Source organism: Pseudomonas sp. MB-090624 (genome assembly GCF_003205245.1).
Taxonomy (GTDB): Bacteria; Pseudomonadota; Gammaproteobacteria; order Pseudomonadales; family Pseudomonadaceae; genus Aquipseudomonas; species Aquipseudomonas juntendi.
Genome location: NZ_QJRK01000016.1, coordinates 16258 through 73928 on the forward strand (window position 1 = coordinate 16258; position 57671 = coordinate 73928).

The window sequence follows — 57671 nt, forward strand, 5'->3', positions numbered from 1 at the left end:
CGCGACACGAGGCCGCTCCTACAGGGGCCTTGTTCGTGTTCGAGGACTGGGAAGGCTCGGAATATTGATTATCAGGCACTGCTTCCCCGCACGGTAGGAGCGGCCTTGCGTCGCGATCGGGCTGCGCAGCAGCCCTGGCGGTAATGATGTCTGCTTGGAAATCCTGGGGCCGCTGTGCGGCCCTTTCGCGACACGAGGCCGCTCCTACAGGGGCCTCGTTCGTGTTAGAGGGCTGGGAAGGCTCGGAATATTGATCATCAAGCGCTGCTTCCCCGTACGGTAGGAGCGGCCTTGCGTCGCGATCGGGCTGCGCAGCAGCCCCGGCGACAGGGGCTGTCGAGGACAGGAACACGTCGAGCATCGAGGGAACGAAATGCAGGGTGGTGACGTGCTCGCGGGCGATTACCTCGCGCAGGTATTCGGGGTCTCGGTGCCCACCGGGGCGGGCCATGACCAGCCGTGCACCGGTCTGCAACGGCCAGAGGAACTCCCACACCGATACGTCAAAGCTGAATGGGGTTTTCTGCAGCACCACGTCGGCCGCATCCAGGCCGTAAGCGTCTTGCATCCACAGCAGGCGGTTGACCACCCCGGCATGCTCGTTCATCACGCCTTTCGGTAGCCCGGTCGAACCGGAGGTGTAGATCACGTAGGCCAGGTGCCGGGCATTCAGCCCTGCCACCACAGGGTTCGTCGCCGGCAAAGAAGCCCAGCTCGGCTGGTCCAGATCGATGAGCAGACCCGCCTCCGGCACGTGCCGGGTAGCCGCATGCACCAGCACCGCCACCGGCGCGCTGTCGGTCAGCATGTGCCGCACGCGCTCGGCCGGGTAGTCCGGGTCCACCGGCACATAAGCGCCACCGGCCTTGAGAATGGCCAGCAACCCCACCACCATCGACAAGCCGCGTTCGACGCAGATGGCCACGCGATCGTCCGGTTTGACCCCCAAGCCGATCAAGTGGTGCGCCAGGCAGTTGGCCTGCTGGTTGAGCTGGTCGTAGGTCAGCTCGCCCTCCTCGGCCCTGACCGCCAGCGCCTCGGGGGTGCGCCGGACCTGCGCCTCGATCAGGCCGTGCAACGTCTGCCCGAGGTCGTAGGCGACGGCTGTGTCGTTGAAGTCCAACAGCAAGCGCTTGCGCTCGTGCGCATCCAGCAGCGGGGCGTGCGCCGCAATGGCCCGGTCGCTGGCCACGAAAGCCCACAGCAGTTGCTCGAAATAGCCCGCGAACCGCGCAACGGTGGCCCGCTCGAACAGCGCCGTGGCGTACACGATGCCGCCTGCAAAACCGTCGCCGCGCTCGCCCAGGCTCAAGCTCAGGTCGACCTTGGCAACGCTGGCCGGGCCGCCCAGTGCAGTCACCGCCAGGTCTGCCAACTGCAGCGCCTCGCGGCCTGGGTTGCCATCCCAATCCAGCGACACCTGGTACACCGGCGTATGCGACAGGCTACGGCGCGGCCGCAGCCGTTCGACCACTTGCTCGAACGGCAGGTCCTGGTGCGCCTGGCCGGCCAGTACGACCGCTTTGACCCGCGCCAGCAACGTCGCCACATCCGGCGCGCCCGACACATCCAGGCGCAGCGCCAGGGTATTGACGAACATGCCGATCAGCCCATCCACCTCCGCTTGCTGGCGGTTGGCGACCGGCGAGCCGATCACGACTTCGTCTTGGCCGGCCAGGCGCGCCAACAGCACCCCCCAAGCCGCCAAGAACAGCATGTATGGCGTGACCGCGTGGCGCCGGCACAGGGCTTTGAGCTCGCTGCTCAAACGCGGATCCAGGCTCAGTTCGACACTGTCGCCGGCATACTGCTGCCGCTCCGGGCGGGGTCGGTCCCAAGGCAGGCTGACAAGGACGGGGGCGCCGCCCAACTGGGCGGCCCAATAGTCCGCCTGCTGTTGCAAGGCTGTGCCACTCAACCACTGGCGCTGCCACACGGCATAGTCCAGGTATTGCACCGGCAAGGCAGGCAGTGGGTCAGGCTGCCCGGTGCTGAAGGCCTGATACAGTGCACCCAGCTCCCTGACCAGTACCCCCAGCGACCAGCCATCGGCGACCAGGTGGTGCAGCGTCAGCAGCAGCACATGGTGGTCCTGGCCCAGGCGCAACAGCCGCCCGCGGATGGGCAAGTCATGGGCCAAGGCAAAGGCCTGGCTGGCGTCTTCGCGCAGCAACGCGGCCAACGCCACCGGCTCAAGGCCTGGGCAGTCCTGCCAACCCAGGCTGAAACCGCGGCTGTCACTGGCCAGGCGCACATGGGGCTCGCCATCCTCAGCGACAAAATGGCAACGCAGGCTTTCGTGCCGCTCGATCAGCCGGTGCAGCGTGCGTTCCAGTGCGGCTCGCTGCAGCGGGCCCTGCAGGCGCAGGGCGATGGGGATGTGATAGGCCGCACTGGCTTCCTGCAACTGTGCCAGGAACCACAGGCGCTGTTGCGCGAACGACAGCGGCAGCCGGCCTGTGCGGGGCGCCGGCGTGATGGCCGGCAACGCCTGGCCCTCGCGCGTGAGGCAGGTGGCCACCGCTGCCAGGCTGTCGTCGGCAAACAGGTCGGCCAGTGCCAGCTCACGGCCGAGCCGTTGGCGCACTTGCGCGAGCATGCGCATGGCCAGCAGCGAATGGCCGCCCAGCTCGAAAAAGCGGTCCTGGCGGCCGATCGGCTGTACTTCCAGCAACTCGGACCACAGCGCTGCCAAGGCCTGCTCGCGCTCGCCTTCGGGGGCCTCGAAGGCAGCCACCGCAAAGTCCTGCGGCCCCGGTGCCGGCAAGGCCCGGCGGTCGACCTTGCCATTAGCGTTCAACGGTAGCCGTGCCAAGGCGACGAACGCCGATGGCACCATGTATTCCGGCAACCGGCCGCGCAGGTAGCCACGCAGTTGCAGGGCGTCCAGGCTGGCAGCCTGGCGGGTGTACCAGACCACCAGGCGCAACGGCCCGGACGCATCGGCAATGGCCATCACCACGACTTCGCCGATGCCCGGGGCCAGGGCCAGCTGCTGCTCGATCTCGCCCAGCTCGATGCGAAAACCGCGGATCTTCACCTGGTCGTCGTTGCGCCCCTGGTACTCCAGTTGGTCGTCGCCGCGCCAGCGCACCAGGTCGCCGGTACGGTACAAGCGCGCACCCGCCTGGTTGCTGAAGGGGTCGTCGATGAAACGTTGGGCCGTCAGCTCGGCACGGTTCAGGTAGCCCAGCGCCACGCCATCGCCACCAATGTACAGTTCCCCCACCACACCTTCCGGCACCAGCCGTTGCCAGGCATCCAGCACATACACCTGGGTATTGCCGATAGGCCGGCCAATGGGTACCTGGGCGGCGTCCTCCGCCAACTCGCTTACCTCGCAAGTCACCGCAAAGGTGGTGGTTTCGGTCGGCCCGTAGGCGTTGAACAACCGCAAGCGGGGGGCCTGTTGCAGCAAGGCCCGGAACGCTGCCGGCTCGGCACGTTCGCCACCGCACAGCAACACGCGCAGCCGGCCAGCGCCGCTGGAACCCACTGCACATACTGGTTGAACAGCGCAGTGGTCAGGAACAGCACGCTGACTTGCTGCTCCAGCAGCGCCGTGGCAAAACGCGCGGGGTCGATGAGCGTCGCATGGTCGATCACGCGCACCTGGCCCCCGTTCAGTAGCGCGCCCCAGACCTCGAAGGTGCTGGCGTCGAATGCGGGGTTGGAGACAAAAGCGAAACGGTCGCTGGCCAGCAGCTCGACATAGCCGTTGTTCAATACCAGGCGCGCGATGCCCCGGTGCGGCACACACACGCCTTTGGGTGTGCCGGTAGTGCCGGAGGTGTACATCACATACGCGGTGCTGCCGCCAGCCTGCACCGCTGCAGGGTTGGTGCCGGGTTGGTGGTCGAGCGCCAGGCGGTCGAGTTCCAGGCGAGGCACCGGCAGGTCGGAGGCGATGTCGGTAGCCGTGAGCAGCAATGCTGCCTGGCAGTCCTCGAGCATGAACAGCTGACGCTCGGCAGGGGCATGCAGGTCGAGCGGCACGTAGACGGCACCGCACTTCAGCACGGCCAGTTGCGCCACCAGCAGTGACAGCGAGCGCGGCAACAGGATGGCCACGCAAGCGCCAGGTTTTACCCCGCTGCCGATCAGGTAGTGGGCCAGGCGGTTGGCGCGCTCGTTGAGCGCGCCATAGCAAAGGGTCTGCTCGCCCTGCACCGCCGCCACAGCCAGCGGGTGAAGGGCCACGCGCTGTTCGAACAGGTGGTGCACGGCAACGTCACGCGGGTAGGCGTAATGGGTGGCGTTGCGCGCGTGCATCAGCTCCTGGCGCTGAGCCTCGTCGATCAGCTCCACTTGGGCCAGGGCTTGCTGGTCATCATCGGCCATGGCCCACAGCAGGCGCTCGAAGTAGCCCAGGTAGCGCTGCACGGTGGCGGCGTCGAACAGTGCCGTTGCGTAATCGAGGCTGCCGGCCAAGGTATCGCCCTGCTCGCCCAGGTTGAGCGTGAGGTCGAACTTGGCCACTGCCGCGGCCTGGGGCACGGCCTCCAGTTGCAGGCCTTGCAGGTGCAAGGCTGCCCCTTGGGTGGCCTGCCAGTTCAGGCTGACCTGGAACAGCGGCGTGTGCGCAAGGCTGCGCGCCGGGCGAAGCATTTCCACCACGTGCTCGAACGGCAGGTCCTGGTGGGCCTGGGCTTGCAACACGCGCTCGCGCACCTGCTGCAACAGCGCCTGCGCGGTGCCCGCTGCGCTGCTGTCGATGCGCATGGCCAGCGTGTTGACGAACAACCCGGCCAGCGGCTCCAGCTCGGCCCGGCCGCGCCCTGCCACCGGGCAGCCCACCACCACTTCGGGCTGGCCTGCCAGGCGGCCGAGCAGGGCCGCCCAGGCACCGAGCACGGTCATGTACAGCGTCACCCCATGGCGCCGGGCCAGCCCGCGCAGGGCGGCGGTCAAGCGTGGCTCGAACCGCACCGGCAGGCTTGCACCGGCAAAGTCCTGGCGCGGCGGCCGTGGCCGGTCAGCAGGCAGCTTGAGCAGCTCGGGGGCACCTTCGAGGCTCTGTTGCCAGAAGGCCGCCTGGCGTTGCAGCTGCTCGCCGGCCAGCCAGCGGCGCTGCCATACCGCGTAGTCTGTGTACTGGATGGCCAACGGCGGCAGCGGGTCATCGCGACCGTTGCACACGGCTGCGTACTGCACGCTCAGTTCATGGGTCAGCACCCCCAGCGACCAGCCATCGGCGACGATGTGGTGCACGGTCAGTGCCAGCACATGGTGCTGCGCGCCCAAGCTCAGCACGTGGGCACGAAGCAACGGCCCGTGGGCCAGGTCGAACGGCGCTGCCGCCAGTTCCTGCAAGCGGCCTGGCAACGCTTCAGCGGCCAGCGTTTCACAGCTGAACCAGCCGTCGCCCGCAGTGGCGGCAATCACCACCTCGGCGCTGTCATCACGCGCCACGAAGCGGCTGCGCAACGTCTGGTGGCGCTCGATGATGCGCAACAGCGCACCCTCCAGCGCAGCGCTATCCAATGGCCCGCGCAAGCCCAGGGCCAACGGCACGTTGTAGGCCTGGTTGCCGCCCTCCATCTGCGCCAGGAACCACAGCCGCTGCTGGGCAAACGACATCGGCAGCGGCTGCCCGTGCGGCACCGGCACGATCGCCGGCAGCGCAGTGCCAACGGCCCCGGCCAGCACCTGGGCTACCGCGGCCAGCTGCGGGTTGGCGAACAGCTCAGCCAGGCTCAGTTCCACGCCCAGGCGCACGCGCACCTGCGACACCATGCGCATGGCCAGCAGCGAATGGCCACCCAGGCTGAAGAAATGGTCGTCGCGCCCCACGCGCTCGACCTGCAGCAGTTCCGCCCAGATCTGTGCCAGGGCCAACTCCAGCTCACCCTGCGGCGGCGCGTAAGCCTGTTCGAACAGTGCAGCACGCCCAGGGCGCGGCAACGCCCGGCGGTCGAGCTTGCCATTGGCCGTCAGTGGCAATACCGGCAGCTCGACGAACGCCACCGGCACCATGTAGGCCGGCAGGTGTGCCTGCAGCTGGCCGCGCAGGCCTTCCGGGCTAAGGGGTTGTACGTCGGGACTGGCGGTGAAATACGCCACCAGCTGCGGGTGCCCGGGTTCATCCTCACGCGCGATCACCACCGCTTCGGCGATGCCGGCCAAGGCTGCCAGGCGGCTTTCAATTTCGCCCAGCTCGATGCGTACGCCGCGGATCTTCACCTGGTCATCGTTACGCCCCAGGTAGTCGAGCGTGCCGTCCGGCAGCCAGCGCACCAGGTCGCCGGTGCGGTACAGGCGCCCGCCCGCCACGAACGGATCGTCGCAGAACCGCTCGGCGGTCAACTGCGGGCGGTTCCAGTAGCCCCGGGCAACCCCGACACCCCCGATGTACAGCTCGCCCGGCACGCCCAGGGCGACCGGTTGCATATGCGCGTCGAGCACGTACAGCCGCGCATTGTCCACCGGCTTGCCGATATGCAGCGCACCGCCTGCCTCCAGCGCCCCGGAACTGGCCACCACCGTGGCCTCGGTCGGCCCGTAGTTGTTGACCACGGCAAAGCGCTGGGTGCGATTGAACTGGCGCAAGCGGTCGCCACCAATCAGCAGGGTGCGCAAGGTCGGATGTTCCAGGTGATGGTTGAAGGCATATTCAGCCACCGGTGTGGGCAGGAAACTGACGTCCAGCGGCTGCGCCTGCCACCAGGCGAGCATGGCGTCGAGGTCGTCGTGGCCCTCGGTGGTCGGCGCCAGGTGCAGCGTGGCCCCGGCGCACAATGCCGGCCACACTTCCCAGGCCATGGCATCGAAGCCAAAGCCGGCCAGGCTGGAGGTGTGCCGCCCCTGGCACAGTTCGAAAGCACGGCAGTGCCAGTCGACCAGGTTGCTGACGCTGCGGTGTTCAACCATCACGCCCTTGGGCTGCCCGGTCGAGCCGGAGGTGTAGATCACATAGGCCAGGTGCTGCGCAGCAAGCCCGGGCACGACCGGGTTGGCGTCGCTGGCAGGCCAGTCCGGCTGGTCCAGTAACAGCAGCGGTACGCCGGTTTTACCAAGGCGATGGCTCAACGCCCGTTGCGTCAGTACCACCGCGGGGCTGCTGTCTGCCAGCAGGTAGCCGATGCGCTCGTCGGGGTGCGCCGGGTCTACCGGCACGTAACCTGCGCCGGCCTTGAGCACGGCCAGCAGGCCGACCAGCGTGTCCAGCCCGCGCCGGGCCACCACGGCCACCCGGTCGTCCGGGCGCACACCCAGGCTGATCAGGTGGTGGGCCAAGGCATTGGCGCGGCGGTTGAGTTCGCCGTAGCTCAGTTGGGCGCCGCCACTCGTTGCAGCGATGGCCTCTGGGCAACGGGCAACCTGTTGCTCGATACGTTGGTGCAGGGTCAGGTGCTGCGCGTGGTGGGTGGCGCAAGCGTTGAAGCCTTCGAGCAGCGTTTCGCGCTCAGCGGGGGGCAGCATGGCCAGCCGGTTCACCGCCAGGTGTGGGGTTTGCAGCAGGCTTTCCAGCGTTTGCTGGACATAGGCACACACGCGCTGGGCCGGCACTTGCGGGCTGGCCAGCAAGGTCAGGCGAAACGCCTCGCCCAGGTCGTCCACGCTCAGCGTCAGCGGGTAGTTGGTTGCCTCGGCCGACTCGATGATATCGATGCCGGTCAAGGCGGCACGGCGTGGCTCGCTGCTGCCTGGCGCGCTGTGGCGGTAGTTCAGCAACGCATTGAACAACGGCGCCGGTGCGGCCACGCCGCTGCAGCGTTGGGCCAAGGCCAGGGGCGCATGTTCATGGCGCATCAGCGCGCTCAGGCGCTGGTGGGTGGCGCGCACCGCGCTGCCCAGGTCGGCGCTGTCCAGGTCAACCCGCAGTGGCAAGGTATTGATGAAGATCCCCAGCGCTCGGTCGGTAGCCTCGGCGCCCTGCAGGCGGCCCATCAGCACTGTGCCGAACACCACCTGCTCACGCCCGGTAAGGCCCCCCAGTACCCGGCCCCAGGCCAGGTGGAACAGGCTGGCGACGCTTACCCCCAGGCTGCGGGCCTGGGCGCGCAAGCCCTGGCACAGTGCCAATGGCAGGTCGAGCTGGTACTCGGCATGCACCTCGCCAGTGCCCTGCACGTCCTGCAAGCCATACGCCAGGGTGGCTTCGTCGACACTGCCAAGCATGTCGCGGAAAAATGCTTCGTGCCCGGCTTCGCTGATCCCCAGCACCGCCTGCGCAACATAGTTGCGAAACGGCACCGGTGCGCCCAGTTGCGCCTCGGCGCCGCTGAGAAACGCAATCAGCTCGTGGCGCACCACCTCCAGGGCACTGTGGTCCATGGCGATATGGTGGAACTGCAAGGTCGCAGTCAGCCGCCCGTCGGCCTGTGGCGCGTCACGCAGCAAGCGCATCAGCGGCGCCTGGGTCAGGTCGAGCCAGTTCCGCTTCGGGGCATTGACGGGCAGCGTCAGAACCGTCAGTTCGGCCTTGCGCCATACCACCTGCACCGGCGCTTGCAACCCTTGCCAGTGCACCGAGGTGCGCAGGATATCGTGGCGGGCGATCACCCCGTTCAAGGCGTCGGCGAATGCCTGCAGGCGCGCCTCGCTGGCGAACACGAAGCGTGCCTGCATCACGTACGGGTCATGCTCGCTGGCACTGGCGTGGTGAAAGAGCATGCCTTGTTGCAACGGCGCCAGTGGGTAGATGTCCTGCACGTTGGCCGCGCCCCCCGGTATTGCGCTGACCACGCTGTCCAGGCTGGCCTGGTCGAGCGTGACCAGGTTGAGCAATTGCGGGGTGATGTGCGTGCAGCCTGGCGCAATGAGGTTGCCCGGCACCTGTACCGCGCCCTGCTTGACCGCCACGTACTCCCCTCGCTCGAGCATGCCGACAAGGGTGGGTTTGTGCGCACGCAGTTGCGCCACCAGGGTGCTGTCGGTCAGCGCCTGGCGGTTGCCCTGGACCACCAGTTGGCCATCCTTGAGTGCCAGCTGCACATTCTGCGCGGTCAGTGTTGCCAGTAATTGGTTGATGCTCACAGGACGATCTCCATGCTGTCTGTGATGGCTGCGTAGCCGGCCAGGGTCGGTTGGTCGAACAAGGCGCGCACATCGGCCTCCAGGCCTTGCTCGCGTAGCCGTGACGTCAATGTCACGGCCAGCAGCGAGTGGCCGCCCAGTTCGAAGAAGTTGTCATGCCGCCCCACCTGCTCCAGGCCGAGCAGTTCGCACCACAGGGCCGCCAGTAGGGTTTCGGTGTCGCCTTCGGGGGCCGCGTAGGGGCGGTCTTCGATGGCACCGGGTGCAGGCAAGGCCTTGCGGTCGAGCTTGCCGTTGGGGCTCAGCGGCAGGGCGTCCAGGTGCATGAACAGCGCCGGCACCATGAATTCCGGCAACTGCGCGAGCAGCGCCGTGCGCAGGGTATCCGTGCTGTGCAGGGCGCCGGTGTAGTAAGCCACCAGGCGTTGTTCATGGGCGAGCACGACAGCCTCCTTGACGCCCTCGATGGCCGTGAGGCCGGCCTGGATTTCACCCAGTTCGATGCGCAGGCCACGCAGTTTGACCTGGTCGTCGTTACGGCCCAGGTATTCGATGTTGCCGTCCGGCAGGTGACGCGCCAGGTCACCGGTGCGGTACAGGCGTGCGCCGGGTACGAACGGGTCGTCGATGAAGCGCTCGGCGGTGAGTTCGGCGCGGTTGAGGTAACCCCGGGCCACTTGCACGCCGCCGATGTACAGCTCGCCGGCTACCCCCTGGGGGACCGGTTGCTGCTGGTCGTCGAGGATGTACAGGGTGGTGTTGGCGATGGGTTTGCCGATCGGGGTGTTGTCCGGGGCAGTGGTGCAGTGCCAGGCGCTGACATCCACCGCGGCTTCGGTCGGGCCGTAGAGGTTGTGCAGCTCGACGGTTGGCAGCTGAGCGTGGAAGCGCCGTACCAGATTCCCCGGCAAGGCTTCACCCGAGCAGATCACACGTACCAAGGGTAGGCGCGGCATTGTGTTGTGATCGGGCTGCGCGGCTGCCCCGGCGGTAATGGTGTCGGCTTGGGAATCCTGGGGCCGCTGTGCGGCCCTTTCGCGACACGAGGCCGCTCCCACAGGGGCTGTCGAGGACAGGAACACGTCGAGCATCGAGGGAACGAAATGCAGGGTGGTGACGTGCTCGCGGGCGATTACCTCGCGCAGGTATTCGGGGTCACGGTGCCCACCGGGGCGGGCCATCACCAGCCGTGCGCCGGTCTGCAACGGCCAGAGGAACTCCCACACCGACACGTCAAAGCTGAACGGGGTTTTCTGCAGCACCACGTCGGCCGCACCCAGGCCGTAAGCGTCCTGCATCCACAGCAGGCGGTTGACGACACCCGCGTGCTCGTTCATCACGCCTTTCGGTAGCCCGGTCGAACCGGAGGTGTAGATCACGTAGGCCAGGTGCCGGGCATTCAGCCCTGCCACCACAGGGTTGGCCGCCGGCAAAGAAGCCCAGCTCGGCTGGTCCAGATCAATGAGCAGACCCGCCTCCGGCACGTGCCGGGTAGCCGCATGCACCAGCACCGCCACCGGCGCGCTGTCGGTCAGCATGTGCCGTACGCGCTCGGCCGGGTAGTCCGGGTCCACCGGCACATAAGCGCCACCGGCCTTGAGAATGGCCAGCAGCCCCACCACCATCGACAGGCCGCGTTCGACGCAGATGGCCACGCGATCGTCCGGTTTCACCCCCAAGCCGATCAAGTGGTGCGCCAGGCGGTTGGCCTGCTGGTTGAGCTGGCCGTAGCTCAGCTCGCCCTCCTCGGCCCTGACCGCCACCGCCTCGGGGGTGCGCCGAACCTGCGCCTCGATCAGGCCCGTGCAAGGTCTGCCCGAGGTCGTAGGCGACGGCCGTGTCGTTGAACCCGGCCAGCACCCGCTCGCGTTCCTCGGCCTGCAACACCGGCAAGCGCTGCAACGCCAGCGCCGGTTCATGCTCCAGGGCCTGCACCATGGCCTGCAACACCTGCTCCATTTGCCCGCAGATGCGCGCAGCGCCGACGCCGGCAGTGGTCATGGCCACCAGGCGGAAACCACCCCCGGTGTCGTCCACGTTCAGGCCCAGCGGGTAGTTGCTGCGCTCCTGGCTTTCCAGGCTTTCCATCCCTGCTGTCGCCTGCTTCTGACTGGCGGTGGCCTGGCTGCTGTGCCGGTAGTTGAGCATTGCGCTGAACAATGGCTGCGGCGCCGCCACGCCGCTGCAGCGTTGCGCCAATGCCAGCGGGGCGTGCTCGTGGGCCAGCAGCGCGCTGAGGGACTGGTGGGTAGCATGAGCCGCCTCGCGCAGGCTGACGCCGGCCAGGTCGATGCGCAACGGCAAGGTGTTGATGAACATGCCCAGCGCACGCTCGGCGCCTTCGCCGCCTTGCAGGCGGCCTAGCAGCACCGTGCCGAACACCACGCGCGGTTGGCCGCTGGCGGCGCCCAGCAGGCGCGCCCACGCCAGGTGGAACAGGCTGGCGACGCTGATGCCCAGTTGCCGCGCCTGCACCCGTAGCCGTTGCCCCAGGCTGTCATCCAGCCACAGCTGCGCTTCTTCGATGTCGCGGCCATCGCCTTGGACATCGCTCAGGCCGAACGGCAGGGTCGGCTCGTCGATCGCCGCCAGTTGCTCACGGAAGAACGCTTCGTGCGCATCCTGGCTGAGTCCAAGGCGTGCCTGGGCCACATAGTTGCGGTAAGGCACGGGGGCGTGTGCAGGTTCGTCGTTGCCCTGCAAGAAGCCGATCAGCTCCTCGGCCACCACTTCCATGGCGGTATGGTCGAGCACGATATGGTGGAACTGCAGGGTCGCTTCGATCGGGCCGTCCGCATCGGTGTACAGCAGGCGCAGCAGCGGGGCCTGGCGCAGGTCCAGAGCCGCAGAGACCGGTCGGCCCGCTGCAGCATCGCTGCCAAGGGTTTGTGGCACAAGCGATGCAACGTCGCGCAGCACCACTTGCACCGGCTGGGGCAAGCCGTCCCAGAGGATGGCGGTACGCAGCACGTCGTGACGCGCGATGACGTTGTCCAGTGCGCGGGCAAAGCGTGCCAGGTGCTCCCGGCTGGCGAAGGCGAAGCGTGATTGCAGCACATATGGGTCGTGGCCCGCAGCACTCAGGTGGTGGTAGAGGATACCTTCCTGCAACGGCGCCAGTGGGTAGATGTCCTGCACGTTGGCCGCACCGCCCGGCACCTGGGCGACGATACGCTCGATCGCGCCCTGCTCCAGGGCCAGCAGCGGCAGCATGGCCGGGGTGATGTGGGTGCAGCCGGCAGGGATCAGGTTCTCCGGCACCACCACCTCGCGTGCCTGGCCCAGGGTGGCCGCCAGCGCAGCGATGCTCGGTTGGCCGAACAAGGTCCGCACATCGACCTGGAGGCCCTGGCGGCGCAAACGTGCCGTCAGGTTCACCGCCAACAGGGAATGGCCACCCAGCTCGAAGAAGTTGTCGTGCCGCCCCACCCGCTCGACCTGCAGCATCTCGGCCCACACGGCAGCCAGTGCGCTTTCGACTGCGCCTTGCGGTGCCACGTACTCCTGCCTGGCCAGCAGCGCCGGGTCGGGGTCTGGCAAGGCCTTGCGGTCGAGCTTGCCATGCCGGGTCAGCGGCAAATGGTCCAGGCGGGTGAATGCCAACGGCACCAGGTGTGGCGGCAAGCTCGCCTGCATCGCCTCACGCAACGCGTCCGGGGCAACCGGCGCGCTGGCGGTGAACCAGGCCAGCAGGCGCTCACCGCGCACCAGCACCACGGCATCGATCACGCCCGGCTGGGCAGCCAGCACGCTTTCGATTTCGCCCAACTCGACCCGCACACCGCGGATCTTCACCTGGTCATCGTTGCGGCCCAGGTAGTCCAGGGTGCCATCGGCATTCCAGCGCACCAGGTCACCGCTGCGGTACATGCGCGCATGGGCCTCGCTGCTGAACGGGTCGGCCAGGAAGCGCTCGGCGCTCAGCGCCTCACGCCTGAAGTAACCGCGTGCCACCCCGGCCCCGCCGATGTACAGCTCACCGGCCGCGCCCACCGGCACCGGCTGGCGCTGTTCATCGAGCACATAGACACGGGTGTTGGCGATGGGTTTGCCGATGTGCGGTACGCTGCCAGGCAGCACCCGGCCAGCGCTGGCCACCACCGTTGTTTCGGTCGGGCCATAGTTGTTCACCACGCTGAAGCCTGGGTCGTGTTCGAACGCCCGCAAGCGGTCGCCACCGACCAGCAAGGTACGCAAGGTCGGGTGCTGGCGCTCCCGGCGCAGCGCCTGTTCGGCGACCGGCGTTGGCAGGAAGCTGACGGCCAGCGGTTGTTCCAGCCACCAGTCGAGCAGTTCGTCCACGTGTTCACTGGCCACTTGCAGCGGCGGCAGGTGCAACACCGCCCCTGCGCACAGCGTCGGCCAGATTTCCCAGGCCAGCGCATCGAAGCCGAACCCGGCCACGCTGCTGGTGTGGCTGCCTGCCGTCACGGCAAAGGCCTCGCAGTGCCAGTGCACCAGGTTGGCCAGCGTCGCATGCTCGACCATCACCCCCTTGGGCTGGCCGGTGGAGCCGGAGGTATAGATCACATAGGCCAGTTGCTGGTGATCCAGGCCAGCCACGTGCGGGTTGCCCTGCGCTGCGCCTTGCCAGGCGTCGCTGTCCAGCACGATGCACGGGGCGTCGCCCACCAAGGCCCGGGTCGCAGACTCGACCACCACCCGCGCAGGCGCGCTGTCGGCCAACAGGTAGGCGATCCGCTCGGCCGGGTAGGTCGGGTCGATCGGCACATAGGCAGCGCCGGCCTTCAGCACGGCCAGCAAGCCGATCTGGCGCTCCAGGCTGCGCGGCAGGCAAAGGGCAACCCGGTCACCCACCTGCACGCCCTGGGCAATCAGGTAATGGGCCAGGCGGTTGGCGCTACGGTTCAGCTCGCCATAGCTCAGCACCCGGCCACCCTGGACCAGCGCCGCAGCCTGCGGCGTGCGTGCGGCCTGGGCTTCGACCAGGGCATGCACGGTGCGCCCGGTCGGGTAGTCGCGCCGGGTTGCATTGAAGGTGTCCAGCAACTGCTGGCGTGCCGCCTGGTCGATAATCGGCAGCGTGCTCACCGCAGCGGTTGCGCCTTGCGCCAGTGCCTGGGCCAGTTGCGCGAGTGCCTGGCTCATCCAGCGTGCCACCTGCTCGGCGCCTACGCCCTGCTGGGCCAGAACGCTCAAGGCAAAACCTTCGCCCAGGTCGTCGACACTGAGGGTCAGCGGGTAGTTGCTGCGTTCCTCCCCTCCCAGCAGGCGCACGCCTTGGCTGCCGGCAGCACGGCCAGCGGCACTGCTATGGCGGTAGTTGAACAAAGCGCTGAACAGCGGCGAAGACGCCGCCACGGCGCTGCAACGCTGGGCCAGGGCCAGCGAGGCATGCTCGTGTTGCAGCAGCGCAGACAGCCGCTGGTGGGTCAGGCGCACCGCCTGCACTACCGGCGTCGACAGGTCGATGCGCAGTGGCAAGGTGTTGATGAACACACCCAGTGCCCGGTCAGCCCCTGCACCGCCTTGCAGGCGGCCCATCAGCACCGTGCCGAAGACCACGTCGCTGCGGTTGGCCAGCACCCCCAGTACCCGCGCCCAGGCCAGGTGGGCCAGGCTGGCGACACTGACGCCCAGGCGCCGGGCCTGTTCGCGCAGGTTGCGGGCCAAGGTGGCATCCAGCTGCAGTTGGGCCTCTTCGATGGCATGCCCTTCGCCCTGCACATCGGCCAGGCCGAACGGCAGGGTGGGCTCATCCAGGTCACCCAGCATCTCGCGGAAGAATGCCTCATGGCCGGCATCGTCTGCCGCCAACCGCGCCTGGGCCACGTACGTACGGTACGGCACCGGCGCGGGCAGTTGTGCGCCCTGCCCGTCCATCAATGCCTGCATTTCGCCCGCGATGACCTCCATGGCGGTATGGTCCAGGGCCAGGTGGTGGAACTGCAGTATCGCCACCACCCGCTGGTTGCGCGGGTCGGCGGCATACACCAGGCGTAGCAAAGGTGCGCAGGCCAGGTCGAGGCACTGGTGGCGGGCATCGTAGCGTGCCTGCAAGGCATCGAGCACCGCTTCGCTGCCCAGCCCCTCGACAACGGTAACCGCCATGCGGGCCTTGCGCCAAACCACTTGTACCGCCTGCTCGAGGCCTTCGCTGAGCACAGCGGTGCGCAGGATGTCGTGGCGGTCGATCACCTGCTGCAGCGCGCCAGCCCAGCGCTGCAGGTCGACCAGGCTGTCGAACGCCAGGCGTGACTGCAGCAGGTACGGGTCGCCCTGCTCGGCGCTGAGGTGGTGGTAAAGAATGCCTTCCTGCAGCGGTGCCAGCGGGTAGATTTCCTGCACGTTGGCTGCACCACCCGGCACGCTGGCAACGATACGGTCGATGCTGGCCTGATCCAGTTCGATCAAGCTGAGCATCGCCGGGGTGATCACCTGGGCGTCGACCGGTACCCGGTTGGCCGGTACGTCCACCTCGCGCCCGCTGCCCACGGCAGCGGCCAGTGCCGCCAGGGTCGGCTGGGCGAACAGGACACGCACATCGGCAAGCAGGCCAGCCTTGCGCATGCGCTCGACCAGGGTTACCGCCAGCAGCGAATGGCCACCCAGTTCGAAGAAGTGGTCATGGCGCCCGACCTGCTCGACCTTCAGCACCTCGGCCCAGATGGCGGCCAGGCCAACTTCCACAGCCCCTTGCGGGGCCTCGAAAGCCCGGCTCACCAGGGCGTCGCTGCCCGGAAGCGGCAGTGCACGGCGGTCAAGCTTGCCGTTGGCGGTCAATGGCAGCTCGGCCAGGCACACGTAGGCAGCCGGCACCATGTAGTCCGGCAGCAGGCTTTGCAGGCGGCCGTGCAAGTCGGCGAGCAGCGGCGCTGCCGCGTGCGCGGTGAAGTAAGCCACCAGGCGTTTGTCGCCCGGGGCGTCTTCACGCAGGACCACGGCGCTGTCGCGCACGCCTTCGCACTGGCCGAGACACGCTTCGATTTCCCCGAGTTCGATACGGAACCCGCGCAGCTTGACCTGCTGGTCGGCACGGCCAAGGTAGCGCAGCGTGCCGTCGGCCTGCCAGCTGACCAGGTCGCCGCTGCGGTACATGCGCGCCCCTGCCTGGCCACTGAAAGGGTCATCGAGGAAACGTTCGGCGGTCAGCGCGGGCTGGCCGAGGTAGCCCAGCGCCACGCCATCGCCACCGATATACAACTCGCCTACGGCGCCCAGCGGGACCGGTTGCCGACGGGCATCGAGCACGTAGCAGCGGCCATTGCCGATGGGCTTGCCGATCGGAATGCTGCCTTGGCCCACAGCCGTTATTTCATGGGTGGTGCTGAAAGTGGTGGCCTCGGTCGGGCCGTAGCCATTGAGCAAGTGCTGCGGCGCACCGTCGCGCAGCACCCGGGCGATCACTGCCGGGTCCAGCACGTCGCCGCCCACCATCAGGTAGCGCAGCTTGGCGAAGGCTGGCAGCAAGGCATCGGCAAACTGGTGGAACAAGCCTGCGGTCAGCCACAGCACGCTCACCTGCTGGCTCACCAATACATCGCGCAAGGCCTCGCGGCACAGCACCTGCGGCTGGTCGATCACCACCACGCAGGCGCCGTTGAGCAGCGGCGCCCATACCTCCAGGGTACTGGCGTCGAATGACGGGTTGGAGGCGAAGGCCACCCGGTCGTCACGGTTGAACTCGGCAAAGCCGTTGTTGATGGCCAGCCTGACGATCGCCCGGTGAGGAACCAGCACACCTTTCGGCGTGCCCGTAGAGCCCGAGGTGTACATGACGTAGGCCGCGCTTTGCGCGTTCACCGCCAGGGCCGGTGCATGGTGGGGGCAGGCGGACAGGTCGCAGCGGTCCAGCTCTACCCGCACGGCCCCGCCGGTTTGCCCCTGGCTGGCGAGCGTCAGCAGTACGCGGGCCTGGCAGTCCTGGATCATGAACGCCTGGCGTTCAACCGGGGCATTGCTGTCCAGCGGCACGAATACCGCGGCGCATTTGCTCACGGCCAATTGCGCGGCCAGCAGGTCGAAGCTGCGCGGCAGCAACAGTGCCACCCGCTCACCTGGGTTTACGCCCAGGCTGAGCAGGTGGTGAGCCAAGCGGTTGGCATGCTCATCCAGTTGCTGATAGGACCACTCGCGCTGCCCGTGCACCACGGCGGTCGCCTGTGGCGTGAGGGCGGCATGGGTGCCGACCAGTTGGTGCAGCGCATGCTCGTGCGGGTAGTCTCGGCGGGTGGCGTTGAAGCCTTGCAGCAGCAGTTCGCGTTCGCCGGGCGCTAGTTGGCTGAGCGTATGCAACGGCGTGGCCGGGGCCTGTTGCAAGGCATCGGCCAGTTGCGCCAGGGCGGTCGCCAGCAGGCGGCAAACCTGCCCGCCGTCTACCTGCGACACCGCCTGCACGGTGAGCACCAGGCCTTCGCCCAGGTCATCGATGTTCACCACCAGTGGGTAGTTGCTCCGCTCGTGGGCGGCGATCTGCTCGATGCCCTGCCATGCCTGGCACAGTTCGACCTTGGCGGGGGCGCTGTGACGGTAGTTCAGCAGGCTGGTGAACAGCGCCTGGGTCGCCGGCACGCCGCTGCAGCGCTGGGCCAGGGCCAGCGACGCCTGTTCGTGGGCCAGCAGCCGCGCCAGGCGCTGGTGGGTAAGGCGCACGCCCTCGGCAGTGCCTGCGGCACCGACGCTGACGCGCAGGGGCAAGGTGTTGATGAACATGCCCAGCGCCCGTTCGGCACCTTCGCCGCCCTGCAGGCGGCCCAGCAGCACCGTGCCGAACACCACCTCTTCGCGGCCGGACAACTGCGCCAGTACTTGCGCCCAGGCCTGGTGCATCAGGCTGGCGACGCTCACGCCCAAGTGCCGCGCCTGCTCGCGCAAGCGCCCGCACAGTGCGGCATCCACGGTCAGGCGGCTGTCGTGTACGTCCCGGGTGTCACCGTGCGCATCGTGCAGGCCGTAGACCAGGGTGGGCTCATCGATGTCGCCCAGCAGTTCGCGGAACAATGCTTCATCGGCTTGGGGATCGGCGCCCAGGCGCGCCTGGGCCACATAATTGCGGTAAGGCACGCTGGCCTCGGCGAGCGGGCGGCCCTGCAGCACAGCCGTGATTTCCGCCACCAACTGCTCGACGGCGGCGTGGTCAAGGATGATGTGGTGGATCAGCAACGTGGCTTGCAGGCCCGTGTCGGTCTGCTCGGGCAACAGCCGCACCAGCGGGGCCTGGCCAAGGCCGATACCCGTGCAGGCGGGTGCGCAGTGCATGCTGGCGGCAAGCGACGGCACCGTATGCCAGACCACTTGCACCGGTTCTTCCAGGGTTTGCCAGTGAATGCTGGTGCGCAAGATGTCGTGGCGGGCAATGACCTGGTCGAGGGCGGCGGCAAAAGCGTCCAGTTCGGCTTGGCCAGGGAAGGCGAAGCGCGCTTGCAACACATACGGGTCGGCGCCGTCGCTGGCCAGGTGGTGGTAGAGAATGCCCTGCTGCAACGGCGCCAGGCCGTAGATGTCCTGAATGTTCTGGATACCGCCGGGCACCTGCGCGACCAGGGTGTCGATGGCCGCCTGCGACAGGTCGGCCAGCGGCAGCATGGCCGGGGTGATCGCCGTGGTCCCCCGGACAATACGGTTGGCCGGCACCGCCACGCGTGTGTCAGCGCCCAGCGCCGCGGCGAGCGCAGCCAGGGTGGGTTGGCCGAACAACACGCGGATATCGGCGTACAGGCCTTGGGCACGCAGGCGCGCGGTCAGGCTGACGGCCAACAGCGAGTGCCCGCCCAGTTCGAAGAAGTTGTCATGCCGCCCTACCCGCTCTACGCCCAGCAGCTCGGCCCACAGGGCCGCCAGCAGGTGTTCGGTGTCGCCTTGCGGGGCCTCGAACGGGCGGTCCTGGAGGGGGCCGGGGGCTGGCAGAGCCTTGCGGTCGAGCTTGCCGTTGGGGCTCAGCGGCAGAGCCTGCAGGTGCATGAACTGTGCCGGCACCATGAATTCGGGCAGATGGGTGAGCAATGCGCTGCGCAGGGTGTCCACCGGTTGTGCGTCGCCAGTGTAGTAGGCAACCAGGCGCTGGTCATGGGCCAGCACCACCGCCTCCTTGACGCCTTCGATGGCCGTGAGGCCGGCCTGGATTTCACCCAGTTCGATGCGCAGGCCACGCAGTTTGACCTGGTCGTCGTTGCGGCCGAGGTATTCGATGTTGCCGTCGGGCAGGTGGCGTGCCAGGTCACCGGTGCGGTACAGGCGTGCGCCGGGTACGAACGGGTCGTCGATGAAGCGCTCGGCGGTGAGTTCGGCACGGTTGAGGTAACCCCGGGCCACCTGCACGCCGCCGATGTAGAGCTCGCCGGCTACCCCCTGGGGCACCGGTTGCTGCTGGTCGTCGAGGATGTACAGGGTGGTGTTGGCGATGGGTTTGCCGATCGGGGTGTTGTCCGGGGAGGTGGTGCAGTGCCAGGCGCTGACATCCACCGCGGCTTCGGTCGGGCCGTAGAGGTTGTGCAGCTCGACGGTTGGCAGCTGAGCGTGGAAACGCCGTACCAGATTCCCCGGCAACGCCTCACCCGAGCAGATCACACGTATCAAGGGTAGGCGCGGCATTGTGTTGTGATCGGGCTGCGCGGCTGTCCCGGCGGTAATGATGTCGGTTTGGAAATCCTGGGGCCGCTGTGCGGCCCTTTCGCGACACGAGGCCGCTCCTACAGGGGCCTCGTTCGTCTTCGAGGGCTGGGAAGGCTCGGAATATTGATCATCAGGCACTGCTTCCCCGTAGGGTAGGCGCGGCATTGCGTTGTGATCGGGCTGCGTAGCAGCCCCGGCGACAGGGGCTGTCGAGGACAGGAACACGTCGAGCATCGAGGGTACGAAATGCAGGGTGGTGACGTGCTCGCGGGCGATTACCTCGCGCAGGTATTCGGGGTCACGGTGCCCACCGGGGCGGGCCATGACCAGCCGTGCACCGGTCTGCAACGGCCAGAGGAATTCCCACACCGACACGTCAAAACTGAACGGGGTTTTCTGCAGCACCACGTCGGCCGCATCCAGGCCGTAAGCGTCCTGCATCCACAGCAGGCGGTTGACGACACCCGCGTGCTCGTTCATCACGCCTTTCGGCAGCCCGGTCGAACCGGAGGTGTAGATCACGTAGGCCAGGTGCCGGGCATTCAGCCCTGCTACAACCGGGTCAACCACAGGCTGATCCGCCCAGCTCGGCTGGTCCAGATCAATGAGCAGACCCGCTTCCGGCACGTGCCGGGTAGCCGCATGCACCAGCACCGCCACCGGCGCGCTGTCGCTGAGCATGTGCCGCACGCGCTCGGCCGGGTAATCCGGGTCCACCGGCACATAAGCGCCACCGGCCTTGAGAATGGCCAGCAACCCCACCACCATCGACAAGCCGCGTTCGACGCAGATGGCCACGCGATCGTCCGGTTTGACCCCCAAGCCGATCAAGTGGTGCGCCAGGCAGTTGGCCTGCTGGTTGAGCTGGTCGTAGGTCAGCTCGCCCTCCTCGGCCCTGACCGCCAGCGCCTCGGGGGTGCGCCGAACCTGCGCCTCGATCAGGCCGTGCAAGGTCTGCCCGAGGTCGTAGGCGACGGCTGTGTCATTGAACCCGGCCAGCACCCGCTGGCGTTCCTCGGCCTGCAGCACCGGCAAGCGCTGCAACGCCAGTGCCGGTTCATGCTCCAGGGCCTGCACCATGGCCTGCAACACTTGCTCCATTTGCCCGCAGATACGCGCAGCGCCAACGCCGGCAGTGGTCATGGCCACCAGGCGGAAGCCTTCGCCCAGGTCATCCACGTTCAAGCTCAATGGGTAGTTGGTACGCTCCTGTCCCTGCAGCACCTCGATGCCGTCCCAGCCCTGGCGCTGCGCCGTGTCGGGCTGGGCACCGTGGCGGTAGTTGAGCATGGCGCTGAACAGCGGCAGCGGCGCGGCGACGCCACTGCAACGTTGCGCCAGGGCCAGCGAGGCATGCTCGTGGGCCAGCAGGCCACTGAGCGACTGGTGGGTGGCATGGGCCGCCTCGCGCAGGCTGACGCCGGCGAGGTCGATGCGCAGTGGCAGGGTGTTGATGAACATCCCAAGCGCGCGCTCGGCACCCTCGCCGCCCTGCAGACGCCCCAGCAACACGGTACCGAACACTACGCTGGGCTTGCCACTGGCCGCGGCCAGCAAACGCGCCCAGGCCAGGTGGAACAGGCTGGCCACGCTGATGCCCAACTGCCGCGCCTGGTGGCGCAAGCGGCCGGCCAGGTCGGCAGAAAGGGGCAACTTGGCCTCGTGGATGTCGCGGCCATCGCCTTGCACGTCACTCAGGCCGAACGGCAGGGTTGGCTCGTCGATATCAGCGAGCTGCCCACGGAAGAACGCCTCGTGCCCGGCCTGGCTGGTGCCCAGGCGCGCCTGGGCTACGTAGTTGCGGTACGGCACAGGGGCATGGGCCGGGGCCGCAGCGCCCTGCAGGTGGGCACTGAGCTCTTCGCCAACCACGTCGAGCGCCGTGTGGTCGAGCACGATGTGGTGGAACTGCAAGGTGGCCTCGATCGGGCCGTCGGCGTCGGTGTACAGCAGGCGCAACAGCGGCGCCTGGCTCAGGTCGAATTCAGTGCTGGATGGGCTGTTGTCGCCGCCTGCCTGCGCAACCGGTGCGACGGCCCGCAAGACCACTTGCACCGGTTGCGGCAGGCCCTCCCAAAGAATGGCCGTGCGCAGCACATCGTGCCGGGCGATGACCGCGTCCAGCGCGCTGGCGAACGCCTGCAAGCGTTCACGGCTGGCGAAGCGCAGCTTGGAGAACAGCACGTAGGGGTCGTGCTCGGCACTCAGATGATGATAGAGAATCCCCTCCTGCAACGGCGCCAACGGGTAGATGTCCTGCACGTTGGCGGCGCCGCCTGGCACCTTGGCGACAATAGCGTCGATGGCAGGCTGGTCGAGGTCGATCAGGCTGAGCAGCTGCGGGGTGATCTGCGTGCAACCGGATGGAATTCGGTTTTCCGGCACTTCCACACCTTGCTCGGCACCGAGCGTGGAGGCCAGTGCGGCAATGGTCGGCTGGCCGAACAAGGTCCGCACATCGACCTGCAAACCTTCCAGGCGCAAGCGCGCGGTCAGGCTCACGGCCAGCAGCGAGTGCCCACTCAGCTCGAAGAAGTTGTCGTGCCTACCCACCTGCTCAACCTCCAGCAGCTCGCGCCACAACCGCGCCAGCAAGGCCTCGGTGTGGCCCACAGGGGCCTCGTAAGGTCGCCCGTGCAAGGCCGTATCCGCCGCTGGCAGTGCCTTGCGGTCAAGCTTGCCGTTGGGGGTCAGGGGTAGCTGTTCAAGGTGGATGTACTGGGCCGGCACCATGTACTCGGGCAGCCGGGCCAGCAATGCCTGGCGCAGGTCATCGACCGGCTGTGCCGTACCCGTGTAGTAGGCGACCAGGCGCACGTCGTCCACCGCGAGCACAACGGCCTCGCGCACGTCGGCGAGTTGTGCAAGGCAGGCTTCGATCTCGCCCGGCTCGATGCGCAACCCACGCAGCTTGATCTGCTCGTCGCAACGGCCAAGGAATACCAGGTTGCCGTCCTGGTTCAGGCGCACCAGGTCACCACTGCGGTACAGGCGCTCACCTTCGACGAACGGGCTGGCGATGAAGCGCTGCGCCTGCTGCTCAGGCAGCCCCAGGTAACCCCGCGTTACCCCGGCGCCGCCAATGTGCAACTGCCCGGCCACACCATACGGCACCAGTTGGTCGTCGCTGTCGAGCACGCAGAGCCAGGTATTGTCGATCGCCTGGCCGATGGGCAGGCTGCCTTGAGGGAGCGCGGCATCTGGCTGCAAGGTCCAGGCGCTGCAGTCCACCGTGGTTTCGGTAGGGCCGTAGACGTTATGCAGGCGCACCTGCGGCAAGCGCTGGCGCACCTGGGCCGCCAGCGCTGCGCTCAGCTCACCGCCGCCACACACGATGTCGGTCAGGCTGTTGCAGTGGCGGCTCTCGGGCTGCTCGATGAACTGTTGCAGCAAGGCCGGCACGAACTGGACCACCGCCACCGCCTGCGCCTGCACCCACTGCACCAGGTAAGCCGGGTCGCGCTGGCCATCCGGGCGCGCCAGCACCAGGCGCAAGCCGCTGCACAGCGGCCAGAACAGCTCCCAGACCGAAGCATCGAAGCTGACCGGGGTCTTGTGCAGCACACCGCCCTCGCCCACGTGTGGGCACAAGCGGCGGCTCCAGTGCACCAGGTTGACCACGTTGCGGTGCTCGACCATCACCCCCTTGGGCACGCCAGTGGAGCCCGAGGTGTAGATCACATAGGCCAGGTGCCGGGCGCCCAGTCCGGGGATGCGCGGGTTGCTGATCGGTTGCTGCTGCCAGCACGGCTGGTCCAGGTCGACCCATGGCAGGTCCAGGGTGCCAGCGATGTCGCGCGTGGCACCGTGTACCAGCACGGCCAGCGGTGCGCTGTCGGCCAGCATATGGCGAATACGCTCGGCGGGGTAACCTGGGTCGACCGGCACATAGGCAGCGCCGGCTTTGAGAATGGCCAGCAGGCCAACCACCATGTTCAGCCCACGCTCGACACAGATCGCCACCCTGGCATCGGGTTGGGCCCCTAGCCCGACCAGGTGGTGGGCCAGGCGGTTGGCCTGTTCGTCGAGCTGGCGGTAACTGATTTCGCCTTCTTCGGCCACCAGCGCAACGGCATCGGGGGTACGGCGGACCTGAGCTTCGAACAGGTGGTGCAGCGGCTGCTCAAGGTCATGCGGCTGTGGCGCAGGGCGTTGCAGCAGCCGTGCGCGCTCCGCCGGGCTGAGCACGCACAACTGTTGCACCGGGGTGCCCGGCGCGTACTCCAGCGCGTCCAGCAGGCCGACCAGCACCTGTTGCATCTGTTCGCACAGGCGTTGCGCACCGACCTGCGCGGTGACCTGCGCACTGATGCGCAGGCCGTCACCCAGGTCATCGATGTTCATGCTGATCGGGTAGTTGCCATGCCCGCGCGGGGGTAATACCTCCACGCCTTCCAGCGCTTGCTCATGTGCCTGCAGCTCGCTGGCCGTGGCGCCATGGCGGTAGTTGAGCATGGCGCTGAACAGCGGTGTGGGCGCGGCTACGCCGCTGCAACGCTGGGCCAACGCCAGCGCCGCGTGCTCATGCACCAGCAGTGCCGCCAGCCGTTGGTGGGCCTGGCGCACCCCTTCGCGCACATCCAGGCCCTGCAGGTCGAGGCGCAGGGGCAAGGTGTTGATGAACATGCCAAGGCCGCGATCGGCACCGGCCCCACCCTGCAGGCGGCCCAGCAGGACGGTGCCGAATACCACGCTGGACTTGCCACTGGTGCCCGCCACCAGCCGTGCCCAGGCCAGGTGCAACAGGCTTGCAGCACTGACACCCAGCTGGCGCGCCTGGCTGCGCAGGCGCTGGTACGCAGCCGGTTGCAGGGCCACGCTGGCCTGTTCGAACTGGCTGGCCTGGAGCTGCAAGTCGGTCAGCCCATAGGGCAAGGTAGGTTCGTCGATATCGGCCAGTTGCGCGCGGAAGAACGCCTCGTGGTCAGCCTCGCTGACGGCCAGGCGTGCCTGGGCCACGTAGTTGCGGTAAGGCACCGGGGCCTGCGTGGGTTGCAGGCCGTGCAGGTGGTCGCGAATTTCAGCCAGCACCGCTTTCATGGCGGTGTGGTCGAGGGCGATATGGTGGAACAGCAAAGTGGCTTCGATGGGGCCCTCTGCGCCGTGATAGTGCAGGCGGATCAGCGGGGCCTGGCTCAGGTCAAAGGCGGTGCGGGTGGCCGCGCCTGTGGCAACCGGGGCGACCGTGCGCAGCACGACCTGGACCGGCTGTGCCAGGCTGTCCCAGAGCACGGCGGTGCGCAGCACATCGTGCCGGGCGATGACCTTGTCCAGGGCGCCGGCAAAGGCTTGCAGGCGGGCCAGGCTGTCAAAGCGGATCGGCCATTGCAGCAGGTAGGGGTCTTCGCCGGTCGCACTCAGGTGGTGGAAGAGAATACCTTCCTGCAACGGCGCCAATGGGTAGATATCCTGCACATTGGCGGCGCCGCCAGGTACCGCTGCAACAATGCGCTCCAGCGACGCCTGGTCCAGGGTCAGCAATGGCAGCATGTCCGGGGTGAGCTGTGTGCAGCCAGGCGCAATACGGTTTTCCGGCACGGCCACTTGCCGGTTCTGGCCTATGGCAGATGCCAGCGAGGCGACCGTGGGCTGGCCAAACAGCACCCGCACATCGGTGGGCAGGCCTTGTTGGCGCAAGCGCTCGATCAGGCTCACCGCCAACAGCGAGTGGCCACCCAGCTCGAAGAAGTTATCGTGGCGCCCTACCCGGTCGACACCCAGCACATGCGCCCATATGGCCGCCATGGCGACTTCGGTCTCGCCCACAGGGGCTTCGTAGCCGTGCCCGACCAGGTCGGTAGTGTCCGGGTCGGGCAGCGCGCGGCGGTCGAGCTTGCCATGGGGGGTGAGCGGCAGTGTTTCCAGGCGCATCAGCGCCTGCGGCACCATGTAGGCCGGCAGGCAGGCTTGCAAGGCCTGGCGCAGGTGGTCGACCGTCACAGCGGCGCTTACGGTGAACCAGGCCAGCAGGCGTTCGTCGCGGACCAGCACCACCGCATCACGCACGCCCGGCTGGGCAGCCAGCGCGGCCTCGATCTCGCCCAGCTCCACGCGCACACCGCGGACCTTCACCTGGTCGTCATTGCGGCCCAGATAGTCCAGCGTCCCGTCGGTATTCCACCGCACCAGGTCACCGCTTCGGTACATCCGCGCGCCCGGCAGGCGGCTGAACGGGTCGGCCAGGAAGCGCTGTTGGGTCAGCTCAGGGCGGTTGAAATAGCCCCGTGCAACCTGCGCGCCGCCAATGTACAGCTCGCCAACCACACCGGCAGGCACCGGTTGCCGGCGCTCATCCAGCACATACACCCGGGTATTGGCGACGGGTTTGCCGATGTGCAGCGCCGCACCGGGCTGCAAGGCCCCCGAAGTCGCGACCACGGTGGTTTCGGTGGGGCCGTAGTTGTTGACCACGGCAAAGCCAGGGTCGCGGTCGAACTGGCGCAGGCGGTCGCCACCCACCAGCAGGGTACGCAGGGTCGGGTGCTGTATCGGGCGACGCAATGCCTGCTCGGCCACCGGGGTGGGCAGGAAGCTCACCGCCAAGGGCTGTTGCTGCCACCAGTCCAGCAGTTCCTCCACGTGCTCGTTGCCGACCGCTGCCGGCGGCAGGTGCAGGGTGGCCCCAGCGCACAAGGCCGGCCAGACCTCCCAGGCCATGGCGTCAAAACCGAAGCCGGCCACGCTCGAGGTACGGGTACCGGGCTGCACGGCAAATGCCTGGCAGTGCCAGTGCACCAGGTTGAGCAGGGTGTGGTGCTCGACCATCACGCCTTTGGGTTGGCCGGTGGAGCCCGAGGTGTAGACCAGGTAGGCCAGTTGCTGGGGACCCAGCCCAGGTACTTGTGGGTTGTCGCTGAGGCGGTGGTAAGCCGCTGGCGAATCCAGGTCGAGCCGAGGGACAGCGGTCGGCAGCCCGGTGGTTTGCGTATCGGCCAGTACCAACCGTGGGGCACTGTCGGCCAGCAGGTAGGCAATGCGCTCGGCCGGGTACCCCGGGTCTACCGGCACGTACGCCGCGCCGGCCTTGAGCACCGCCAACAGGCCGACAATGCGTTCGCAGTGGCGCCCGAGGCACAGTGCAACGCGGTCACCACACTGTACGCCCATGGCGATCAGTTGGTGCGCCAGCTGGTTGGCACGCCGGTTCAGCTCGCCGTAACTGAGCGTTTCCCCACCCTGGCTTACTGCGCTGGCGTCTGGCGTGCGGGCGGCCTGGGCCTCGATCAACGCCTGCACCGTGGTCGCCGGGGGGAAGGCTTGCGCGGTGGCGTTGAAGCGGCCGAGCAACTGCTGACGGGCGTCTTCGTCGAGGATGGACAGGCCGTTCAGTGGGGTGCCCTGGCTGAGCTCCAGGGCCTGGACCAGTTCGGCGACGGCGTTGCACATCCAGGCCGCCACCCGCGCCGCGCCAATGCCAGGCACAGCCAGAACGCTGAACGTGAACCCTTGGCCCAGGTCGTTGACGCTGAGGGTCAAGGGGTAGTTGCTGCGCTCTTCGCCACCCAGCAGCCGCACCCCCTCCCATATGCCCTCGCCTTCACGCGGCGCATCGTCGGCACTGTGCCGATAATTGAGCAAGGCGCTGAACAACGGCGCCGAAGCGGGCACGCCGCTGCAGCGCTGGGCCAGGGCCAGCGGTGCGTGCTCATGGGCCAGCAGCGCTGCCAGGCTGCGGTGGGCGGCGCGCACGGCGCTGGCCACTGGCTGCCGCGTGTCGACCCGCAGCGGCAAGGTATTGATGAACATGCCCAAGGCGCGGTCGGCGCCCTCGCCCCCTTGCAGGCGGCCCATCAGCACGGTGCCGAAAACCACGTCGTCGCGGTTGGCCAGCACGCCGAGCACACGGGCCCAGGCCAGGTGCATCAGGCTTGCGGCGCTGACCCCCAGCTGCCGGGCCTGGCTGCGCAAACGCCCGGCCAGCCCAGAGTCGAGGGCTTGCGTGGCACTCTGCACAGCACGGCCGTCGCCCTGCACGTCGGCATGGCCCAACGGCAAGGTCGGCTCCTCGACGTCGGCCAGCATGTCGCGGAAGAACGCTTCATGCCCGCCCTGGTCGCCCAGGCAGGCCTGGGCCACATAGTTGCGGTACGGCACCGGCGGCGGCAGGCTGTGGCCCTGGCCGAACAGCAGCGCCCGCATTTCACGGGCCACCACGTCCATGGCGGTATGGTCGAGGGTGAGGTGATGGAACAGCAGTACCGCCACGACTTGCTGGTTGGCCGGGTCGAGGCTGTAGTACAAGCGGGTCAGCGGGGCCTGGCCCAGGTCCATGCGGTGGTGGCGGGCGTCGAAGCGCGCGTGCAACTGGTCGATACGAGCCACGCCGGGCTGCTCGGGCAGGTCATCGACTTCATGAACACCCAGCAGTGCCTCGCGCCATACCACTTGCAGGGGCTGCGGCAGGCCCTGCCAGAGCACGGCCGTGCGCAGGATGTCGTGGCGGTCGATCACCTGTTGCAACGCCCCGGCCCAGGCCAGCAAGCGCTCCACGCTGTCGAATGCCAGGCGCGTCTGCAGCAGGTAGGGGTCGCCTTGCTCCGCGCTCAGGTGGTGGTACAGCACCCCCTGCTGCAGCGGTGCCAGGGGGTAGATCTCCTGCACGTTGGCGGCGCCGCCCGGCACACTGGCAACCACCTGGTCGATGACCGTCTGCTCCAGCTCGACCAGGCTGAGCATGCCCGGGGTGATGCGCTCGGCGCCCGGCGGGACGCGGTTGGCGGGCACGGCGATTTCCGCACCGGCCCCCACGACAGCGGCCAACGCCAGCACGGTCGGTTGGGCAAACAGCACCCGTACATCAATGACCATCCCTGCGCCACGCAACCGCTCGACCAGCGTAACGGCCAGCAGCGAATGGCCGCCAAGTTCGAAGAAGTTGTCCTGCCGCCCCACCCGCTCGACACCCAGCACCTCGGCCCAGACCTGCGCCATGGCCGTTTCGGTAGCGCCTTGCGGCGCCTCGTACTGCTGGCCGAACAGTTCGCCAGTGGCCGGTTCCGGGAGCGCGCGGCGGTCAAGCTTGCCGTGGCTGGTCAACGGCAGTTCGGCCAGGCGGGTGAACGCCACCGGCAGCATGTGTGCAGGCAGGCAGGCGCGCAGCGCCTCGCGCAGGGTATGCGGGTCCAACGGGGTGGTTTCGGTGTACCAGGCCAGCAGCCGTTCGCCGCGGACCAGCACCACGGCGGCGTCGACGCCCGGTTGCGCCGCGAGGGCGGCTTCGACTTCACCCAGTTCGACCCGCACCCCGCGGATCTTCACCTGGTCGTCGTTGCGCCCGAGGTAGTCAAGGGTCCCATCGCTGTTCCAGCGCACCAGGTCGCCGCTGCGGTACATGCGGGCATTGGCCTGGGAGCTGAACGGGTCGGCCAGGAAGCGCTCTTCGGTCAATGCTGGGCGGTTGAAGTAGCCACGCGCCACTTGCGCACCGCCGATGTACAGCTCGCCGGCGACGCCCACGGGCACAGGTTGCAGGCCCTGGTCGAGCACATAGAGCCGGGTGTTGGCAGTCGGTCGGCCGATGTGCAGTGCATTACCTGGGCTGAGCAGCCCCGAGGTGGCCACGACGGTAGTCTCGGTCGGGCCGTAGTTGTTGACCACGGCAAAGCCTGGGTCGCGGTCGAACTGGCGCAACCGGTCACCACCGACCAGCAGGGTGCGCAAGGTGGGGTGCTGATGCTCACGGCGCAAGGCCTGCTCGGCCACCGGCGTAGGCAGGAAGCTGACCGTCAGCGGCTGCTGCAGCCACCAGTCGAGCAGTTCGTCGACATGCTCGTTGCCAATGTGTGCCGGTGGCAGGTGCAAGGTGGCCCCGGCGCTCAGGCTTGGCCACACCTCCCAAGCCATGGCATCGAAGCCGAAACCGGCAAGGCTGGAAGCCTGGCTGGCGTTGCCCACGGCAAACGCCTGGCAATGCCAGTGCACCAGGTTGGCCAGGGCATGGTGCTCGACCATCACCCCTTTGGGTTGCCCGGTGGACCCGGAGGTGTACACCAGGTAGGCCAGCTGCTGCGCATCCAGCCCCGGCACCTGGGGGTTGCTGTTGTCGGTGGCATAGGCCTCGGCCTGGTCCAGGTCCAGCCGCGGCACAGCGCCGGGCAAGCCGTTGACGGTGGTTTCCGCCAGCAACAGCAGCGGCGCGCTGTCGTCGAGCAGGTAGGCAATGCGGGCGGCCGGGTAACCCGGGTCAATCGGAACGTAGGCCGCACCGGCCTTGAGCACGCCAAGCATGCCCACCAGCCGCCTGGCGTTGCGCGGCAGGCACAAGGCGACCCGGTCACCCAGTTGCACACCCCGCGCGCGCAACTGGTGGGCCAGCTGGTTGGCCTGGCGATTGAGTTCACCGTAGCTCAGCGCCTGGCCGGCCTGCAGCAGCGCCGGCGCGTCGGGTATATGGGCAGCCTGGGCCTCGACCAGCGCATGTACGGTGCTGCCCTGCGGGTAGTGCCGGGCGCTGTCGTTGAACCGTTGCAGCACCTGCTCGCGCTCCTCGGCCGGCAACACGGCCAGCGCTTGCAACGGCGTGCCCGGTGCCTGTTCCAAAGCCTCCACCAGGCTGGCCAGCACCTGTTCGAACTGCGCGCACAGGCGCGGCGCATGCCATTGGGGCAGGCTCTGCACCGTCAGGCGCAGGTCCTCACCCAGGTCATCGACACTGACGGTCAGCGGATAATCGGTACGTTCTTCGGCGCCGACAATATCGATGCCGGGGGCAACCGGTATGATCTCGGCCGCGTCGCCCGCGTCACTGTGGCGGTAATTGAGCATGCTGTTGAACAGCGGCGCCGGTGCGGCCACGCCGCTGCAACGCTGGGCCAGCGCCAACGATGCCTGCTCATGGCCGAGCAAGGCGCTGAGCCGGCGATGGGTGGCCAGCAGCCCGTCGCGCACGCTGTGCTGGCCCAGGTCGATGCGCAGCGGCAAGGTATTGATGAACATACCCAGCGCCTGCTCGCCGCCAACTCCGGTGGTCATGCGGCCCAGCAACACGCTGCCGAACACCACGGCCTGGCGTGCCGAGAGCTGGCCGATCAACCGGGCGAAACCCAGGTGCAGTACGCTGGCCGGGCTCACCCCCAACTGCCGGGCCTGGGCACGCAGGCGCTGGCTGAGCGCCGGCGCCAGGGTCAGGCGTGCCTGCTGCAGGGGCTGGTCGACCTTGTCCTGCTGGCCGAAGGCGAGCGTGGGCTCATCGATGTCACCCAGCATTTCACCGAAGAAACGTTCATGGGCCTGTTCGTCGAGGGCCTGGCGCGCTGCCGCCAGCACATTGCGAAACGGCATGGGTGGCGGTAGCTGCGCACAGGTGCCGGCAAGGTGGGCCTGCAGTTCGCGGCGCACGATGTCCAGCGCGGTGTGGTCCATGATCACGTGGTGGAACATCAGCAGCGCGACCCATTGCTCGCCCTCGCCCTGGGCATGCACCAGTTGCATCAACGGCGCCTGGCGCAGGTCGAGCCGGTAGTGACGCGGGTCGAAGCGCTGGCACAGGCTGGCCAGTGCGTGGCTGCCGGCCAGCGGCAAGGCCTCGCGGACCAGTGCAGCTTCACGCCAGACCACCTGTACCGGGTTGTCCAGGTACTCCCAGTGCACGGCGGTACGCAGAATGTCGTGCCGCTGGATGACCCATTGCAGCGCCTGGGCAAAGGCCTCCAGGTGCTCCTTGCTGGCAAAATGCAGTTGCACCTGCGACAGGTACGGGTCGCCCTCGCTGGCGGCCAGGTGGTGGTAAAGCATGCCCTGCTGCAACGGTGCCAGCGGGTAGATGTCCTGCACGTTGGCAGCACCGCCCGGCACCTGCTCGACAATGCGGTCGATGGCGGCCTGGTCCAGGGTTACCAGTGGCAGCATGTCGGGGGTGATGCGAAAGGCCGGGCTGAGCCAGTCGTCATCCTGTTCGGCAAGCATCTCCAGCAAGGCCGGCTTGTGCCGTGACAGCGCCTCCCACAAATGATCGTCCAGGGTTTCGTCGTCACCGAGGACGATCAGGTCCTGGTCTTCACGCTGGAGTCGAATTGCACGGGTGGAAAGAGCTGCCATCAGTTCGCTGAAGTGCATCGGTAAGCATCCTGCTTTGCCTGGAAATAAGGTTGGGGGACACGCTAATGGATCGTGACCGGGCGGTCTGACATGGAGAGTGGGGACAATTCGAGCCTGCGCGGTGCATGGCACCGCCCTGGGCTGATGGCAGGAAGGGTGAAGCAGCCCTGCGCGATGCAAGGCTGCGTTCATGGCAAGCGCCGGTCAGAGGCGCCGGCGCTTGCCCAGGCCAGGGATGGTGGTTTGTGGCACCACCACGGCAAGCTGCTCGCGCTGGGTGCTGGCCGCCAGCCCCGCCAATGTCGGCTGGCTGAACAAGGTTCTGGCGTCCACATGCAACCCGGCCTGGCGCATGCGCGCCACCAGGCTGACCGCCAGCAGCGAATGCCCGCCCAACTCGAAGAAGTTGTCGTCGCGGCCCACCTGTTCGATCTTCAGCACCTCGGTCCAGATCGCGGCCAGCGCTGTTTCCAGTTCGCCCTGCGGGGCCTGGTATTCACGGCTGATCACGGCCTCGGCATCCGGCGCCGGCAGCGCGCTGCGGTCCACTTTGCCATTGCGGCTCAGTGGCAACGCCGCCAGGCGCACGAAGGCCTGCGGCACCATGTATTCGGGCATGCGCGCCAGCAGGTGGCTGCGCAGCGCCTCCAGCGCCGGCGCCGGCTGGCCATCGTTGCAGGTGAAGTACGCCACCAGGCGCTCTTCTCGCATCAGGACCACCGCCTGCCCCACCGCCGGGTAGGCGGCCAGCAACGCTTCGATTTCCCCCAGTTCGACGCGCAAACCCCGCAACTTGACCTGGAAGTCGTTGCGCCCCACGAAGTCCAGTTCGCCGTCGGCGCGGTAGCGCACCAGGTCACCAGTACGGTACAGGCGGTCGCCTTCGACGAACGGGCTGGCAATGAAACGCTCGGCCTGCAAGTGCGGCAAACCCAGGTAACCGCGCGCTACGCCGACACCGCCGATGTGCAACTGGCCCACCGCCCCCAGGGGCACCGGCCGGTCGTGCGCGTCCAGCACATACAGCCGGGTGTTGCTGATCGGCCGACCAATCGGTGGTGCCTGCGTGGGTAAGGGTTGCTGCGCTTGCAAGGTCCACGCGGTGCTGTCCACCGTCGCCTCGGTGGGGCCGTAGACATTGTGCAGGCGCACGCCGGGCAAGCGTTGCCGCACGCTGTGCACCAGCGCCAGGGTCAGCTCGCCGCCGCCGCAGAAAATATCGGTCAGGCTGGTGCAGCGCTCCACGCCCGGCTGCTCGAGGAACTGATGCAGCAGGGCCGGTACGAACTTGACGACGCTGACCTGCCGGGCCTGAATCAGCTGCACCATGTACGCCGGGTCACGGTGGCCGTCCGGCCGCGCCAGGACCAGGCGCAGGCCGGCAGTCAAGGGCCAGAACAGCTCCCACACCGAGCCATCGAATGTGCACGGCGCCCGTTGCAACAGCGCATCCCCAGGTCGCGGCGGGCAGATTTGCGACCCCCAGTGCATCAGGTTGCACAGCCCACGGTGCTCCACCATGACCCCCTTGGGGGTGCCCGTGGACCCCGAGGTGTACATCACATAGGCCAGTTTTGACGGCCCCAGCCCCTCGACCTGCGGGTTATCGGCCGGGTTGGCCTGCCAGCTGTGCGCGTCCAGGTCGAGCCAGCGACAGCCCAGGCCGGCGAACAGGCCCTGGGTAGCCCCGTGCACCAGCACCAGGGTTGGCGTGCAGTCCTGCAACATGAAGCGCAGGCGTTCCTGCGGGTAGCCGGGGTCCAACGGCACATAGGCACCGCCGGCCTTGAGCACGCCAAGCAAGGCGACCATCAGCGAAATGCCGCGCTCCACGCACACAGCCACCCGGCTGTCCGGGCCGACCCCTTGGGCAATCAACTGGTGCGCCAGGCGGTTGGCCTGGGCATTCAGCGTTTGGTAGTCCAGGCTGTCGTCGCCCGCCTGCAGGGCGATGGCCTGTGGCGTGCGCCGAACCTGGGCCTCGAATAACGCAGGCAGGGTCTGCCAGGTTGGGCTGTGCGGGTCTTCGGTGCGGTTCAAGCCCTGCAACAAACGCTGCAACTCGTTGTGTGGCACTGCACACAGGGCCTGCAGGCCCTCAGTGCTGCCGCGGGCAAGCGCATCGGCCAATTGCTGCAGGGCGTTGAGCACGAAGTCCATGACCCGTTGCGCCCCGATCGCACGCGGCGCACGCACGGCCAGTTGCAGCGTATCTGCTTGCTCATCCACGGTCAGCACCAGCCCGTGGCTCTCGACCTCGCTGGCCTCGACCAGCGCTACACCGGGCAGCACCTGGCCGAACGGGAGGCTGCCCTGGCGGTAATTCACCAGGCTGTCGAACAGTGCGCTGCCTGCGGGCAGGCCGCTGCAACGCTGGGCCAGGATCAGCGGCGCATCCTCATGCGCCAGCAAGGCGGCCAGCCCGGCATGGGTTTCACGCAGCGCCTGGCCGGGTGCACGTTGGGCCAGCGGGACACGCAACGGCAGGCTGTTGATGAACATGCCCATCGCGCTGCCGGCACCGGGGCCGGCCATGCTGCGCCCCAGCAGTACGGTGCCCAGCACCACCTCGTCACGCCCGCCGAGGTTGCCCAGCACCTGTGCCCACGCCAGGTGCAGCAGGCTGGCCAGGCTGGCGCCCTGTTGCCGTGCCTGCTGGCGTAACGCGGCAACCTGTTCGCCGGCCAGGCGATGGTCGCAGCGCTCCAACTGCTGCTCATCGACTGGCGCCCCGCCATAACCGGGGATCGGTGCTTGCGGTTCGATACCGGCCAGTTGCGCCCTGAAGAAGGCAGCGTGACCGGCCTGGCGCTCGGCCTGGGTGCTGGCGGCGACATAGTCGCGGTAACCCACTGGCGTGGCCAGGCCCTCGCCCTGCCCGGCCATGCAGGCTGCCAGCTCACCCAGCAGCACCTGCAGCGATACCGCATCGTTGACCAGGTGATGGAAGCGCAACAAGCCCAGCCAACGGCCCTGGTCGGCATCCTCGCTGCACACCAGCGCCATCATCGGCGCCCGGCGCAGGTCCAGGGGCTGGCGTTGCGGGTCGAAGTGGCTGCGCAACTGCGCAGCGGGGCCGTGCCACTGCTCGATTGGCAGGCGCGCCTGGCGCCAGACCACCTGCTGCGGGTGCTCCAGGCCTTCCCAGCACAGGCTGGTGCGCAGAATATCGTGGCGCTCGATCACCTGCTGCAGGGCAGCGGCAAAGGCTTGCAGTTGTGCATGGCTGGCGAAGGCGAACAACGCTTGCTGTTGGTAGGGGTCGCGGGCGTCGGCAACATGGTGGTAAAGCAGCCCCTGCTGCAGAGGGGCGAGTGGGTAGATTTCCTGCACATTGGCGGCCCCACCGGGCACCGTGGCCACGATGCGATCGATGGCAGCCTGGTCCAGTTCGGTGAGTGCCAGCATGCCCGGGGTAATGCGCTGGCAACCCGGCGGTACCTGGTTGCCCGGCAGTACTGGCTGTTCGACCCGAGTCACGCTGGCAGCCAGGCTGGCCAGGGTCGATTGCCCGAACAGCACCTGCACGTCCGCCTGCCAGCCCTGCTGGCGCATGCGTTCGATCAATTGCACGGCCAACAGTGAATGGCCACCGAGTTCGAAGAAGTGGTCCTGGCGCCCTACCCGTTCAACCTGCAGCAACTCGCCCCACAGCTGCGCCAGCTGTTGTTCGACTGCGCCTTGCGGCGCTTCATGTTCGCGGCGCACCTGGCTGTTTTCGTCGGCGTGCGGCAACGCCCGGCGGTCGAGCTTGCCATTGGCGGTCAGCGGCCAGCGCTCAAGGCGCACGAAGGCCCCCGGCAACAAGGCGACCGGCAGCCGTTCACGCAGGTGCTCATGCAACGCCCGCGGCGTCACCGGCAGGTCGGCGATGAACCAGGCTTGCAGCTGGCCATCGCGCAACATGACCACGCTTTCGCGCACGGCCGCATGGCGGGTGAGCGCGGCCTCGATCTCAGCCAACTCAACCCGCACCCCACGGACCTTGACCTGGTCGTCGTTGCGCCCGAGGTACTCCAGCGTGCCGTCGGGTAGCCAACGCACCAGGTCCCCGGTGCGGTACAGGCGGGCGCCCGGCTCGCGGCTGAACGGGTCGGCAACAAAGCGCTCGGCTGTCATCTGCGGGCGGTTCAGGTAGCCACGGGCTACCCCCTGGCCGCCCACATACAGCTCGCCCGCGGCACCGGGCGGCAGCAACTGGCGCTGAGCATCGAGCACATAGAGCCGGGTATTGGCCACCGGCCCGCCGATATGCAGCGGCCTGCCCGCCAGTACTTCGCCCGAGGTGGCCACCACCGTGGTTTCGGTGGGGCCGTAGTTGTTGACCACGCGGTAGCGCTGCTCGCGGGCCAGGCGGCGCAGGCGGTCGCCGCCGACCAGCAGGGTGTGCAAGGTGGGGTGCAGCTCGCCCTGGGCAAAGGCATGCTCGGCCACAGGGGTGGGCAGAAAGCTGACGTCCAGCGGCTGCGCGCGCCACCAGGCGAGCAAGGCGTCGATGTCTTCGGCCCCGTCGCGCACCGGTGCCAGGTGCAAGGTCGCGCCGCTGCACAGCGCCGGCCAGATCTCCCAGGCCATGGCATCGAAGCCGAAACCTGCCAGGCTCGATTGCTGCCGCCCAGGGCCGAGGTCGAAGCTGCTGCAGTGCCAGTCGACCAGGTTGGCCAGCATGCGCTGCTCGACCATTACCCCTTTGGGCAAGCCGGTAGAGCCGGAGGTATAGATGACATAGGCAAGGTCTGTGGGCGCTTGTGCGGCGAACTCGAACGCCCCGGCGGGCGCTGCGGCCCAGTCGAAGCGGTCCAGTTCGATCTGCGCCAGGGTGTGGGCCGGCAGCCGATCCACCAGCCGGGACAGGGTCAGCAGCACCTCCGGGGCGCTGTCCTGAAGCAGATAGGCAAGCCGCTCACGGGGGTGCGCAGGGTCTATGGGCACATAGGCAGCGCCGGCCTTGAGCACGGCCAGCAACCCTACCAAAGTATCCAGCCCGCGCTGGGCGATCAGCGCTACCCGGCGTTCGGGCCCAACGCCCAGGCCCGCCAAGTGCTGCGCCAGCAGTTCGGCGCGCCGCTCCAGTTCGCCATAGGTCAGCGCCTGGTCATGGAAGCGCGCCGCCACTGCGGCCGGCCGGGCCTTGGCCTGGGCCTGGATGCGCTGCTGAATCAGGCCCACAGCCGCCACTGGCATTTGCGTGGCATTCCACCGCTCGAGCGCAGCGTGCTCAGGCGCGGTAAGCAGGTCGAAGTCGCCGGCTGTCGCCTGCGGCTGTTGCAGCCCTTGCTCCAGCACGTGGAGCAGGCGCTGCGCCAGGGCCTGGGCTTCATCGTCGGTAAACCAGGCGCGGTTGTGCACCACGTGCAGCATGGCTGCGTCGCTGTGGCTGTTGCAGCGCAGGTGGACACTCAGTGGCGTGGGTTCGTGGCCGTTGCAGATCATCACCGTATGGCCAGGCGCATCGGTGATTTGCAGTGCGTTGCTGTCGTCCTCGAACGAGACCATCAGTTCGAACAGCTGCGGCCGTTCTTCGCGCAGTGTGCCAAGGCTGCGGTTGAGCTCACTGAGGGCGAAGCGCTGATGGCGAAAATCCTGCTTGAGCGCATCGCGGATGCCCTGCACCAGCGTGGCGAACGAGCACTCGCGGGCAAAACCCAGGCGCAGCGCGCTGACCTGGGTGAACAACCCCAGGGTCGCCTTGAAGCGCGCGTTGCCGCGGTTGCGCACCGGCAGCCCGACCACCCACTCGTCGCGCTGCCAGGTACGCGTCACGCAGACGTGCAAGGCGGCCAGCAGCACGTGCAGCGGCGAGGCTTGCAGGTCGGCAGCGCAGCGGCGCATGCGCGCCAGCAGTTGGCGGTCGAACGGCTGGCGCTGCGCGCCACTGGGCGTGGCGGTTGCCGCGCTCGCGCGTTCGCGCGGGGCCAGCAGGGCATCGGGCAACTGCTGGTACTTGGCCAGCCAGTAGTCGCGATCGCGGGTTTGCCGCGCGGATGCCTGGTACTGGGCGTCGTCCTCGATGAAGGCTGTGTAGGACGCTGCCCCGTGCGGCAGGGGCAGGCCTTGCTGCAACAGGCGGTAATGGTCTGCGAGCTGCTTGAACCACTGGTCCACACCCCAGCCATCGAGGATCAGATGGTGGGCTTGCAGCGCCAGCAGGTAACGCTGTTCGCCAATGCGGATCAAGGTGGCCGCCCATAGCGGGCTGGCGGCATCCAGCTGATAAGGGGTGCGCATTTGCGCCTCGAGCAAGCCTGATGCAGCTGCGAAAGGCTCGCTGGCCTGGCGCAGGTCATGCCGGCCCAGGGTGACCGCCATGTGCGTGGCGAAGTACTGGCGGGCAAGCCCGCCCTGCGTGACCAGCACCGTTCGTAGGCCATCGTGCTCAGCCACCAGGTGCTGCAGCGCCTGCTGCAGCAGCCCGGCATCCACATTCCCTTGCAACTCGACGTACGCCCCGATGTTGTACAGCGGTGAGTCGCCATGGCTGATCTGGTCCAGCCAGATGTCACGCTGGGCGATGGTCAGGGCGAAAGTGTCTGGGGCAGGCATGATTCGGCAGGTCCGTCTGGTTGATCATCCGCGCATTCAAGCACCGCTGCCGACAGCTGTATGGCCTGCCAAACCCGGACAATCGGGGCGCGCGGGCGGCCTGCTGAAAAACGTGTAGGACATTGGCCATAGCCGACCACCCACGATGGCCTACGGCAGCGTCTACGCGCTGCGATCAGGGCGCATTCGCCGTGGTTCTGGCGTCAAATACCCGGCAAATCAGCCTTTGGCACACGCGCCGCGTGGTGCGGCCGCCACCCAAGGCAGCCGTTTGGTGGCATTTTCTGTCCCGGTTTTCCATTACAGACGCCAGCCTGCCAGCGGGCTTGAATACGCCCACCCCACCCTACTTCCACCCTGGAGCACTGGCCCGCCAAACCACCTGGTGCAATACCCTGAACCAAGGACGACAAGGAAATGATGCTGACCGACAGCCGCGACTACCGCCCCGACCCACAGCTTTACCTGCAATTGGGGGAATTGATCGCCAGCACCGGCGCCGCAGGCTTTGCAGACCAGATGTTGGGCCTGGTGGCAGCACAGGTGCCTGTCCACCGGCTCGAACTCAGCGAATGGACGCTTGACCCGCAGCGGGCGAATGTCAGCCATATCAAGCTGCTGGGCAGTGCTGGGCTGCAACCCGCCGCCGCTGGCGAAAACCAGCACCAACCGCTGCTGCAGCGCATCATGCAGATGAAAGACCCACTGCTGATCGAGTTCAAGGCCCCGCCTGGCGCCTTGCACCCGCGCCAGAGTGCCCATCAGTGCCACCTGGTGTCGTGCAATGGCCGCAAGCGCTGGGTGATCAGCTTTCATCGCCTGCCGTGCCAGCGCGCCTTCGCCCTGGGTGAATTGTCCCAGCTCAAGTGCTTGTCAGACACCCTGCTGCCCTTGGTCGAGCACCACGGTCAACTGCTTGAACAGGGCGCCACGCGCGCTGCAGGGGCGGCCCAGGGCGAGCTTGAGGCAGGTTCGCTGCGCCAGGCGTTCGGTGAACGGCTGGTGCACGAGGCCGTGCGCCTGTCGACCCGTGAACAGGAGGTATGCCTGGGGCTGCTTACTGGCGGTACCGTGCCAGAGATGGCCCAGCGGTTGAATGTGAAGAACAGCTCGGTGGAAACCTACCTCAAGCGTGCCACGGCCAAACTAGGGGTCAGCGGCCGCCACGGCCTGGCGAAATGGATGGCCGGTGCCTGACTGCGAGAACCTGCAATGCCCCGACATGTGTTGACCTTGTTTGCCGCGCTGTTGTGCGGCTGTTCACTTGCCCCTGCTTACCACCGCCCCGCCCCTGCGGTACCCGCGCAGTTTCCGCAAGGGCCCGCCTATACCGCCGATACGCCACCGCCGGTCGAAGCCGGGCAGCAGGTATTCCGCGACCCGGTGCTGCGCCAGTTGATCGAGGCCGCCCTGGCCAACAACCGCGACCTGCGCACCGCCGCACTCAACGTCGCGGCTGCGCAGGCACAATACCGCGTGCAGCGCGCCGAACGGCTACCCCAGGTGGCGGCTGATGGCCACGGCCAGCGTCAGTACCTGCCCAGGGGCATGACCGGTACCGGCAAAGGCATGATCAGTTCCAGCTACGCGGCCACGCTGGGGCTGAGCGCCTACGAAATCGACCTGTTCGGCCGGGTGCGCAGCCTCAGCGACCAGGCATTGCTGAACTACCTGGCCAGTGACCAGGCACGGCGCAGTAGCCGCCTGAGCCTGGTGGCGAGCGTTGCCAGTGTGTACCTGACCTGGCAGGCCGACCAGGCGCTGCTGACCCTGGCCAACGAAACCCTGGCCACTGACCAGCGCAGCCTGCGCCTGGCCCGTAACCAGCGCCGGGCGGGCACGCTGTCGGCACTGGATGAGGTGCAGGCGCGCACCCGCGTGGACAGCACCCGGGCGGCAGTGGCGCGTTACCGGCGGCTGGTCGCGCAAGACCTCAACCAGCTGACGCTGCTGGTGGGTGCCCCGGTTGCTGCGAAGGGGGTCGCACAGCCCTTGGCGGCCGAGCAGATTGCCAGGCTGCCGGCCGGTTTACCGTCTGACTTGCTGCAGCGGCGGCCCGACATACGCCAGGCCGAGTACCAGTTGCGCGCCGCCAACGCCAATATCGGTGCTGCGCGGGCGGCGTTCTTTCCCAGCATCAGCCTCACCGCCAATGCCGGCAGCACCAGCCCCCAGCTCAGTGGCCTGTTCGATGCAGGTTCGGGGACCTGGCTGTTCCAACCGCAGATCAACCTGCCGATCTTTACCGCAGGCAGCCTGCGCGCCAGCCTGGATTACGCGCGCCTGCAGAAGGATATTCAGGTGGCGCAGTACCAGCGAGCCGTCCAGCGCGCATTCCAGGAAGTTGCCGATGGCCTGGCCGCGCGGGCGACCTACCAGCGCCAACTGCAGGCACAACGCGACCTGGTCGCGGCCAGCCAACGCTATTACGACCTGGCCGAGCACCGTTACCGCATTGGCGTGGACAGCAGCCTCACCTTCCTGGACGCGCAGCGCGCGTTGTTCAGTGCCCAGCAAGGGCTGATCAACGACCGCCTGGCGCAATTGCTGGCAGAGGTGAACCTGTTTGCGGCACTGGGTGGCGGGTGGGATGACCAGGATTGAACGCCGGCCCAGGCGTGCAGCGCATCTGGCACGCGCGTGCGATTTAAAATTAATGCATTTGATAATGATTCGTAGTAATTTCGCGGCGCAAATTTCTCCCAGCGCCCTACTTCAGGATCGTCCAGTCGATGCGTCGCACGTTCGTTTCGCTTTGTGTGCTTCATGCTGTCTCCCCATTGGCCCTCGCCGAGCCCGAACCGCTCAGCGACCCGGCCCAGATCGAACTTCAGGCCCTGAGCATCACTGGCACAGCCGACAGCGAACGGGCTGATGGCCCAGTGCTCGGCTACAAGGCCAACCGTTCCGCCAGTGCCACCCGCACCGACACCGCGCTGCACGAAACACCGCAGTCGGTCAGCGTGGTGCCCAAGGCGGTACTGCAAGACACCGGTGCCACGCGCCTGCAAGACGGCCTGGACTATGCCGGTGGCGTCGGCCGGGCCAACAACTTCGGTGGCCAGGGCCTTACCACCTTCACCGTGCGCGGCTTTACCACCGGCGAGTTCTACCGTAACGGTTTCCCGATCAACCGTGGCTACCCCAACGCACCAGACGCCAATACCGTCGAGCGGCTGGAGGTGATCCGCGGCCCGGCCAGCAGCCTGTACGGCCGTGGCGACCCCGGCGGCACCTTCAACGTGGTCAGCAAGCAGCCGCTACCAGACCCCAAGGTCACCCTGGGCAGCCAGTTCGACGACCAGGGCATGCACCGCGCCACCCTCGACGCCGCCGGCCCGCTGAACCAAGACGGCTCGCTGGCCTACCGCCTGAACCTGCTTGGCGAGGGCGGCGACAGTTTCCGTGATGATGTGCAAAGCGAGCGTTATGACGTGGCGCCAGTGCTCAGCTGGCAGGTCAACGACACCACCAAGGTCGTGTTCGAAGGCGACTTCATGCGCAACAACCACCCGCTGGACCGCGGCCTGACCCGCTACGCCACCCAGCGTGGCAGCGCCTCGCGTGACACCTATATCTGGGAAAAAGGCAGCGACAACCTGCTGCACAATGACAACAACATGGCGCAGGTGCGTTTCGAGCACCTGCTCAATGACAACTGGACGCTGGCGGGCGGGTTCCAGTTCCTCGATGGCTCGCTCAAGGGCAATGCGGTCGAAGCCAACGGCGCGCCGCTGGATGGGCGAACGCTGGAGCGTAACTTCAACTACCGCAAGCTGGAGTGGACCGATCGCGACTGGCAGCTGAACCTGACCGGCTACTTCGACACCGGCGGCTTCAGCCACACCTTGCTGACAGGGGTGGAGTACGAGAACTATGACTACAACTCGATCATCCAGCGGTCCTCTGCGGTGGCGGGCACCTACCCCATCGACATCTACGACCCGGTGCTTGGCCAGCCACGGCCGGCGCTGACCCGCACCACGACCTGGGACAAGGAGAACCTGCAGACCTGGGCCTTCTTCATCCAGGACCAGGTGGCCCTGACCGAGCGTTTGAAGGCTCTGGCAGGCGTACGCTTCGAGCGCTTCGAGCATGACTACGACAACAAGCTGGACAATGCCGGTGATTTCAGCAAAGGCGAAAACGGTGCTACGCCCCGGATTGGCCTGGTCTATGACCTCACCGACACGGTCGCCGTCTACGCCAACACCGCGCGCTCTTTCAAACCCAACACGGGAACCCCGGCCAGCGGCGGGGGCTTCGACCCGGAAAAGGGCAAATCCTACGAACTGGGCGTGAAATGGGAAGCGCTCGACCGCCAGCTGAGTGTCGACGCAGCGGTCTACCACATCGTCAAGGAAAACGTGTTGACCCGCGACCCGGTGGACCCGAACTACAGCGTGGCGGCCGGCGAAGTGCGCAGCCGGGGCCTGGATATCAACGTTGCTGGCAATGTCACCCCCGAGTGGCGCGTCATTGGCGGCTACGCCTATGTGGATGCCGAAGTGACCAAGGACAACCGCCTGCCAACCGGCACGCGACTGGCCAATATCCCGCGCAACAGTTTCAGCCTGCTCAACACCTATGAGTTCCAGGACGGTGTCGCCAAGGGGCTTGGCTTGGGGCTTGGGGTGAAATACGTGGATGACCGCAACGGCCAGACCGAGGCGACCACCTACACCATGGAGCAATACACGGTGGTTGATCTGCTGACCTTCTACCAGGTCAACGACCATATACGCCTGAACCTGGATGTGAAGAACCTGTTCAACAAGGCGTATGACGAAGGCGCATTCAACCTGTATGCCTACCCGGGTGCGCCGCGTACGGTACAGGCTGGCGTCGCGTACACCTTCTGAACGGCTGGGGCTGCATAAGCAGCCCTACCTTTCAGAAACCTTTGCTGTAGAACAGCGAATACGACTCGATGCCGTCGTTGGGCTGCTTGATCCCGGCGTTGGAATAATGGATCGCACGCAGCCCGACTTTCTGCTCCCCTGGCAGTTTCAGGCCAAGGCCGATACGGTCCTCGAAGTTGAACGACGAACCCAGGCGCTGGTCGCCCACATCAGTCTTGGAGAACGCGGCCAGGCCGATGCCCGCTTCGATGTACGGGGTGTAGGTGAAACCGCTGAATTCATAGGTGAACACCGGGCTGAACGACAGCGAATGGGCGCCACTGGCGTCGCCGCCCTCCCAGTAGGTGTAGCCGGCGTCCCAGTAACCGCTGACATAGCCGATGTCGCTTTGCAGCCACTTCTTGTCCCAGTCGAACGACATACCAATGCGGTAGGTCATGTCGCCCTGGCTGGTAACGCCCACGGCGCCGGACACCTGCGCGGCCTGTGCCATGCCAGCGCCGGCAAGCGCCAGCACGGCAACGGCCAGCGATGCTGCGAGACGGGTTTTCATCTACGACTCTCCTGATGGTCTACACGGCAAGCGGGGGCTGTAGCCCCTCGATTAAACGGTGACCGGTTCATCGCGACCGGTCACACGAGGTAATACTTTTCTGATTATTGTCCGATAATCAGAAAGTTGGAAGTGAATTGCCATTATTGCTCATAGACCGTTGCGGTGTGAGGCGCTACCAGACCGCGAGCGCCGTGCAGACGTGCGGACTAGACGTAGATTAGTAGTTGTAAATCATTGGCTTGCATTCTTTTCTTCAAGCAGATTCACGAACATGCTCAAGCTGCGTGATACTGTGCCACGTCGCCACACCAGCCAGGTTTTCAGGTAGCGGAAGTCTTCCGACATGGGCCAGGCACTGACCGTGCTGCAGCCCGGCATGTTGTCGAGCATGCTGCGCGGCAGCATGGCCAGGCCGGCCCCGGCGCTGACGCAGGCGAGCATGCCGTGGTACGACTCCATTTCATGGATCTTGCCGGGAACCGCCTGGTCTTGGACGAACCAGTTTTCGAAGTGATGCCGGTACGAACAGTTGGCCCGGAACGCGTAGATGTTTTCACCGTTGACGTCCTGGGCGCGGGTCACCGGGGCATGATTGAGCGGTGCGATGACCATCATCTCTTCCTCGAACACCGGGATGCCCTCCAGCGTGGGGTGCAACACCGGGCCATCGACGAACGCAGCCACCAGCCGGCCAGACAACACCCCCTCGAGCATGGTCCCTGAAGGGCCGGTGGACAGGTCCAGGTCCACCTTGGGGTAGCGCTGGTTGTAGGCCGCCAGCAAGGCCGGGATGCGCACGGCTGCGGTGCTTTCCAGCGAGCCCAGGGCGAAGGTGCCTTGCGGGTCTTCACCGGCCACGGTCAGGCGGGCCTCGTGCACCAGGTCGAGAATGCGCCGGGTGTATTCCAGGAAGTTCCAACCCGCGGGTGACAGGCGCAAGCGGCTTTTCTCGCGGATGAACAGTTCCACACCCAGGTCTTCTTCCAGCTGCTTGATGCGCGTGGTCAGGTTGGAAGGCACCCGATGGATATGCTGCGCGGCAGCGCTGATGCTGCCCTGCTCTGCCACGGCCTTGAAGATCTCCAGTTGCACCAGGTCCACAGCCTTTCTCCAAACGTGAATGTTTCGCTCATTATTATTCAGTTTTCATTAAAGCCATAGCCCACTAGTCTGGCTCCACTGTTCAATAACGACGAGAGTGCCCTGCCATGAGTGCGATCAGCAGCCTGACCCACGCCATCTCCCTCGACCCGTACACCGGCGAGCAGATCGGCGCCTACCCGTTCGACACCGACGCCGCACTGGAAGCGGCGCTGCAGCGTGCCAAGGCCGGCTACCGCCAGTGGCGCCAAGTGTCGCTGGGTCAGCGCAGCGAGTACCTGCTCGCCTTGGCCAGCACCCTTGAAGCCAAGGCCGAGGCCTTCGCGCAGATGATCAGCCGTGAAATCGGCAAGCCCATCGCCCAGGCCCGCGGCGAAGTCGCCAAGTGCGTTGGCCTGTGCCGCTGGTATGCCCAGCATGGCCCCGCGATGCTGGCCGCCGAGCCTACCCAGGTCGAAAAGGCCCGCATCGAATACCGCCCGCTGGGCCCGATCCTGGCGGTAATGCCCTGGAACTTCCCGGTTTGGCAGGTACTGCGCGGCGCCGTACCGGCGATCCTGGCCGGCAATACCTACGTGCTCAAGCACGCGCCGAACGTAATGGGCAGCGCCTACTTGCTGGGCGAACTGTTCAAGGATGCCGGCGTGCCGCAAGGCGTTTTCGAAGTGTTGAACGTGACCCCGGAGGGTGTCACCCGCGCCATCAATGACCCGCGCATTGCCGCAGTGACCCTGACCGGTAGCGTGCGTGCCGGCATGGCGATCGGTGCCCAGGCCGGGGCCGCACTGAAAAAATGCGTGCTCGAACTCGGCGGTTCCGACCCGTTCATCGTCCTGGCTGACGCCGACCTGGACGCCGCCGTCCAGGCTGCCGTCATCGGTCGCTACCAGAACACCGGCCAGGTCTGCGCAGCGGCCAAGCGCATGATCGTGGAAGCAAGCATTGCCGACGCGTTCACCCGCAAGTTCGTCGAGGCAACCCGGCAGCTGAACATGGGCAACCCGCTGCAGGACGACACCTACATCGGCCCCATGGCCCGCTACGACCTGCGCGACGAGCTGGATGGCCAGGTACAGGCGACGCTGGCCGAGGGTGCCACCCTGCTGCTGGGCGGCCACAAGGTCGAAGGCGTTGCCAACTTCTATGCCCCGACCGTGTTCGCCAATGTGACCCCGGACATGACAGCATTCAAGCAAGAGCTGTTCGGCCCGGTGGCGGCGATCATCACGGCCCGTGACGCCGAGCATGCCGTGGAGCTTGCCAACGACAGCGAGTTCGGCCTGGCGGCGACCATCTACACCGCCGACTATGCGCTGGCCGAGCGCATGACTGCCGCGTTGGATACCGGTGGCGTGTTCGTCAATGGTTACTGCGCATCCGACCCCCGCGTGGCGTTCGGCGGCGTGAAGAAAAGCGGCTTCGGGCGCGAGCTGTCGCACTTTGGTGTGCGGGAGTTCACCAATGCCCAGACCGTGTGGCTGGACCGTAACTGAGTCCAGTGAAGCAGGGGCTGCATTGCAGCCTCTGCCAACCTCAATCGCGCACCTGGTCCTTGACCCAGTCCAGCATCCCCCCCGGCACGATCAGCTCATGCCGCGCCCGTGAACAGGCGGTGTACAAGCCTGCCAGCAGGCGCGCCCGTTCATTGCGGTTACCGGCCACCTGCGGCGTGACCATCAGCTCGGGCGACACCATCACCCGGGCAAACTCCATGTTCTTCACATCCCTTACCCGCCCGAGGAACAGCTTTGGCGCCTTGGTCCAGCGGTAACGGCTCTTGGCCTGGGCAAAGTGCTGCGGGGTGTAGCCCTTGCGCAGCAGGTTGGCCACCGCGACGAATGCCTTGTCCTCACCCTTGTCCTGCTCCAGCGCCTGCCAGCTGGCATAGCGGAACAGCATCGGGTGACGAGGCCGGGTGCCATGGCGGTACAGCTCGATGCAATCCTCCACGAACAGTTCGAAGTCCTTGCGCGCGCTTTGCAGCAGCACGAACGGCACGCCCTGGTGCGTCAGGCGCTGGAACCAGCCAAACAGCCCCCACTCGTCATCGACGATCAACGCGGTGGGCTGTTCCGGCACCGTGACCGCATCGAAGAAGCTGACCCGGGTGTAGTGCTCGGCGCTCCCACTGAAGGCCGCCTGGATCGATGCCGGGTGCGCCTGTATCAGCGGGTTGAGCACGTTGTCCATCGCCGGCCCTGCGCGCAGCGAGTGGTCGATGCAGCGCTGGCGGATGAAGCTGCCATGGTGCGCACTGAGGCCGTTCAGGTTCTGCAGTTCGTCACCGAGGGCGATGACCGCTTGCGGGCTGCGGTCAAGTACGGCAAGCATCGGTGCCGACAACTCGTGCGCCTCGTCGACGATGACATGGGTGTAGCCGCTGTCAATCACCAGGCCGGTCAGCGCCAGCAGCTTTACCCGGTGGTAGTCGCGTACCGGCAACTGGATTTCCCGCGCTGACGGGCGAATCAGCTCCTGCCAGTACAGCCGTGCCTTTTCCAGCAACACTTCCTGGTCCAGCGGCGATGTGCCCGGCCCGGCCCAGGGCAGGTGGTGCAACTGCACCTGCGCGTCGGCACTGTGGCAAAACGCCCGCACCGCGCGGATGCACAAGGCGACCACGTCGCGCGCGGCAAGCGGGCCAATGTCGGGGATGGCCAGCCAGCGCACCACCTGCGCCTCTTGCGGGCGCCACGAGCGCTTGGTGCGGTAAGGGTCGCGCAGGCGCCAGCCGTTGCTGGTGAGGTCGCGGTTCAACAGCTCGTCGGCCAACTGGCCGAAGGTCAGCGCGGTGTAGGCAGCGGCATCCTTGACCCGCGCCTGCAGCGCACGCAACTGGCCCTCGGTCAAGGCCAGCAACAAGGTGCGCTGCGGCTCCAGCAACCGGGCGAACTGGTGGATCAGAAAGGTCTTGCCGGTACCGGCAAAGCCCTGCACGGCGACCGATTCGTCGATACCGCCCAGAAATTCACGCAACAGCCGGTTCTGCTGGTCGCTGAGCATCAGGTCGCTGGCCAGCGCCGGCAGGTGCACGGGGTGCAGCGGCGTGGCGCGCTGGCGATAGCGGTCGGCGAACTGGAAATTCCACTGCCCCTCGTCGTCCTGCAGTTCATCTGCGCTGTACGCCACTTCACCACTGAGCAGCGCAATGCCGTTTTCGCCCAGCATGCCCAGGCCCATGGCGAAGGCTTCACGGTCGAAGTGCTGCGCCACCTGCCCCTGGAAGCGCCCAGGCGCGGCACGTTCAACGTCGTTGGCGATCCGCACGATCTCGGCAAAGCGGCGTTCCTGAGCATCGGCGGAGGCAGTCGCCGGCTGGCGAGGCAGGTTTTGCACGAACAACACCGCAGCGGCCTGAAGCAGGCTGGCGCTGCTGAAGAAGTCGGTAAGGGGAACACTGGCGAGGCTGTCAGCCTGGTCACTGGGCAAAGGCAGGTAGAACATCGGCACCTCGGGTCGAAACAGGCTGGCACGATAGCAATTTTCGGCGCCGGCTGCTGCACTTGCGGGCCGGCGGTTCAGCGCTTGACGCGCTTGAGTGTCTCGCTCGGAAACTCCTTGAACAATTGCCGGTAACTCTCTGAAAACCTTCCCAAATGCCAGAACGACCAACGCATCGCCACTTCCGCCACGGTCACGCCACCGCCCCGCAACAGATCGCGCCGCGCCCCATTGAGCCGGCGCAACCGCAACCAGTGCGCGGGCGGCATGCCGGTGTAGGCCTTGAAAGCCTGCTGCAACTGGCGCAGCGACACGCCCGCCACCGCCGCCAGTTCCACCAGGTTCAAGGTTTCTTCCGGGCAGTCAGCCGCCCACTCGCTGACCCGGTGCATGATCGCCCGCTCCTCGTCCCGCCGGCCCATGGCCATGCCCTGCAAGCGCTGGCAGGCATTGTCGAGGATGAACAGGCAGTCCTCGAGCAACTGCTCCGCCAACGCCTGCCCCTGCAACGGGCACCCTGCCTCGCCCAGGCGGGTCAGGGTGGCACTGAGCCAACTGCCGAACAATGCATTCTGGCCACTGCCCAGCGGCACCATGAACAAACCGTCGAGCCTGCGAGGGTCCAGGCCGTGGCTGGCGAGAAACGCCTGGTCGAACACGACGGCCACTTCCTGGTAATTCTCTGGCGTAATCCAGATGTTGCGGCTCTGTTCATTGAGCAGGTAAAGGCTGTTCTCGCTCTGGTCGAAGCAGAACGCCAGTGACCCGCTCGGCGCCCGGAAGAACTGCTCTACCCGGGTGTTGAGGCGTTCTTCGTAGACCTGCACGCCGTCAAGCCCCAGGCAGCGCAACTGGCCGCTGAAATGGCCCGGCGACATCTGCCGGTACTGCTGCTGCCAACCGGGGGTGATGCGAACCTGCTCGGACACATCCGAGGTGTGGAAAGCTTGTACCTGCAAGGCGTTGGGCGTTGTCACGCTTTGTCCTGATTGCACTCTTTTGGTGCATTGAATGCCGAAGAAAGTGGATAGATGGCGATGGGCTGCCGAGCCCAAGATAGCCTCCAGCGTGTCACCTGGGAAGCGCGATGCCCTTGAAGCTGTGCAACGGCTTTGGCGGGTGCAGCGCCTCCCACATAAAAAAACCAACCAAGAGGTCTGTATGAACGCCCCCTTCGATCAGCTCTCCACCTGGCTGAAAGAACACCGGATCACCGAAGTAGAATGCGTGATCAGCGACCTGACCGGCATCGCCCGCGGCAAGATCGCACCGACCGCCAAGTTTCTTCACGAACGTGGCATGCGCTTGCCCGAGAGCGTGCTGCTGCAAACGGTCACCGGCGACTACGTTGACGACGATATCTATTACAACCTGCTCGATGCGGCTGACATCGACATGGTCTGCCGCCCCGACCCGAGCGCTGTGTACCAGATCCCGTGGGCCATCGAACCTACCGCGATCGTGATCCACGATACCTTCGACAAGCAAGGCAACCCCATCGAGCTGTCGCCGCGCAACGTGCTGAAGAAAGTGCTCAAGCTTTACGCTGACAAGGGCTGGCAACCCATTGTCGCGCCAGAGATGGAGTTCTACCTGACCAAGCGCTGCGAAGACCCGGACCTGCCACTGCAAGTGCCGCTGGGGCGTTCCGGCCGGGCCGAAAGCGGCCGGCAGTCGTTCTCGATCGATGCCGCCAACGAATTCGACCCGCTGTTCGAGGACGTGTATGACTGGTGTGAAATCCAGGGCCTGGACCTGGACACGCTGATCCACGAAGACGGCCCGGCGCAGATGGAGATCAACTTCCGCCACGGCGACGCGCTGGACCTGGCCGACCAGATCACCGTGTTCAAGCGCACCATGCGTGAGGCTGCGCTCAAGCACAACGTGGCTGCGACGTTCATGGCCAAGCCGATCACCGACGAGCCGGGCAGTGCCATGCACCTGCACCAGAGCGTGGTCGACATCGCCACCGGCAAGCCGATCTTCGCCAACGACGACGGCAGCATGAGCCCGTTGTTCCTGCACCACATTGGTGGGTTGCAGAAGTACATCCCCAAGCTGCTGCCGATGTTCGCCCCCAACGTCAATTCGTTCCGCCGCTTCCTGCCGGACACCTCGGCACCGGTCAACGTCGAGTGGGGTGAAGAAAACCGCACCGCCGGTTTGCGCGTCCCCACCTCCAGCCCGGAAGCGATGCGCGTGGAAAACCGCCTGCCCGGCGCGGATGCCAACCCTTACCTGGCGATCGCTGCCAGCCTGCTGTGCGGCTACCTGGGCATGGTCGAGCAGATCGACCCGAGCGCCCCGGTGCAGGGCCGCGCCTACGAGCGGCGCAACCTGCGCCTGCCCATCACCATCGAAGATGCGCTGCAGCACATGGAAGACTGCGAGACCGTGCAGCAGTACCTGGGCAAGCAGTTCGTGCAGGGCTATGTGGCGGTCAAACGGGCCGAGCACGAGAACTACAAGCGCGTGATCAGCTCGTGGGAGCGCGAGTTCCTGATGCTAAGCGTCTGAGCCGCCCTGGGGGCTGTGCAGCCCCCACCACACCTGAACTCGTAGAACAAAACCAACGAGGTGTTCCCATGCGTCATCTGCAAGCCCTGATCCCCGCGGCATTCACCCTGCTGTTCGCCACCACCAGCCACGCCACGCCCACTGTGAGCGTGTACAACTGGACCGACTACATCGGTGACACCACCCTGGCCGACTTCCAGGCCAGCAGCGGCATCAAGGTGGTTTATGACGTGTTCGACTCCAACGAAACCCTCGAAGGCAAGCTGCTGGCGGGGCGCACCGGCTACGACGTGGTAGTGCCCTCCAACCATTTTCTGGCCCGCCAGGCCCAGGCCGGTGCATTCTTGCCGCTGGACCGCAGCAAACTGCCGAACTGGAAGCACCTGGACCCCAAGCTGCTCAAGCAGCTTGAGCAGAACGACCCGGGCAACCAGTATGCGGTGCCCTACCTGTGGGGCACCAATGGCATCGGCTATAACGTGGAAAAGGTCAAGGCTGCATTGGGCGTAGACCGCATCGATTCCTGGGCGGTGCTGTTCGAGCCCGAGAACCTGAAAAAGCTCAAGCAGTGCGGCGTGGCCTTCATGGACTCGCCCGATGAACTGTTCCCCGCCGTGCTCAACTACCTGGGCATGGACCCGCGTAGCGAAAAGCCGGCCGACTACGCCAAGGCCGAGGCGCGCTTGCTCGAGCTGCGCCCGTACATCACCTATTTCCACTCGTCCAAGTATGTTTCCGACCTTGCCAACGGGAATATCTGCGTAGCGTTCGGTTATTCCGGTGACGTGTTCCAGGCGGCCAACCGCGCCGTGGAAGCGAAGAACGGGGTGAAGGTCGCCTACAGCATTCCCAAGGAAGGCAGCAACCTGTGGTTCGACCTGCTGGCCATTCCGAAGGATGCGAACAACCCGGAGCAGGCGCTGGCCTTCATCAACTACCTGCTCGACCCCAAGGTGATCGCCAAGGTCAGTGCCACGGTCGGCTATGCCAACGCCAACCCGGACGCCAAGGCCTACATGGATGCCGCGCTGGTGGACAATCCCGAGATCTACCCCCCCCAGGAGGTACTGGACAAGCTGTACATTTCCAGTACCCCCAGCCCGAAGATCATGCGCGTCATGACCCGCTCCTGGAGCAAGATCAAGTCCAACCGCTGAGCCGAGACCCTCTATGTCATTCAATACCCAACACACCGCTTCGTACTATGCAGCCACTGCGCGCGATGCGGCCCCCTACCCCAGCCTCGACGCTGACCTGAGCGCTGATGTGTGTGTGGTCGGGGGTGGGCTGACCGGGGTCAATACGGCGCTGGAGCTGGCCGAGCGTGGTCTGTCGGTGGTGCTGCTGGAGGGGCGGCGCATCGGCTGGGGTGCCAGTGGCCGCAACGGCGGCCAGCTGATTCGCGGCATCGGCCATGATGTCAGCGGTTTTGCCCGGCATGTCGGCCAGGATGGCGTGCGCTACCTCAAGCAGGCCGGCATCGACTCGGTGGCGCTGGTCGCCGCGCGCATCGCCCGCTACGACATTGCCTGTGACCTGCGCTGGGGCTTTTGCGAACTGGCCAACACGCCCGCGCAGTTCGACGCCTTTAAGGGTGAACTGCAAGACCTGGCAGCGCTAGGTTACCGCCACGAAACACGGCTGGTCGCAAGCGGGCAGCTGCATGAGATCGTCGCCAGCGACCGGTACGCCGGCGGCCTGGTGGACATGGGTTCAGGGCACCTGCACCCGCTCGACCTGGTTCAGGGCGAGGCCCGCGCCGCCCATACCCTGGGCGTGCGCATTTTCGAGCAAAGCCCGGTGCTGCGTATCGAGCATGGGCCCAGCGTTACCGTGCATACGGCCCACGGCAGCGTGCGCGCGGGCCGCCTGGTGCTGGGCTGCAACGCCCACCTGGACGACCTGGAACCGCGGCTGAGTGGCAAGGTGCTGCCAGCCGGCAGTTACGTGGTGGCCACCGAACCGCTGCCCGAAACACTGGCGAGCCGCTTGATCCCGCAGAACATGGCACTGTGCGACCAGAAAGTCGGCCTGGATTACTACCGCCTCACCGCTGATCGCCGCCTGTTGTTCGGCGGCGCCTGCCACTATTCCGGCCGCGACCCCAAGGACATCGCCGGCTATATGCGGCCGAAGGTGCTGAAGGTATTCCCGCAACTGGCCGATGTGCGCATCGACTACCAGTGGGGTGGCATGATCGGCATCACCGCCAACCGCTTTCCCCAGGTCGGGCGCTTGAGCCAACACCCCAACGTGTATTACGCCCAGGGCTATTCCGGGCACGGGCTGAACGTGACTCACTGGACAGCCAAGCTGCTGGCGGAAAGCATCGCCCTGGGCCACAGCCACGGCCTGGATGTGTTCAGTGCAGTGCCGCATCTGACGTTCCCCGGTGGCAAGGCACTGCGCTCGCCACTGCTGGCGCTGGGGATGTTGTGGTACCGGTTACGTGAGGTGTTGGGCTAGTAATGTGTGGGTGTTATTTGGCAAAAGATATGCATCGCCTGGGAAATCGAGCGCCGCCCGCGCGGCGCATCGCGAGCTGCGCTCGCTCCTACGCTTGTTTCGGGCCAGTAACCCCTGTGCCAGGTGCGCGCGACCGCCTTGTTTGTACGGCGCGACATTGAGGCATGCGCCAAGGCGTTCGCGCGCAAATCCCACAGGCATAATTGGCCCGAAACAAACGTAGGAGCGAGCGCAGCTCGCGAAGCGCCGCGCGGGCGGCGCTCGATCTCCCAGGCGCTGCACATCTTGTGTCAAACACGCGTCAGCCCTCATACGATCCCTACGGGAGCTGGGCTTGAACGGCGATGAACTGCAAAGCAGCCCCCTACCCCCCGCAGTAGCTCAACATTCAACGAATGCAACCGCCAGGCCCCCGCGCGAGGTTTCCTTGTAGTTGGCATGCATGTCCGCCCCGGTATCACGCAAGGTGCGGATTACCCGGTCGAGCGAAATGAAATGCTCGCCATCGCCCCGCAGTGCCATTTGCACCGCATTGATCGCTTTCACGGCAGCGATGGCATTGCGTTCGATGCAAGGCACTTGCACCAGGCCACCGACCGGGTCGCAGGTCAGCCCAAGGTTGTGTTCCAGGGCAATTTCGGCAGCGTTTTCCAATTGCGCCGGTGTCGCGCCCAGCAATTGGGCCAGGCCGGCGGCCGCCATCGAGCAGGCAGACCCGACCTCCCCCTGGCAGCCGACCTCGGCGCCGGAAATGGAGGCGTTCTTTTTGCACAGGATGCCAACCGCAGCCGCGGCAAGCAGGAAGTCCACGACATCCGCGTCGCAGGCACCAGGGTTGAACTTCATGTAGTAGTGCAGTACCGCCGGGATGATACCGGCTGCACCGTTGGTAGGCGCAGTGACCATGCGCCCGCCAGCGGCGTTCTCTTCGTTGACCGCCAGGGCGTACAGGTTGACCCACTCCATGGCGCCGAGCGTCGACCCGATCACATTAGGCTTGCCCAGTTCCTGCAAGCTACGGTACAGCCGCGCCGCACGGCGTTTGACGTGCAAACCGCCGGGCAGAATGCCCTCGTTGCGCAGGCCGTTGTCCACGCACTCGCGCATCGCGGCCCAAATGCGCAGCAGGCCGTCGCGCACCTCGGCTTCCGGGCGCCAGGCGCACTCGTTGGCCATCATCAGTTGCGCCACACTCAAGCCGTGGGCCTGGCACAGCTTCAGCAACTGGGCACCACTGCCGAACTCGTAGGGCAGCACGGCGGCGTTCTCTGCAGTTTTCGGCGCATCGACTTCGGCCTGTTCGACGATGAACCCACCGCCTACCGAATAATAGGCCTGGCACAACAGGCTATCCTGCCCGTGCATGGCTTCTACGCGCATGGCGTTGGGGTGGTACGGCAGGTTTTCGTCGAGCAGCAGCATGTCTTGCGCATACTCGAACGCCACGGGGTGGCTGCCGTCCAGCATCAGGCAGTGTTCCTGCAGCACCTGACCGATGCGCGATTCGATGGTGGCCGGGTCGATACGGTCTGGCCATTGCCCCATCAAGCCCAACAGGCAGGCACGGTCGGTGGCATGACCAACGCCGGTCGCCGACAGTGAGCCATACAGGCGCACTTCAACGCGCGTCACCCGCCCCAGCAAGCCCTGCTCGCGCAGGGCCTGGGCAAAGGTCGCAGCCGCGCGCATCGGGCCGACGGTGTGGGAGCTGGACGGGCCGATGCCGATTTTGAAAAGGTCGAAAACACTGATAGCCATACTAATGCCTGACCATGCGCTGATCGGTAGCCAGTGCACGGGTATCTGGAGAAATTGGGCGCTGCTGCGATTTTGCGCGATACTGACGCTGTGCGATTGAAATGACCAACGAAACTTCCTAAGCAAGGCTTTAGCAGGACTAAACGATGCGACGCCAACTCAACGGCCAGATGTTTGTTTGGCTGCACGTTTTTGCCTGCGCCGCCAGGCACCTGTCCTTTACCCGCTGTGCAGAGGAACTGCACATCACCCCCGGGGCGGTCAGCCAACAGATGCGCCAGCTGGAAGAGCGCCTGGGTTACCGGCTGTTTCTGCGCCGGGCACGGGGCGTGGAACTGAGCGCCGAAGGCCAGCGACTGGCGCAGACCGTGACCGACGCCTACGGCAGCATCGAGGCAGAGCTGCTGCGCCTGGATGCCGGCGAGATTCGTGGCACGTTGCGGGTGCGCTCCATCCCCTCGTTCCTGGCCAAGTGGCTGACGCCGCGCTTGCCACGTTTCCAGCAGCGCTACCCGGACATCGAACTGCGCCTGGTGGCCGAAGACAGTGCCCAGGCCTTGACCCCGGGCGACTTCGACCTGGCCATCGACCTCAACGACGGCAGCTACCCGGGCATGCTCTCCACGCCGCTGCTGGACGAGCAGATCTTTCCCGTATGCGCGCCCTCACTGCTGCGTGGGCGCCCCCCGCTGCACGGGCCGGCCGACCTGGTGCACTACCCGCTGCTGCACGACATCACCGCCTGGCGTGGCAGTTCGGAATATGCCGAATGGGAGTTCTACCTGGACGGGATCGGCGCCGCTGGGTTGGACGTACGCCGTGGGCACACCTTCAACCGCAACCACCTGACCATCGAAGCGGCGATTGCCGGTATCGGTGTGGCCATTGCCCGGCGCACGCTACTCAACGATGAACTGGAACGCGGTGCGCTGATCGTGCCGTTTGGCGTACCGATCGCCAACCACAAACGCTATGTGGTGCATTACCCGCCCGGCGGGTTGACCCAGCCGGGCGCGCGGGCGGTACATGACTGGCTGGTGGAAGAAGCACGGGGGTTTCGCGAGTTGCACCCGTTGAATACCGCATGAAGCCTGTTCTGCAACCGGCCGCATGACAGTCAATAGGCCTGTTTACCGGTGAACGCATTCAACGTGCGTACCAGAATCACGAAATCCAGCCACAACGACCAGTTGTTGATGTACTCGATGTCGGAGTCCACCCGCTGAATCATCTGTTCGATGTCCTTGGTCTCGCCGCGGAACCCCCGCACCTGGGCCAGGCCGGTCATGCCCGGCTTGATGTTGTGGCGAGCGAAGTAATCCACGATGTCCTGGGAATACAAGGTGTCGTGCTGCAAGGCATGCGGCCGTGGCCCGACCAGCGACATTTCGCCGGTCAGCACATTGAACAGCTGCGGCAGTTCATCGAGGCTGGTACGGCGGATGAAGGCCCCTACCCGGGTCAACCGCGGATCGTTCTTCTGGGCTTGCTGCACCACACCACCTTCGGGCTGGTGCACATGCATGCTTCTGAATTTCCAGATACGAAACGCCTCACCCGTCCAGCCGGTACGCTCCTGGCGGAAAAACACCGGGCCGCGGCTGTCGAGCTTGATGGCCAGGGCAACGGCCAGCAATACCGGCGACGCACACAGCAGGATCAGCGCGGCCAGCACCCGGTCCTCGAGGTTTTTCAGGAACAGGCTCATGCCTGTGAGCGGGGTTTCCGACAAGGTCAGCACCGGAATGCCGGCAATTTCCCGCACACTGTGGTTGATCAGGCGCAACGAGAAGATATCCGGTACCCAGTTCACCGCGATGCACTTGTCGAGCAGCTTGAAGTACACGTCGTTGATCACTTCCGAGCCGCCCAGCGGGGTCACCAGGTAGACCGTGCGGATGCCGTGGCGGGCGACCAGTTCGTCAAGCTCGGCAATATGCCCGAGCACCGGCAGGCGCTGTTTGCCCTCGGCGCCCTCGCCTGCTTGCGGTTCAACCTTGTCGACCAGTACACACCCCAGCACCCGCTCGCCAAACCACGGGTTGCTGCTGATTTTCTGGTAAAGGAAGTTGGCCAGGTCACCATTGCCAATGATCAGGGCATTGTCCAGGCGTGCATGTGCGGTGAAACGCTTCTGCAGCTCACGCACGGCGAAGTGCAGGAACAGCTGGGCGAAGTAACCGATGACGAACAGTTGGCCAACCAGCAGCCGGGAGTAGGTTTCGCTCTGCTTGGTCAGGAACGCCATGACCACCAGAAAGCAGAACGTGGCCGACCAGGCCTTGAACAGGCGGAAGGCCTTGATCGAAAGCCCGACGTTGGTCCGGTAGATTGCGTAATGATCATAAATGACCGCCAGTGCGCCGATCAGCAACAGCAGCATGATCACGTAATCGGAGGTGATGTAGCCGAACTGGTCATAGATCAGGTACCAGGCGATACCCGTCACGGCAATGCCGTCGAGGCCGGCCTGGATGGCGTTGCTGACACTGCTTCGGCGCTGGAGTAAGGAACGACTGCTTCTGGGTTCGAAAACCATTTCAGACCTCATCAATTGGAGCGTGGCAAGTGCCTTACAGCCAACAACCAGTCTTGAATCACAGCCATGCAGCGCCGCACGCGGCGAAGCGCACAGCGTCCAAACCATTGATATCACTGTAGCAGCCAGCTGCCGCAGGCGGGCCCGGAATACGTGCTGCCACAGCTTTTGGCCGATTCACAGCGTGCGCCTGGCCGCAGCGCTCGCCCGCCGATACAGCAACGTGCGCAGCAGAAACAGCGGGTTGCCCACCACGTAGCGCATGAACAGGCGCCTGGGCTCACGCCACAGCCGATAC

General features: G+C 66.3%; 18 protein-coding genes and 1 pseudogene (1 of these 19 running past the window's edge). 8 read left to right on the forward strand and 11 right to left on the reverse strand.

Annotated features, from left to right (window positions below):
- The 4 genes and pseudogenes from DMX12_RS30280 to DMX12_RS10995 all read right to left on the reverse strand — a co-directional run.
- On the reverse strand, positions 1–3463 hold a 3463-nt coding region (locus DMX12_RS30280), incomplete at its 3' end, for a condensation domain-containing protein (RefSeq protein ID WP_256598430.1).
- Positions 3346–8979, reverse strand: a complete 5634-nt coding sequence (locus tag DMX12_RS30285) for a non-ribosomal peptide synthetase (RefSeq protein ID WP_110677518.1) — start codon at positions 8977–8979, stop codon at positions 3346–3348. The genes DMX12_RS30285 and DMX12_RS30280, both read right to left, overlap by 118 nt.
- Positions 8976–31605 (reverse strand): annotated as a pseudogene (locus DMX12_RS30290) (non-ribosomal peptide synthase/polyketide synthase). Before DMX12_RS30290 ends, DMX12_RS30285 begins: the two are co-directional and overlap by 4 nt.
- A 186-nt stretch (positions 31606–31791) precedes the next feature.
- Positions 31792–38130: a non-ribosomal peptide synthetase gene (locus DMX12_RS10995; protein WP_110677523.1), complete on the reverse strand. Its 6339-nt coding sequence runs from the start codon at positions 38128–38130 to the stop codon at positions 31792–31794.
- A 417-nt stretch (positions 38131–38547) separates the two neighbouring features.
- Between DMX12_RS10995 and DMX12_RS11000 the strand changes: the two genes are divergently transcribed.
- The 3 genes from DMX12_RS11000 to DMX12_RS11010 all read left to right on the forward strand — a co-directional run bounded on the left by DMX12_RS11000 (position 38548) and on the right by DMX12_RS11010 (position 42992).
- Positions 38548–39327: a helix-turn-helix transcriptional regulator gene (locus DMX12_RS11000; protein ID WP_110677525.1), complete on the forward strand. Its 780-nt coding sequence runs from the start codon at positions 38548–38550 to the stop codon at positions 39325–39327.
- A gap of 15 nt (positions 39328–39342) precedes the next feature.
- Entirely contained in the window at positions 39343–40734 is a 1392-nt protein-coding gene (locus DMX12_RS11005) for an efflux transporter outer membrane subunit (RefSeq protein ID WP_110677527.1), read from the forward strand.
- Between the two features lie 128 nt (positions 40735–40862).
- Positions 40863–42992 (forward strand): TonB-dependent siderophore receptor, encoded by a 2130-nt coding sequence (locus DMX12_RS11010; RefSeq protein WP_110677529.1) that lies wholly within the window; start codon positions 40863–40865, stop codon positions 42990–42992.
- Between the two features lie 31 nt (positions 42993–43023).
- Here the strand turns inward: DMX12_RS11010 and DMX12_RS11015 are convergent, their stop codons facing one another.
- Positions 43024–43545, reverse strand: a complete 522-nt coding sequence (locus DMX12_RS11015; protein WP_110677531.1) for an acyloxyacyl hydrolase — start codon at positions 43543–43545, stop codon at positions 43024–43026.
- 234 nt (positions 43546–43779) lie between these two features.
- Positions 43780–44649 carry a LysR family transcriptional regulator gene (locus DMX12_RS11020; protein ID WP_110677533.1) on the reverse strand — a complete coding sequence of 290 codons (870 nt, stop codon included), beginning with the start codon at positions 44647–44649 and terminating at the stop codon, positions 43780–43782.
- A 107-nt stretch (positions 44650–44756) separates the two neighbouring features.
- Here DMX12_RS11020 and DMX12_RS11025 point away from each other — a divergent pair, with 107 nt between their 5' ends.
- On the forward strand, positions 44757–46142 hold the full coding sequence (locus tag DMX12_RS11025; protein WP_110677535.1) for an aldehyde dehydrogenase family protein: 1386 nt from the start codon (positions 44757–44759) through the stop codon (positions 46140–46142).
- Between the two features lie 40 nt (positions 46143–46182).
- On the opposite strand, the gene DMX12_RS11030 is transcribed toward DMX12_RS11025, so the two are convergent.
- Both DMX12_RS11030 and DMX12_RS11035 read right to left on the reverse strand, forming a co-directional pair.
- Positions 46183–48093, reverse strand: coding sequence for an AAA family ATPase (locus DMX12_RS11030; RefSeq protein WP_110677537.1), 1911 nt, complete (start codon positions 48091–48093; stop codon positions 46183–46185).
- A 74-nt stretch (positions 48094–48167) separates the two neighbouring features.
- On the reverse strand, positions 48168–49067 hold the full coding sequence (locus DMX12_RS11035) for a helix-turn-helix domain-containing protein (RefSeq protein ID WP_029885441.1): 900 nt from the start codon (positions 49065–49067) through the stop codon (positions 48168–48170).
- Between the two features lie 184 nt (positions 49068–49251).
- On the opposite strand from DMX12_RS11035, the gene DMX12_RS11040 reads away from it, so the two are divergent.
- The 3 genes from DMX12_RS11040 to DMX12_RS11050 all read left to right on the forward strand — a co-directional run bounded on the left by DMX12_RS11040 (position 49252) and on the right by DMX12_RS11050 (position 53076).
- Positions 49252–50610 carry a glutamine synthetase family protein gene (locus tag DMX12_RS11040; RefSeq protein ID WP_009682756.1) on the forward strand — a complete coding sequence of 453 codons (1359 nt, stop codon included), beginning with the start codon at positions 49252–49254 and terminating at the stop codon, positions 50608–50610.
- Positions 50611–50678: 68 nt separating this feature from the next.
- Positions 50679–51767 (forward strand): polyamine ABC transporter substrate-binding protein, encoded by a 1089-nt coding sequence (locus DMX12_RS11045; protein WP_029885440.1) that lies wholly within the window; start codon positions 50679–50681, stop codon positions 51765–51767.
- Between the two features lie 13 nt (positions 51768–51780).
- Positions 51781–53076 (forward strand): FAD-binding oxidoreductase, encoded by a 1296-nt coding sequence (locus DMX12_RS11050; protein ID WP_110677539.1) that lies wholly within the window; start codon positions 51781–51783, stop codon positions 53074–53076.
- 381 nt (positions 53077–53457) lie between these two features.
- On the opposite strand, the gene DMX12_RS11055 is transcribed toward DMX12_RS11050, so the two are convergent.
- Complete coding sequence (locus tag DMX12_RS11055) at positions 53458–54834, reverse strand: L-serine ammonia-lyase (protein WP_110677541.1); 1377 nt, start codon at positions 54832–54834, stop codon at positions 53458–53460.
- Positions 54835–54980: 146 nt separating this feature from the next.
- On the opposite strand from DMX12_RS11055, the gene DMX12_RS11060 reads away from it, so the two are divergent.
- Positions 54981–55922 (forward strand): LysR substrate-binding domain-containing protein, encoded by a 942-nt coding sequence (locus DMX12_RS11060; RefSeq protein WP_110677543.1) that lies wholly within the window; start codon positions 54981–54983, stop codon positions 55920–55922.
- Between the two features lie 29 nt (positions 55923–55951).
- Here the strand turns inward: DMX12_RS11060 and DMX12_RS11065 are convergent, their stop codons facing one another.
- Together DMX12_RS11065 and DMX12_RS11070 are read right to left on the reverse strand one after the other, a co-directional pair.
- Positions 55952–57373 (reverse strand): undecaprenyl-phosphate glucose phosphotransferase, encoded by a 1422-nt coding sequence (locus tag DMX12_RS11065; RefSeq protein WP_009682751.1) that lies wholly within the window; start codon positions 57371–57373, stop codon positions 55952–55954.
- Between the two features lie 177 nt (positions 57374–57550).
- Positions 57551–57671: the final stretch of a WecB/TagA/CpsF family glycosyltransferase gene (locus DMX12_RS11070; protein WP_110677545.1), read on the reverse strand. It continues 638 nt past the right edge of the window; only the last 121 of its 759 coding nucleotides appear in the window; its start codon lies beyond the right edge, outside the window — the gene reads right to left on this strand; the stop codon is at positions 57551–57553.

What these genes read in the sequence shown, in the direction of transcription:
- DMX12_RS10995 (WP_110677523.1), bottom strand. Translation starts at nt 38,130, where the DNA reads ATGCCTGCCCCAGACACTTTCGCCCTGACCATCGCCCAGCGTGACATC.
- DMX12_RS11000 (WP_110677525.1), top strand. Translation starts at nt 38,548, where the DNA reads ATGATGCTGACCGACAGCCGCGACTACCGCCCCGACCCACAGCTTTAC.
- DMX12_RS11005 (WP_110677527.1), top strand. Translation starts at nt 39,343, where the DNA reads ATGCCCCGACATGTGTTGACCTTGTTTGCCGCGCTGTTGTGCGGCTGT.
- DMX12_RS11010 (WP_110677529.1), top strand. Translation starts at nt 40,863, where the DNA reads ATGCGTCGCACGTTCGTTTCGCTTTGTGTGCTTCATGCTGTCTCCCCA.
- DMX12_RS11015 (WP_110677531.1), bottom strand. Translation starts at nt 43,545, where the DNA reads ATGAAAACCCGTCTCGCAGCATCGCTGGCCGTTGCCGTGCTGGCGCTT.
- DMX12_RS11025 (WP_110677535.1), top strand. Translation starts at nt 44,757, where the DNA reads ATGAGTGCGATCAGCAGCCTGACCCACGCCATCTCCCTCGACCCGTAC.
- DMX12_RS11030 (WP_110677537.1), bottom strand. Translation starts at nt 48,093, where the DNA reads ATGTTCTACCTGCCTTTGCCCAGTGACCAGGCTGACAGCCTCGCCAGT.
- DMX12_RS11040 (WP_009682756.1), top strand. Translation starts at nt 49,252, where the DNA reads ATGAACGCCCCCTTCGATCAGCTCTCCACCTGGCTGAAAGAACACCGG.
- DMX12_RS11045 (WP_029885440.1), top strand. Translation starts at nt 50,679, where the DNA reads ATGCGTCATCTGCAAGCCCTGATCCCCGCGGCATTCACCCTGCTGTTC.
- DMX12_RS11050 (WP_110677539.1), top strand. Translation starts at nt 51,781, where the DNA reads ATGTCATTCAATACCCAACACACCGCTTCGTACTATGCAGCCACTGCG.
- DMX12_RS11055 (WP_110677541.1), bottom strand. Translation starts at nt 54,834, where the DNA reads ATGGCTATCAGTGTTTTCGACCTTTTCAAAATCGGCATCGGCCCGTCC.
- DMX12_RS11060 (WP_110677543.1), top strand. Translation starts at nt 54,981, where the DNA reads ATGCGACGCCAACTCAACGGCCAGATGTTTGTTTGGCTGCACGTTTTT.
- DMX12_RS11065 (WP_009682751.1), bottom strand. Translation starts at nt 57,373, where the DNA reads ATGGTTTTCGAACCCAGAAGCAGTCGTTCCTTACTCCAGCGCCGAAGC.